This window comes from Paenibacillus sp. 01T431, assembly GCF_056398625.1.
The window spans coordinates 172,544-230,214 of sequence record NZ_JBFTPT010000009.1; the positions used below are offsets into that span (position 1 = coordinate 172,544).

Annotated in this window: 44 protein-coding genes, 1 tRNA gene and 1 pseudogene (1 of these 46 cut by a window edge); 31 read left to right on the forward strand and 15 right to left on the reverse strand. The window is 45.2% G+C overall.

Translation table 11 applies throughout. The features are described from left to right. Positions 1–737, reverse strand: the 5' portion of a protein-coding gene (locus AC1DM9_RS18120; RefSeq protein WP_076270201.1) for a YfbR-like 5'-deoxynucleotidase. It extends 406 nt beyond the left edge of the window; the window shows 737 of its 1,143 coding nt (coding positions 1–737); the start codon lies at positions 735–737; the stop codon falls past the left edge of the window. A 115-nt stretch (positions 738–852) separates the two neighbouring features. Here AC1DM9_RS18120 and AC1DM9_RS18125 point away from each other — a divergent pair, with 115 nt between their 5' ends. From AC1DM9_RS18125 to AC1DM9_RS18135, 3 genes are all read left to right on the forward strand, one after another. Beyond that, positions 853–1,830: a bile acid:sodium symporter family protein gene (locus tag AC1DM9_RS18125; protein WP_477581446.1), complete on the forward strand. Its 978-nt coding sequence runs from the start codon at positions 853–855 to the stop codon at positions 1,828–1,830. A 38-nt stretch (positions 1,831–1,868) separates the two neighbouring features. Beyond that, a complete protein-coding gene (gene pnpS, locus AC1DM9_RS18130; protein ID WP_477581448.1) occupies positions 1,869–3,644 on the forward strand; it encodes a two-component system histidine kinase PnpS in 1,776 nt (591 codons plus the stop codon). Positions 3,645–3,753: 109 nt separating this feature from the next. Further along, positions 3,754–4,476: a response regulator transcription factor gene (locus tag AC1DM9_RS18135; protein WP_076270199.1), complete on the forward strand. Its 723-nt coding sequence runs from the start codon at positions 3,754–3,756 to the stop codon at positions 4,474–4,476. 116 nt (positions 4,477–4,592) lie between these two features. Here the strand turns inward: AC1DM9_RS18135 and AC1DM9_RS18140 are convergent, their stop codons facing one another. Further along, a complete protein-coding gene (locus AC1DM9_RS18140; protein ID WP_339204013.1) occupies positions 4,593–5,459 on the reverse strand; it encodes an AraC family transcriptional regulator in 867 nt (288 codons plus the stop codon). Positions 5,460–5,633: 174 nt separating this feature from the next. Here AC1DM9_RS18140 and AC1DM9_RS18145 point away from each other — a divergent pair, with 174 nt between their 5' ends. Continuing rightward, a complete protein-coding gene (locus AC1DM9_RS18145) occupies positions 5,634–6,485 on the forward strand; it encodes a lipoate--protein ligase family protein (RefSeq protein WP_477581450.1) in 852 nt (283 codons plus the stop codon). Positions 6,486–6,491: 6 nt separating this feature from the next. Here AC1DM9_RS18145 and AC1DM9_RS18150 read toward each other — a convergent pair whose 3' ends face one another. The 4 genes from AC1DM9_RS18150 to AC1DM9_RS18165 all read right to left on the reverse strand — a co-directional run bounded on the left by AC1DM9_RS18150 (position 6,492) and on the right by AC1DM9_RS18165 (position 11,048). Next, positions 6,492–6,968: a threonine/serine exporter family protein gene (locus tag AC1DM9_RS18150; RefSeq protein ID WP_339204011.1), complete on the reverse strand. Its 477-nt coding sequence runs from the start codon at positions 6,966–6,968 to the stop codon at positions 6,492–6,494. A gap of 76 nt (positions 6,969–7,044) precedes the next feature. After that, a complete protein-coding gene (locus AC1DM9_RS18155) occupies positions 7,045–7,803 on the reverse strand; it encodes a threonine/serine exporter family protein (RefSeq protein ID WP_339204010.1) in 759 nt (252 codons plus the stop codon). 47 nt (positions 7,804–7,850) lie between these two features. Further along, complete coding sequence (locus tag AC1DM9_RS18160) at positions 7,851–9,038, reverse strand: M20 family metallopeptidase (RefSeq protein ID WP_477581453.1); 1,188 nt, start codon at positions 9,036–9,038, stop codon at positions 7,851–7,853. 1,161 nt (positions 9,039–10,199) lie between these two features. Beyond that, positions 10,200–11,048, reverse strand: coding sequence for a helix-turn-helix transcriptional regulator (locus tag AC1DM9_RS18165; protein ID WP_083682407.1), 849 nt, complete (start codon positions 11,046–11,048; stop codon positions 10,200–10,202). Between the two features lie 121 nt (positions 11,049–11,169). On the opposite strand from AC1DM9_RS18165, the gene AC1DM9_RS18170 reads away from it, so the two are divergent. The 14 genes from AC1DM9_RS18170 to AC1DM9_RS18235 all read left to right on the forward strand — a co-directional run bounded on the left by AC1DM9_RS18170 (position 11,170) and on the right by AC1DM9_RS18235 (position 27,948). Next, positions 11,170–13,239, forward strand: a complete 2,070-nt coding sequence (locus AC1DM9_RS18170) for a beta-galactosidase (protein WP_477581455.1) — start codon at positions 11,170–11,172, stop codon at positions 13,237–13,239. A 235-nt stretch (positions 13,240–13,474) separates the two neighbouring features. After that, positions 13,475–14,728 (forward strand): methyl-accepting chemotaxis protein, encoded by a 1,254-nt coding sequence (locus AC1DM9_RS18175; protein ID WP_477581457.1) that lies wholly within the window; start codon positions 13,475–13,477, stop codon positions 14,726–14,728. Between the two features lie 100 nt (positions 14,729–14,828). Then, positions 14,829–15,824, forward strand: coding sequence for a PstS family phosphate ABC transporter substrate-binding protein (locus AC1DM9_RS18180; RefSeq protein WP_441885896.1), 996 nt, complete (start codon positions 14,829–14,831; stop codon positions 15,822–15,824). Between the two features lie 189 nt (positions 15,825–16,013). After that, positions 16,014–16,877 (forward strand): phosphate ABC transporter permease subunit PstC, encoded by an 864-nt coding sequence (gene pstC / locus AC1DM9_RS18185; protein WP_256711019.1) that lies wholly within the window; start codon positions 16,014–16,016, stop codon positions 16,875–16,877. 1 nt (position 16,878) lies between these two features. After that, positions 16,879–17,754 carry a phosphate ABC transporter permease PstA gene (pstA, locus tag AC1DM9_RS18190; RefSeq protein ID WP_076270190.1) on the forward strand — a complete coding sequence of 292 codons (876 nt, stop codon included), beginning with the start codon at positions 16,879–16,881 and terminating at the stop codon, positions 17,752–17,754. 12 nt (positions 17,755–17,766) lie between these two features. After that, a complete protein-coding gene (pstB, locus tag AC1DM9_RS18195; protein WP_308999341.1) occupies positions 17,767–18,522 on the forward strand; it encodes a phosphate ABC transporter ATP-binding protein PstB in 756 nt (251 codons plus the stop codon). A gap of 108 nt (positions 18,523–18,630) precedes the next feature. Further along, positions 18,631–19,290 (forward strand): phosphate signaling complex protein PhoU, encoded by a 660-nt coding sequence (gene phoU, locus AC1DM9_RS18200; protein ID WP_076270305.1) that lies wholly within the window; start codon positions 18,631–18,633, stop codon positions 19,288–19,290. A gap of 190 nt (positions 19,291–19,480) precedes the next feature. Next, complete coding sequence (locus AC1DM9_RS18205) at positions 19,481–21,019, forward strand: GGDEF domain-containing protein (protein ID WP_477581459.1); 1,539 nt, start codon at positions 19,481–19,483, stop codon at positions 21,017–21,019. After that, complete coding sequence (locus AC1DM9_RS18210; protein WP_477581461.1) at positions 21,016–22,236, forward strand: EAL domain-containing protein; 1,221 nt, start codon at positions 21,016–21,018, stop codon at positions 22,234–22,236. Before AC1DM9_RS18205 ends, AC1DM9_RS18210 begins: the two co-directional genes overlap by 4 nt. Positions 22,237–22,340: 104 nt before the next feature. Continuing rightward, positions 22,341–25,019 (forward strand): DNA polymerase I, encoded by a 2,679-nt coding sequence (gene polA, locus AC1DM9_RS18215; RefSeq protein ID WP_441885888.1) that lies wholly within the window; start codon positions 22,341–22,343, stop codon positions 25,017–25,019. 48 nt (positions 25,020–25,067) lie between these two features. Continuing rightward, the gene (mutM, locus tag AC1DM9_RS18220; protein WP_441885885.1) at positions 25,068–25,910 is read left to right on the forward strand and encodes a DNA-formamidopyrimidine glycosylase; all 843 of its coding nucleotides are present in this window, start codon (positions 25,068–25,070) and stop codon (positions 25,908–25,910) included. A gap of 140 nt (positions 25,911–26,050) precedes the next feature. Then, on the forward strand, positions 26,051–26,773 hold the full coding sequence (locus AC1DM9_RS18225; protein ID WP_477581464.1) for an MntP/YtaF family protein: 723 nt from the start codon (positions 26,051–26,053) through the stop codon (positions 26,771–26,773). A gap of 15 nt (positions 26,774–26,788) precedes the next feature. Further along, positions 26,789–27,385: a dephospho-CoA kinase gene (coaE, locus tag AC1DM9_RS18230; RefSeq protein ID WP_477512578.1), complete on the forward strand. Its 597-nt coding sequence runs from the start codon at positions 26,789–26,791 to the stop codon at positions 27,383–27,385. Then, complete coding sequence (locus AC1DM9_RS18235; RefSeq protein ID WP_477512579.1) at positions 27,382–27,948, forward strand: lytic transglycosylase domain-containing protein; 567 nt, start codon at positions 27,382–27,384, stop codon at positions 27,946–27,948. Before coaE ends, AC1DM9_RS18235 begins: the two co-directional genes overlap by 4 nt. 107 nt (positions 27,949–28,055) lie before the next feature. On the opposite strand, the gene AC1DM9_RS18240 is transcribed toward AC1DM9_RS18235, so the two are convergent. Further along, positions 28,056–28,274: an alpha/beta-type small acid-soluble spore protein gene (locus tag AC1DM9_RS18240; RefSeq protein WP_053377233.1), complete on the reverse strand. Its 219-nt coding sequence runs from the start codon at positions 28,272–28,274 to the stop codon at positions 28,056–28,058. A 143-nt stretch (positions 28,275–28,417) separates the two neighbouring features. Here AC1DM9_RS18240 and nrdR point away from each other — a divergent pair, with 143 nt between their 5' ends. Both nrdR and AC1DM9_RS18250 read left to right on the forward strand, forming a co-directional pair. Beyond that, the gene (gene nrdR, locus AC1DM9_RS18245; protein ID WP_053377232.1) at positions 28,418–28,900 is read left to right on the forward strand and encodes a transcriptional regulator NrdR; all 483 of its coding nucleotides are present in this window, start codon (positions 28,418–28,420) and stop codon (positions 28,898–28,900) included. Positions 28,901–28,943: 43 nt separating this feature from the next. Beyond that, positions 28,944–29,019 (forward strand) — tRNA-Ala (locus AC1DM9_RS18250). Positions 29,020–29,329: 310 nt separating this feature from the next. Here AC1DM9_RS18250 and AC1DM9_RS18255 read toward each other — a convergent pair. The 3 genes from AC1DM9_RS18255 to AC1DM9_RS18265 all read right to left on the reverse strand — a co-directional run bounded on the left by AC1DM9_RS18255 (position 29,330) and on the right by AC1DM9_RS18265 (position 31,298). Next, complete coding sequence (locus AC1DM9_RS18255) at positions 29,330–29,956, reverse strand: FMN-dependent NADH-azoreductase (RefSeq protein ID WP_477581466.1); 627 nt, start codon at positions 29,954–29,956, stop codon at positions 29,330–29,332. A gap of 70 nt (positions 29,957–30,026) precedes the next feature. Continuing rightward, positions 30,027–30,611 (reverse strand): DUF3238 domain-containing protein, encoded by a 585-nt coding sequence (locus tag AC1DM9_RS18260; RefSeq protein WP_477581468.1) that lies wholly within the window; start codon positions 30,609–30,611, stop codon positions 30,027–30,029. 102 nt (positions 30,612–30,713) lie between these two features. Further along, a complete protein-coding gene (locus AC1DM9_RS18265; protein ID WP_477581470.1) occupies positions 30,714–31,298 on the reverse strand; it encodes a DUF3238 domain-containing protein in 585 nt (194 codons plus the stop codon). 151 nt (positions 31,299–31,449) lie between these two features. Here AC1DM9_RS18265 and AC1DM9_RS18270 point away from each other — a divergent pair, with 151 nt between their 5' ends. Both AC1DM9_RS18270 and AC1DM9_RS18275 read left to right on the forward strand, forming a co-directional pair. Continuing rightward, on the forward strand, positions 31,450–31,923 hold the full coding sequence (locus tag AC1DM9_RS18270) for a MarR family winged helix-turn-helix transcriptional regulator (protein ID WP_477512583.1): 474 nt from the start codon (positions 31,450–31,452) through the stop codon (positions 31,921–31,923). 306 nt (positions 31,924–32,229) lie between these two features. Beyond that, positions 32,230–32,445: pseudogene (locus tag AC1DM9_RS18275) on the forward strand (DDE-type integrase/transposase/recombinase); the annotation flags it as partial. Positions 32,446–32,667: 222 nt separating this feature from the next. Here AC1DM9_RS18275 and AC1DM9_RS18280 read toward each other — a convergent pair. Together AC1DM9_RS18280 and AC1DM9_RS18285 are read right to left on the reverse strand one after the other, a co-directional pair. After that, entirely contained in the window at positions 32,668–34,311 is a 1,644-nt protein-coding gene (locus AC1DM9_RS18280) for a M56 family metallopeptidase (RefSeq protein WP_477581473.1), read from the reverse strand. Positions 34,312–34,313: 2 nt separating this feature from the next. Then, positions 34,314–34,706 (reverse strand): BlaI/MecI/CopY family transcriptional regulator, encoded by a 393-nt coding sequence (locus AC1DM9_RS18285; protein ID WP_477581475.1) that lies wholly within the window; start codon positions 34,704–34,706, stop codon positions 34,314–34,316. 430 nt (positions 34,707–35,136) lie between these two features. Between AC1DM9_RS18285 and AC1DM9_RS18290 the strand changes: the two genes are divergently transcribed. The 9 genes from AC1DM9_RS18290 (at position 35,137) to AC1DM9_RS18330 (ending at position 54,346) form a co-directional block, all read left to right on the forward strand. After that, positions 35,137–35,697 (forward strand): RNA polymerase sigma factor, encoded by a 561-nt coding sequence (locus AC1DM9_RS18290; RefSeq protein WP_477581571.1) that lies wholly within the window; start codon positions 35,137–35,139, stop codon positions 35,695–35,697. Continuing rightward, a complete protein-coding gene (locus tag AC1DM9_RS18295) occupies positions 35,687–36,370 on the forward strand; it encodes a DUF4367 domain-containing protein (protein ID WP_441880832.1) in 684 nt (227 codons plus the stop codon). The genes AC1DM9_RS18290 and AC1DM9_RS18295 overlap by 11 nt, the downstream gene beginning before the upstream one ends. A gap of 730 nt (positions 36,371–37,100) precedes the next feature. Beyond that, entirely contained in the window at positions 37,101–45,311 is an 8,211-nt protein-coding gene (locus tag AC1DM9_RS18300; RefSeq protein ID WP_477581477.1) for an immunoglobulin-like domain-containing protein, read from the forward strand. A 658-nt stretch (positions 45,312–45,969) separates the two neighbouring features. Further along, complete coding sequence (locus tag AC1DM9_RS18305) at positions 45,970–47,589, forward strand: response regulator transcription factor (RefSeq protein ID WP_477581479.1); 1,620 nt, start codon at positions 45,970–45,972, stop codon at positions 47,587–47,589. 74 nt (positions 47,590–47,663) lie between these two features. Then, positions 47,664–49,391: a sensor histidine kinase gene (locus AC1DM9_RS18310; RefSeq protein ID WP_477581481.1), complete on the forward strand. Its 1,728-nt coding sequence runs from the start codon at positions 47,664–47,666 to the stop codon at positions 49,389–49,391. Further along, entirely contained in the window at positions 49,375–50,361 is a 987-nt protein-coding gene (locus AC1DM9_RS18315; RefSeq protein ID WP_477551114.1) for a substrate-binding domain-containing protein, read from the forward strand. The genes AC1DM9_RS18310 and AC1DM9_RS18315 overlap by 17 nt, the downstream gene beginning before the upstream one ends. A 375-nt stretch (positions 50,362–50,736) precedes the next feature. Continuing rightward, positions 50,737–52,245: a sugar ABC transporter ATP-binding protein gene (locus AC1DM9_RS18320; protein WP_477551115.1), complete on the forward strand. Its 1,509-nt coding sequence runs from the start codon at positions 50,737–50,739 to the stop codon at positions 52,243–52,245. 25 nt (positions 52,246–52,270) lie between these two features. Continuing rightward, positions 52,271–53,266 (forward strand): ABC transporter permease, encoded by a 996-nt coding sequence (locus tag AC1DM9_RS18325; protein WP_477512820.1) that lies wholly within the window; start codon positions 52,271–52,273, stop codon positions 53,264–53,266. Positions 53,267–53,329: 63 nt separating this feature from the next. Then, on the forward strand, positions 53,330–54,346 hold the full coding sequence (locus AC1DM9_RS18330) for a substrate-binding domain-containing protein (RefSeq protein WP_477581483.1): 1,017 nt from the start codon (positions 53,330–53,332) through the stop codon (positions 54,344–54,346). 370 nt (positions 54,347–54,716) lie between these two features. Here AC1DM9_RS18330 and AC1DM9_RS18335 read toward each other — a convergent pair whose 3' ends face one another. The 3 genes from AC1DM9_RS18335 to AC1DM9_RS18345 all read right to left on the reverse strand — a co-directional run bounded on the left by AC1DM9_RS18335 (position 54,717) and on the right by AC1DM9_RS18345 (position 57,561). Beyond that, positions 54,717–55,217 (reverse strand): SMI1/KNR4 family protein, encoded by a 501-nt coding sequence (locus AC1DM9_RS18335; RefSeq protein WP_477581485.1) that lies wholly within the window; start codon positions 55,215–55,217, stop codon positions 54,717–54,719. A 13-nt stretch (positions 55,218–55,230) separates the two neighbouring features. Beyond that, complete coding sequence (locus tag AC1DM9_RS18340; protein WP_477581487.1) at positions 55,231–56,187, reverse strand: HNH endonuclease signature motif containing protein; 957 nt, start codon at positions 56,185–56,187, stop codon at positions 55,231–55,233. 483 nt (positions 56,188–56,670) lie between these two features. Next, positions 56,671–57,561 (reverse strand): AraC family transcriptional regulator, encoded by an 891-nt coding sequence (locus AC1DM9_RS18345; protein ID WP_477512824.1) that lies wholly within the window; start codon positions 57,559–57,561, stop codon positions 56,671–56,673. Positions 57,562–57,671: the final 110 nt, after the last annotated feature.

The following is a 57,671-nucleotide window of genomic DNA, read 5'->3' on the forward strand; positions in this document are numbered from 1 at the left end:
TTATAGAGATCGATATTTTTATTGCCGAAGCGCTCGATTTCAAGCAGCCCATTAAACAAAGCAAGTGAAGCGACTCGGAAGGAATGTGTCGCATCATTGTCTGGAACGAGATTATAGCTGCCGTTCCATCTTTTTACGGTATCGAGATTCATAATGTATTGGATAAATTCATAAAAGCCATCATGTTTATCGTATTCATCGAGCAGCCAGTGTATGGATGGAAGCTCTGTGCTTCGCAGCACTTGTTCGAGCTCCTTATATTTGGCATGAAAAAAAGGATTCGTGTCATAACGGGATTCTCTGTGGCAATACAAATAGGCATCCAGCGTATCGATGGCATCAACTAATCGTCCAATAGGTGAATCATCTTGCGCATGGACGATAAAATCGAATGCTTGAGCCTGTAGAGACTTGGATAGGTACGAGACAATCTCCTTGCTAAGTTCCATTTCGAAGTCTCGGATATGATTCATAACGAGCGATTCTTTTTTGGTGACATGCTTAATGGAGCCGGTGCCCGTGTTTTTGAGATCACCCCATAAGCATCTTCCTACAAGCTTCAGCTTATCTAACGGCTGCTTGAATATTTTTTCTTCAATAATACCAATCAAAATAGACAATGCAGCGCATCTAAAGCTATGAGCGGAGGCGTTATCCTCAAATCGTGGAGCATATTCGCTCCATCTAGGTACATATTGCATCCGAATGATCGTATTGGTGAATTTACCGTTTTTCATAAATCGGGCTCCTTTTTAGTCGAAGTTCAAGAGTTTCCGTTCATGTGCGGAGTGTCTATGTTATTATATAGCTTATGTACAAAATCGACTAGAAGAGGTAAATGAGGGAAAGATCATGCGTGAATGGGGTTTAGCTTTTAACCAGCAATTTGAGAGATGGATGTTCATCATTATTCCAGGATCGTTGATACTTGGCTTTCTATTTGCAACACAGCTTCAGCCTTTTATTGAAATGGTTCCTTACTTATTTGCCTATGTCACGCTAACGATGGCCATTGGCTGCGGATTAGGACAATTGCGAGAGGTACTGAAGCGGCCGGGCATTATCGGGCTTACCTTTTTGATTGCTCATGTCGTATCTCCGCTGGTAGCCTATGGACTTGGGGCACTCGCATTTGGTGCAGATTCGCCCTATGTGGTGGGCCTCGTTTTGTTTACGCTTATACCAATCGGAGTGTCTACCGTGCTATGGGTTGGCATGTCAGGAGGCAGTGTTCCGCTTATGCTAGCCATGGTTGTGCTCGATTCAGCGCTTAGTCCACTGGTAGTGCCGGCGGGTATCCATCTGTTTTTTGACTCCGCTGTTGAAGTGAAGGCAGGACCCATTATTGTTGATTTACTCGTTATTATTGTACTTCCTACGATCATTGGCGTCGCCCTTAATCAAATGAGCCGAGGACGTATTCAAAGTATCGTGCAGCCATTTACAGCACCGCTTTCCAAGCTTTGTTTCGTCGGTGTTGTCGCGTTAAATGCATCGGCTATTGCGCCTCATTTAGGAGAGCTGAAGCAGGATATGCTGCTGCTCGTTCCGATTGTTGTGCTGCTGGTTAGTGCTTGTTACGCCTTCGGCTACATTGGAACGGCGCCGCTTCGCAAACACGAGCAGCAGGTGACCGTTTCCTATGCAACAGGAATGCGCAACATTTCTCTTGGCATTGTGCTGGCGCTCGGTTATTTCAGTCCAATAGCTGCTGTGCCTGTTGTGTTGTCGATTCTTATTCAGCAGCCTTTAGCAACTGTGTACCATTATGTTTTACAAAAACTTAATAATCACAAGGGTAGCGAAAGTACTGCGACGCATGTACCATAAACGATGTGTGCATGATTAAACATAAGGAGTGAATGTTAATGAACAGCTTCCGCACTAGGCTGACGCTCATCATGATTGCGATGATCGCATTATCGGTCAGTGCAGCAGGATTATTTATGGTCAAAACGTTCAAAGAAAACCATATCAAAGCGCTTGAAGACAATATGGTTCGTGAGATGCAGATCATCTCGGCAAAAATGAATTGGAAATCAGGTGAAATTTCCTCCTTATATGACTATTATACAAATGAGGCAAAGGAGCTCCAGCGTTATGCGGGTGCTCGAGTAACCTTTATTCGCAATGACGGTGTCGTGTTAGGTGATTCAAATGGAGATCCTCGGGATATGGACAATCATCTAAACCGTACCGAAGTTAAGGAAGCATTGGCTACAGGAACAGGAAGATCGATTCGGGCTAGTGAAACGGTTAGACAAAATATGATGTATGTCGCTATTCCTGTAACGGTGGTGCCGGGTCAAGCGCCTGATGTGATTCGCCTGGCGATGAGTTTGAAGGAAGTTGATGAAAGCATACGTCAATTGACGATGATGCTGTTCTTAGGATTGCTTGTACTTTTCCTTATTGCAGCTTTTATTAGCTACCGCCTGGCACTTGGTCTGACAAAACCGCTGGAGCAAATTACGAAGGTTGCTAAACGCATCAAAAATATGGATTATTTGGCAAGAGTAAAAGTGATGAAGCAAGATGAAATTGGTGAGCTTGGAAATGCTATTAATGCGATGGCAGACAGCTTGCAAGTTCAAATGACGCGTATACAGCAAAATGAGAATCAGCTTGAGAGTGTTCTTGATAATATGATTAATGGAATCGTCATGATCGACCTGAATGGAAAAATCGTATTGATGAACAGACGTGCAGAGGAAGTGCTCGGCTTCTCCGCTCGTGATCTCGTTGGCCGTCATTATGCAGAAGCGAAGCAGCAATACGAGCTGTCGCAAATGATTCAAGAGGGTCTTAAAAGCAAACAGCATCTGCGTGAGGAAATTACGTTTTATTTTCCAGAGGAGAGGCTGCTGGAGCTTAATCTCGTGCCGATTCATCCGGAGGGGAATGATTTCTCTGGTGTACTGCTCGTATTGCAGGACGTTTCCGCTATTCGCAGACTGGAGAGGATGCGCAGTGAATTTGTCGCAAACGTCTCCCATGAGCTGAAAACGCCGATTACCGCAGTAAAAGGTTTTGCTGAGACGCTGCTTGGCGGCGCGGTTAACGATGAGGAAACAGCACGTTCTTTCTTGCAAATTATATTTGATGAGTCAGATCGGCTTAACCGATTGATCGGAGATATATTGGAGCTGTCCAAAATCGAGTCACGGCGAGTGCCGCTTGTGTTCTCGCCTGTAGAAGTGGATACGTTCGTTCACAAATCGATTAAGCTGATGGAATCAGAAGCGGTACGCAAAAGAATTGAGCTCAGCATGAACATCGAGCCGGGTCTTTATGTTGAAGCCGATGAGGATCGTTTGCGTCAAATCATTATGAATTTGTTATCGAACGGGATTAACTATACGCCTGAAGGGGGCAGAGTATCCTTAAAGGTTGAAGGTTTGGGCGATGATCATATTCGCATCCAAATTAGCGATTCCGGCATCGGTATTCCGAAAAAGGATTTGCCGCGTATATTTGAACGGTTTTATCGCGTAGACAAAGCACGTTCGCGCAGCTCAGGCGGTACGGGACTTGGATTATCGATCGTTAAGCATCTCGTTGAGCTTCATAAAGGTACCATTACGGTAACAAGTGATGTTGGTGTAGGATCTACATTCACGATCGAGCTGCCTGTACTGCAATAGAAAAAAAGATTTACCTATTCTTCATGAATCCGTGATAAACTAAAGCTAAACGTTCTAAATATGCGGATGCGGCGTCTTTGGCGCCGCCATTCGCCAGGTTGGAGGTAACATGTCGCATAAAGTGCTCGTCATTGAAGATGAACCGACATTAGCAAGGCTTCTGTCGTACAATTTGACCCAAGAGGGCTATGAAACGACCGTTATCGATCATGGCGGGGAAGGCTTGCAGACGGCTTTGCAGCGTAATTTCGATTTGGTCATCTTAGATATCATGCTTCCTGGCATGAACGGCTTTGAAATATTAAACCGTCTTCGCCAAAATGGCGTAAGAACACCGGTCATTATTTTAACAGCTCGCAATGCGGAAGAAGAGGTTGTGCAAGGACTGAAGCATGGTGCTGATGATTATATTACGAAGCCGTTTGGCGTGGCTGAACTTCTAGCACGCGTATCCGCGGTGCTTCGTCGGACACAGCTTGATGATAGCAAGCCGATCGAGTCTTCAGAGAAAGTCATCACAGCTGGTGATTTGTCCATCTATCCCGAGAAGTATGAGGTCATCTTAAACGGCGATACGATTCCGCTTAGACCGAAGGAGTTCGAGGTTCTGCTTTATTTAGTACAGCGTCCAGGCATGGTAATTACGAGGGATGATCTTATGAATGTCGTGTGGGGCTTCGATTATATCGGCGGCCAACGTACGGTTGATGTTCATGTGAGCTCATTGCGGAAGAAGCTGGAGCTTGGTCAGCAATCTGTACAAATCGAATCGATCCGTGGTGTAGGTTATAAACTCGTTATGCCAAAAAAGCTCGTTACCCCGAAATTATAGGGTGGACGAGCTTTTTCTAATGAAAGTATATCATTTGCTCCTACTTATCTTATATTTCTCCCTCAAAGCTGCTTTCATCCAAAGGACGCTGAAGGTATTTTTGGTTGATAAGCAGATTATTGCCGGTTAAGCACAAGCATCTTACGCTGGAATTGCTTAGGCGAGCAGTCGTTGTATTTTTTAAACATTTTATAAAAATGTGCCATATTCGGCATCCCGATTCGCTCGCCAACCTCCGAAATGCTCAAATCCTTCGTCAGCAATATTCGTTCTGCCCACTTCACCTTGCGATAATTCACATATTCCGTAAAGGAAAGCCCGATCGTTTTTTTGAAATATTTTACGAAGTAATAATAGCTCATATTGGCGATCTTGCAAACCTCTTCAACTTGGATACGATCCGTCAGATGATTTTCGATATAATCGAGCACTGGTTTCAGGCGAATGCGCTCAAAATTATCTTGCTCAATCAACACTTTGCGGCTGTCGTTGCGGAGCAAAAGCAGCAATATTTGCTTGACTAAAACGCTGACTGCCAGCTCATAGCCTGTTTCTTTATGTGTCGTCTCGTGCAATAGCTGATGAATGTAAGAGACAGCTTGCTGCTTTGCCGTGTTGTTTTCTTGGAAAATATAATTCGCTTTACTGAGCGGTGTTTGGGTTTCTGAGAAGTACCGCATATAGGGAATCGTGCTTTGATCAAAAAACGGTTCCAGATCGAATTGAAGCACAATATAATCGAGCAAGTTATGGCTGCGATCGGAGTGCAGCTCCGAAGCTCCGATAAGCACGATGTCGCCAGAAGTCAGGTGAAAGCTTTCTTCATCGACGTAAACGTCCAGCTCACCCTCGAGAATGAGCAGCAGCTCAACCTGTTTATGATAATGCCAGTTTGTATAACCGTCCAGACTGCGAATGGGGCGAAAAACGCGCAGCGACAGCAATGGGTTTTCGTATGCGACTTTTTCATTTATTGCTTCCAAATCTAATGTTACCCCCTTGGCGCTGCATGACAATATCCTTATTGTAGTGAATGCTTTCACCATTAGCAATAAGGGAGCGGTATAAATGATGCGCGATTGCTCATTTATCGTTAAAATAGATATAACTTAGCAAGTATACGGAGTAAGGGATTAGCAGAGAGGGTTGGACGACATATGGAACGGGATTCAATAAGGGATTATGGTTTGGAAAATGTGCTGCTGCTCGACCGCATGAATGAGCTGGATGAATTAGATGTGTTATATCCATTTGCGCTGGATGAGCTGCTTTGCAGAAAAACAGGGCAGGGAGGTCCAGCCATTTGCCATATTTGGCGACACCCAAGAGCATTTGTTATGGGACTGCGCGACAGCCGATTGCCAGGCGCTGCCAACGCTGAAATGGCTCTTCAATCGGAAGGCTGGTCTACTGCTGTGCGCAATTCGGGAGGAGCTGCGGTACCGCTTGATTTGGGGGTCATTAATATATCGCTGATCATGCCGAAAAAAGCGTTGGACTCCTTTCATTTTCATGATGATTTTGAAAAAATGTATGGGCTGATTCGTCATGCATTACAGGAGACGGGCTGCAAGGTAGATAAAGGGGAAATCAAAGGCGCTTATTGTCCTGGCGAATTTGATTTGAGCATTGGCGGGTATAAGTTTTGCGGAATCGCACAGCGTCGGCAGACGCATGCCTTTATTGTACAAGCTTTTATTGTAGCGGATGGATCTGGCCAGGAGCGGGCCAGCTTCGTTCGATCCTTCTATGATAAAGCTGCGCAGGGGGAAAACGAAAACGATTATCCGCTTGTGGCTGCTGAAAGCACGGCTAGTTTGGAGCAATTGACACCGCTTGGCGCAGGAGCCGGAGATGCTTTTGTCAAAGCGGTCAAACGAGTCATAGCTTCGCAGCAGACGGAAGCGGGTATGAGAGAAGCAGAGTCGAAGCTTGTAATGCCGACAAAAGAACAAATCATAGAAATGGCTAATATATTGCGTTCCAGGTATTCGATTCCATCTCAATAAATTATGCTAACGTTCCGTTTTACGGATGAGCTGATTGACGACCTCTGAGAAAATAAGACCAATTGCAATGGCTCCTGAGAGCATGAATGCTTTTACGGCTAGCTGCACGGCAATGTCATAATTGTCTTCCACGACGTTTCTCATAGCATCGTAGGCGAGTCCGCCGGGAACTAATGGAATAATGCCGGATACGCTGAAGACGATGATGGGCGTTTTGTATAGCTTTGAGAATAGCTGGCTCACTACGGTTACGATAAAAGCAGCAATTAACGTCGCAGGAATGGTATCCAGCGACAGCTCTGTGCAGGAAATATAAATGAACCAGCCTATCATGCCAACAACGCCGCAGTGCACAAGCGTTCGCTTCGGTACGTTGAAGATGAGGCCGAAGGCTGCTGAAGCTATAAAGCTAGTGACTAGCTGTTCTAATATCGACAACGTAATACACCTCCGAATTTTGCGAAATATAAGAAAGTATATCATTTTCTATTACTTATCTTATATTTCACCGTCAAAGCTACTTCAGCGTCTAAAGTACGCCGAAGGCGTGTTTGCTTGATTAATAAAACGAGAGCACCGCGGCGATTCCTGCACCCACAGCGAATGCTGTGAGAAAAGCTTCTGCTCCCTTCGAAAGCCCTGATACAAGGTGGCCAGCCATCAGGTCTCTGACTGCTGCTGTAATATGCAAGCCGGGCACAAGAGGCATAACTGAGCCAATAATAATTTTATCGAGGTCAAATCCATATCCTTTATGTACAAACAGCACGGACAAGGTGCCGATCAGCAAAGCCGTAATGAACTCGGAGAAAAACTTGATCGGCACGATTCGATGTAGCTTAACTGAAAAAGCGAAACTAATGCCGCTGATGAGCACAACAGGGATGAAGTCGCGCCAGCTGCCTTGGAACATGATAAGAAAACAGCCGCTCGCTATCGCAGCAGCAATGATTTTCATCCAAACCGGATAAACGAAGGCGTTAGAGTCTATTTCCTGTAAAAGTCGGTGTGCATCGCCAGCAGCCAGCGTACCGGTGCTAATTTTTCTGGAAATATCGTTGACTAAGGATACCTTAAGCAAATTCGTCGAACGCTCGGAAATACGAATGAGCTTCGTCATTTGGGATGAACCGTCAATGGCAAATATAATACCGGTCGGCGTGACGAAGCTATGGGAGTTCTCTATGCCGTAAGCAGCTGCAATTCGGGACATCGTATCTTCGACACGATAGGTTTCGCCGCCGTTTTGCAAAATGATTTTGCCGGCCAATAAACAAATTTGTGTAATCTCGTGGCTATTGATGATGCTTTTATCCATTGCGGCCTGCCTCCCCATTCCGAGCGAAGTTGTTCTTTATCCTGTTCTTACTTGCTGCTTTTGGTTTGATGCTCGAATTCRGCGCGAATTCGTGCGAGCAGCGCAGGATAGGCAAATACGTCGTATGCGGTTGCAGCTAGCATTTTGGCACCAAATAACATGCCGTCCAGCGCATATTCGGTCATTGCCGCATCACGAAACGCCTCCGTATGAAGCAGCAAACGATCTTGTACCACCTTGACGTAAGGATGAATAGCTGGACAGCGAACGGAGACGTTGCCTAAATCAAGCGAGCCATGATCCTTGCCGATTTCCATATCCTCAGGGCGAATGCCTGCCTCGATCAGATTCGTATTGAACTGCTCGGACAATGCTTCATTAGTAAGCAGCTCATCATAAGAGTATTCGAAATGATTTGTTGTAACGGTGCAGCCCGTCTGCAATGCGGCCCCTTCTGCACAGCGCAGCACTTTCGCAGTGAGCTCGTTTGTATAAGTACGTGAAGCCGAGCGGACATAAAATTTGGCCGATGCATAATCAGGAATGATGTTCGGCGCCTTGCCGCCGTTGTCAATAATACCATGAATGCGCGCATCGCTGCGTGTTTGTTGGCGCAGCGCATTAACGCTATTGAACAGCTGAAGCACAGCATCCAGCGCATTAATTCCTTCATATGGACTTGCAGCTGCATGCGCGGCTAGACCATGAAATTCAAACTGCACAGCATCCAGCGCTAGTGATTCGCCTGAACGTTCAAACGTATAGTATGGATGCGCCATTAAAGCGAAGTCGCAGTCATCGAATAAACCTGCCTCTGCCATTGGTACTTTCGCTCCGCGTGTTTCCTCAGCTGGCGTACCATAGATGCGAATTTTTCCGCCAATGCCGCTGTTTATCAAAGCCGCTTTAAGTCCGACAGCTGCTGCCATGCTCATAGAGCAGATGAGATGATGTCCACAAGCATGTCCGATTTCTGGCAAAGCATCATACTCGCATAAGAAGCCAACTGTCGGGCCAGGGCTTCCTGTATCATAAACACCGATAAAAGATGTCTCAATGCCTAAAATACCACGTTCAACCACAAACCCGTATTTTGCAAGCTCCGTACAAAGCAGCTCCGAAGCAAAAAACTCCTCATGTCCAAGCTCTGGCCGACTGCCCACCGATCGTGATATCGTGCGAAAAGCGTCCGCATATAGATCAATTTCATTAAATATAAGTTTTTTATTAGTCATGATGATATGAACCTCCTGAATTGAAGTGAAACCTATGAACTCGGCTGTATGTTAAGAATAGGTCGGCTGCCAACAGAGGGAAGTCTGCTGTTAGCACGTATGTGTTCTTACAGCCTCCGAAGTAACCTAGCTATGTGCCTGTAAGAACCTATAGGTTCTTATGGAGCCCGTCAGGCGTGCTGCCAACAGCGGAAAGTCTGCTGTTAGCACGTATGTGTTCTTACAGCCTCCGAAGTAACCTAAATATGTGCCTGTAAGAACCTATAGGTTCTTACAGAGCCTGTTAGGCGTGCTGCCAACAGCGGAAAGTCTGCTGTTAGCACGTATGTGTTCTTACAGCCTCCAAAGTAACCTAGCTGTGTGCCTGTAAGAACCTATAGGTTCTTACGGAGCCCGTCAGGCGTGCTGCCAACTGCGGAAAGTCTGCTGTTAGCACGTATGTGTTCTTACAGCCTCCRAAGTAACYTAGCYGAGCGTCTGTAAGAACCTATWGGTTCTTATGGAGCCCGTCAGGCGTGCTGCCAACAGCGGAAAGTCTGCTGTTTCACGTATGTGTTCTTACAGCCTCCGAAGTAACCTAGCTGAGCGTCTGTAAGAACCTATAGGTTCTTATGGAGCCCGTCAGGCGTGYTGCCAAYAKCGGAAAGTGTGCTGTTAGTACGTATGTGTTCTTACAGCCTCCGAAGTAACCTAGCTGAGCGTCTGTAAGAACCTATAGGTTCTTATGGAGCCCGTCAGGCGTGCTGCCAACAGCGGAAAGTCTGCTGTTAGCCCGTATGTGTTCTTACAGCCTCCGAAGTAACCTAGCCGAGCGTCTGTAAGAACCTATTGGTTCTTATGGAGCCYGTCAGGCGTGCTGCCAACAGCGGAAGGTSTGCTGTTAGTACGTATGTGTTCTTACAGCCTCCAAAGTAACCTAGCTACGTGCCTGTAAGAACCTATAGGTTCTTACGGAGCCTGTCAGGCGTGCTGCCAATAGCGGATAGTCTGATGTTAGCACGTATGTGTTCTTACAGCCTCCAAAGTAACTTAGCTGAGCGTCTGTAAGAACCTATAGGTTCTTATGGAGCCCGTCAGGCGTGCTGCCAGCAGCGGAAAGTCTGCTGTTAGAACGTATGTTTTCTTACGGAGCCAACTCCGAACCACACAACTGCCCTCACATCAACGCATGCCGTGAATTTTTTTAAACTGCTCCGGGCTTAACCCTTCAAGCCGCCTAAAGACGGAGCTGAAGTAGCTGGGGGAGTCGAAGCCGACGCGCTGGGAGATTTCGTGCATCTTGATCTCGCTTTCGCGGAACATAAGCTCCTTGCTCCGATTGACGCGCTCCCGGTTTACGTATGCCATTGGTCGCATTTTCAAAGCTTTCTTAAAAAGCAAGCATAGGTACTGCGGCGTTACATCGATACAGCCTGCTAAATCCTTTATCGTAATAAGCTTGCTGTAATTAGCTTCAATATAATGAAGAACAGGCTGCAGCTTTAAGTAGTTTTGTTCTACCGAGTGTGAGCTTACAAGAATAACCTTCATTAAATCAAGTAAAAACATGTAAACCAGCTTAGAGCATTCGAGACCGAGAAAGGATCGGCCGGATTGCGTCATTGCGTAAATGTTTTTCATGTGGGTAACAATCATATCATGATCAGCAGTCGAATAGACACCGGATTGTGTAATTCCAGCCTGCCTGAACAGCTTGTCCGACAAATCGCCTCTAAAGCTCATCCAAATGATTTCCCAAGGCGCTTGTATTGAAAAATATTGATGCTGCTCGTTCGGAAACAGGCAGAACCCTTGCCCAGCTCGAACGGTCATTTGTTGATCGCCAACATGGAGCTCGCCCGAGCCGCTAATGACTTGCAGCCATTGAAAATGAGGATAGCCGTTTGGACGGTCAATCGGCTCTTGATCGCTCCAATGCCCGATACTCGTGAGATAAACCGGGAGTGTCTTGTCTGTCTCTGTCAAAATCGGAAAAACCATCGTGTCGATAGCGGTGGCCTCCTGTTTCATATTTTTATAATGATGCGAAAATACTGTTATATAGTTGGTTCAATGAACAAGCTATAATATGAATATCATTATAGTATAACCAATAATAGCTGCAAGCAAGACGAAAATGGAGGCAGATCAGATGAGTATGAAATTTCCCCCGATAAGCGCAAAAATTCCGCAAATGCTGCATGGTGCAGATTATAATCCAGATCAATGGCAGAAGTATCCTGAGGTGCTGGAGGAAGACATCCGCCTCATGAAGCTTGCACATTGCAACGTGATGTCTGTAGGCATTTTTGCATGGATGGCGATCGAGCCTGAGGAAGGCGTATTTACATTTGAATGGCTGGACACGCTGCTTGATAAATTTGCTGCTAACGGCATCTATGCCTTGCTTGCTACACCAAGCGGTGCGCGCCCGGTATGGATGTCTCAAAAATATCCGGAAGTGCTGCGCGTTGCACCTAACGGAATTCGTAATTTGCATGGTGCGCGTCACAACCACTGCTTCAGCTCACCTGTATATCGCGAGAAGGTAACGATCATGAACTCGAAGTTGGCTGAACGTTATTCGGATCATCCTGCGGTTATCGGCTGGCATATATCAAATGAATATGGCGGCGAATGTCACTGCTCGTATTGTGAAGACGCTTTCCGCGACTGGCTGAAAAATAAATACGGTACACTAGAAGCGCTTAACGATGCTTGGTGGACGACGTTCTGGAGCCACACGTATACCGATTGGAGCCAAGTCGAGTCGCCAACCGAGCGTGGCGAGAAAGCAGTTCACGGCCAGAATGTTGACTGGAGAAGATTCGTTACGGATCAAACGGTTGATTTCTGCCGCAACGAAATTGCTCCGCTGCGAGCTGCTAACAGTGAGCTTCCAATTACGACGAACTTTATGCTTGATTTTGAGCCGCTTAACTATTGGAAGTTTACAGAGCTGCTCGATATGATTTCGTGGGATGCTTATCCAACTTGGCACGACAATGGCGGAGACGACAGCGAGCAAGCGGCGTGGATTGGCTTCAACCATGATGTGTTTCGTTCGCTTGGCGGCGGAAAGCCGTTCATGCTGATGGAAAGCACGCCGAGCATGACGAACTGGCAGCCAATTAGTAAAGTGAAGCGTCCAGGCATGCATATGCTGTCATCGCTTCAAGCGGTTGCACATGGCTCAGATACTGTTCAGTATTTCCAGTGGCGCAAGAGCAGAGGCTCGAGCGAGAAGCTGCATGGTGCAGTAGTGGACCATGTCGGCCATGAGCATACTCGCGTTTTCCGTGATGTGGCTGAGCTTGGCGAAGCTTTGGAGAAACTAACTGAAGTAGTAGGTACAACTGTGAAGCCAGAGGTAGCGCTTATCTATGATTGGGAAAACCGCTGGGCAGTAAAGGATTCGCAAGGCCCGCGCAATAGCGGTCTTCATTATGAGGAAACGGCTAAACGCCATTATCGTCCGTTCTGGGATCTGGGTGTGCCAGTGGATATTATTGATTCGGAATGCAGCTTTGATTCGTACAAGCTTCTTATTGCTCCTATGTTATATATGGTGCGTCCGGGTGTAGGCGAGCGCATTGAACGTTTTGTTGAAAATGGCGGTACTTTCATCGCTACTTATTGGACAGGTATCGTTGATGAGAATGACCTATGCTTCCTAACAGGCTTCCCAGGACCACTGCGCAAGACGCTTGGGATCTGGTCCGAGGAGATCGATTCGCTGCATGATCATGATTCCAATCAGGTCGTGCTGAAGGACGGAAATAAGCTTGGACTGAGCGGCCAATATACAGCACGCGAGCTGTGTGATCTTATCCATCTTGAAGGGGCGGAGGCACTTGCTGTATATGGAGAGGATTTCTATGCGGGTCGCCCTGCCTTAACGGTAAATCATTTGGGTGCAGGCAAAGCCTATTATGTTGCATCGCGCAACGAAGCAGCTTTTACAAACGATTTTCTGACTCGAATTATAGAGCAAGAGGGGATCAAGCGAGTTCTTGATTCCGAGCTGCCTCATGGCGTAACTGCACAATTAAGAACAGATGGCGTGAACGACTACGTCTTTGTATCCAATTTCAGTGCAAATGAGGATTCGGTTGCTTTAGATGCTCAGCAGTATACAGATTTGTTGACGGGTGCGGCTCTAAACAACAGTGTTGAATTGAAGCCTTACGGCTGCCGGATCTTGAAACGAGCTTCGAAATAATACTAGTCTTATAGAAAAGCTGTGTGAAGCGTACAGGAAACTGTACGTGGATCACAGCTTTTTTGTTGTTTAGTCATAAAGACTCTCTTATTGGAAAATTCAATAGGTATGTTTTTACGGAAATTAAAAAATATATTGTCGAATTTAACATTCCGATAACATTTCTACCTAATTCAATTGATGCTTACGACCTATAGTGAGTGCATAAGGAAAAAGAAGGAAGGGTGAGGGTGAAGTGACAGCGACTGTTCTAGATAAAGAAAAACAATCAGCTATCGAGAAAAATGAGCGTACTGCTCCAAACACACCACTTAACGGAAACGTACAACAACCGATTGAGGTAAAAGGAACCGATGAAAGGACTGTTAAGCAAGCGGAGCAGCGTGCCGATGAAATAACAATTCATCCGGTAAAAGCAGAAGCAACGCGCCTGCATCATTTTTTGCGTCAGGCTCCAACAATAGACGCAGAGCATACATGCCGGCAGACGATCGCTGTGTTTAAGAAGCATCCGGAAAGTGAGTGCATTATCGTAACTGGGGAGCAAGGGGCTCCTATCGGTCTGATGATGCGCAATCGGTTCTTCCTGAAGCTGGGCCATCGCTTTAGCGCAGATTTGTATGATGACAAACCAATTACAAAGCTTATGGATGCGAGTCCGCTCGTAGTCGATTATGATTATGCACCGCAGCAGCTCATTGACAGCGCATTAAGCCGCCACGAGAGTGTGCTTTACGATTGTGTCATCGTTACGTTAAAAAATAAGCTTGCAGGTATATTGACTGTGTCGGACATGCTCAAGATTTCCCGGCTGCTGCAGCAGGAAGCCGTTGATGCGCAAATGAGTACGATTCGCTCAGCAGAGCAGCGGGTGAGAGAGATCGAACAAGCCGTCAGCAGCGTTCGCAAGTCAACTGAACAAGGCGAGTCAATGTCTGTAGATATGGTCGATTTGACCCTAACCGGCAAAAACGAGCTGGATAAAGTAACAAAAGCTTTTAACGCCATGACGCTGAGTTCTGAGCTTCAGGAGAAACGGATGAATGAGCTTCAATCTGAGGCGGGGTCTATCAGCAAAGTTTCTTTATTAATAAAAGAACTGGCAGAGATGAGTAATCTACTCGCGCTGAATGCTTCTATAGAAGCAGCCCGTGCAGGGGAGCATGGGCGCGGGTTTGCGGTAGTAGCTGGTGAAGTGATGAAGCTGGCAGGCCAAACGAAGCAATTTGCGAACGAAATTACGACGTTAACAAAAACGATAGTTGATGCCATTACGCAAACGACAAGTCTTGCTCATTCGGGACGAATGGAGACGATCGCAAGCGAAGCGAATATCAATCAAGCCGTGGAGGTGTTTAATCATCTTTTCCGAGCGGCAGCTGATAATCGCAATAGCGCGAAGCAAATTGGCGTTTTATCGGAGCAGGCACATCAGCAAGCCGTTCATATCGCAGTCGAAATGAAAAAATTACAGCAATCTTATTTTTAACATGGAGTTTACAAAAACAGAATACGAGGTTTACAAACGGCTAGTAGTATAAGAGGCACGGGGATGAACCCTTACAGACATAATAAGAGGAGTGGTAGAGTTGTTAAAGAAAAAAGGGTTTAAAGGAATTCTAATGTTGTCGATGGTGACGCTGCTCGTATTCGCAGCTGCATGTGGTAATAATAGCGGAAATAAAGGTTCTGAAAATACAGGATCTAAGAATAACACTGCAACTAACGCACCAGCTGGTGAAGATGTGAAATTGTCAGGCGAGATTAAAATTGATGGTTCAAGCACAGTGTTCCCACTTACAGAAGCAGCAGCTGAAGAATTCAACAAAGAGCACAAAGATGTACGAGTACCGGTTGGCGTATCTGGCACAGGCGGCGGCTTTAAACAATTTTGCGCAGGCGAAATTGCCATTGCAGATGCTTCCCGTCACATCAAGGATGAAGAAGCAGCAGCTTGTAAAGCAGCTGGCATCGAATATACAGAGCTTTCTGTAGCATTTGACGGTTTGTCTGTTGTTGTAAGCAAAGACAATGACTTCATCGACCACTTGACAGTTGAAGAGCTGAACAAAATCTTTACAACTGGCAGCACAGTAACAACTTGGAAAGACGTTCGCGACACTTTCCCTGCTGAGCCGATCGTAATGTTCTCACCAGGCGCTGATTCCGGAACTTATGACTACTTTAATGAAGCTATTCTTGAAAAAGCAGGCATTCGCAATGATAAAGCAATCAGCTTCTCTGAAGATGACAACGCACTTGTTCAAGGCGTAGCAGGCAGCAAATACGGCATTGGCTACTTCGGTTTTGCTTACTTTGAAGAAAACCAAGATAAATTGAAAGTTGTTCCTGTAGACGGCGGCAAAGGCGCTATTGCACCAACTTATGACACAATTAAAGACGGCACTTATGCTCCATTGTCCCGTCCGCTCTTCATCTATGCAAACAATAAAGAGCTTGAGCGTCCAGAAGTGAACGCATTCGTTAAATACTATATCAACAACATCGGTACTTTTGCTGGCGAAGTTGGTTATGTATCCCTTCCAGATGAGCAATACGCAACTGAAGCAGCAAAAATTAAATAAGTAACAAACGACCTGATGAAAATGTGTGGTGTCTCGAGGGACATCACCTTTTTATCGGCACAAATGTAAACGAATTGTAAAGGCAAGAAGGAGGACGCTGCAATGCCAAGCCAAGGGCTGCAAACGGTCAGTAAGGCTCAAACAAACAGCAAGGAAGTCTATGATTTCAAAAATAAACGCGTAAGCATCATGAACAAATTGATGCCAATCCTATTGTTCCTGTGTGCATCCGTATCTGTTCTAACTACAATAGGTATTGTCGTCACACTCATCTCAGAGACCTATCAGTTTTTTCAAAAAATACCGATTTTTGATTTCTTGTTTGGGACCAAATGGTCACCGTTAATTCCGCCCAAAAGCTTCGGCGTTTTGCCGCTCCTGTCAGGCACGCTCATGATTACGTTTATCGCTTGTTTAGTCGCTATCCCTCTAGGGCTTGCAAGTGCCATTTACTTATCAGAATATGCACCGAAGCGGGTTCGTAAAGTAATTAAACCGATATTGGAGGTACTCGCAGGAGTTCCAACCATCGTATATGGTTACTTTGCTCTTAGCTTGGTTACACCTCTTATTCAAAGTATTTTTCATAGCGCCGGCGTGTTCAACGCATTAAGTGCCGGTATTGTTGTCGGTATTATGATTATTCCTATGGTTTGCTCGCTAAGTGAGGATGCGATGTCCTCTGTACCGCGCAGCTTGCGTGACGGCGCTTATGCGCTTGGCGCAACACGGTTCGAGGTTGCTTTGAAAATCGTTGTGCCAGCAGCCTTTTCGGGTATCGTGGCTTCTGCCGTACTTGCTTTCTCAAGGGCGATCGGCGAGACGATGATCGTTACGGTAGCGGCAGGCTCTACACCTAATATGACGGCTAATCCGCTCGAGAGCATCCAGACGATGACCGCTTATATCGTTCAGGTCAGCCTTGGGGATACGCCGCATGGAACGGTTGAGTATGGATCGATCTTCGCGGTCGGCATGACGTTGTTCGTCATTACATTCCTACTCAATATTCTTGCCCAGTACATTGCAAGAAGATTCAGAGAGGAGTACTAAGATGAACATATTTCTAGATGCTAACCGCAAGCAAATTGCTAATCGGCGGAAAAAGGATTGGATGCTTCATATCCTGTTCGTCGCCGCCACTTCCATCGGCGTTCTCGCGCTTTGCGCGTTAATCGTAGATATTTTGATCGACGGTATTGCAAGGCTCCAGCCTGATCTATTCACGAACTTCCCGTCTCGCAAAGCGGACGGTTCCGGAATGAAGTCGGCGCTGGTTGGTACGATTTACATGCTGCTTATTATGGCGCCTATTTCCTTTATTTTTGGAGTAGGAGCTGCGATTTTCTTGGAGGAATATGCGAAAAAGGGCCGGATTACCCGGATGATTCAGCTTAATATCAGTACACTAGCGGGCGTTCCGTCCATCGTATACGGTATTTTGGGCTTAACCTTGTTCGTACGACTGCTCGCTCTTGATCGCAGTCTCATTGCAGGGGCGCTCACGATGACGCTGCTTGTGCTTCCTATTATTATCGTATCTGCACAAGAAGCGATTCGTGCCGTTCCGAAATCACGCCGTGATGCTTCGTTCGCTCTAGGCGCGACCAAGTGGCAGACCGTTTCTCGCTCTGTTATGCCCTCAGCTCTTCCGGGCGTACTAACTGGCGTCATTCTTGCTATGTCTCGTGCAATTGGAGAAACGGCACCGCTAGTTATGATCGGAGCATTAACGTATGTTGCCTTTTTGCCAGAAGGTCTTAAGGATTCGTTTACGGTTATTCCTATTCAGGTGTACAACTGGTTGTCCAAGCCACAGCTTGAATTTAAGGAGCTTGCGGCCAGCGGTATTATCGTTTTACTAGCGCTGCTGTTGCTAATGAACTTTTCGGCTATTTTGCTTCGCAACAAGTATCAGAAGAATATTTAGGAGGAAAACGATATGGAAGCACTTATTAATATTAACAAGCTGAATTTGTTTTACGGCGCTTTTCACGCTTTGAAGGATGTAACACTAACGATACCTGAGAAAGCAATCACTGCATTCATCGGTCCATCCGGCTGCGGAAAGTCAACTTTGCTTCGTACACTAAACCGTATGAACGATATGATTCCGGGCACTCGGATCGAGGGTGGTATCGCCATTGGCGGTACTGAAATTTACTCGAATGAAGTGGATGTTGAAACACTGCGCAAAAAGGTCGGCATGGTATTCCAACAGCCGAACCCATTCCCGAAATCAATCTATGATAACGTGGCATACGGTCCTCGCCTGCATGGTATTACTAGCAAGCGCGAGCTCGATGAAATTGTAGAAACAAGCTTGAAATCCGCGGTATTGTGGGATGAAGTAAAGGATCACTTGAAACGTTCCGCTTTCGGTTTATCTGGTGGACAGCAGCAGCGCCTTTGTATTGCCCGCGCACTTGCAGTAAACCCAAATATTTTGCTTATGGATGAGGCGACATCAGCGCTTGACCCGATTTCCACGCTGAAAATTGAAGAGCTTGCTCAAGAATTGAAAGATAAATACACAATCGTGATGGTTACTCACAACATGCATCAGGCAGCCCGCGTATCCAATCAAACGGTGTTTTTCTTGAATGGCGAGGTCGTTGAATACTCGGATACGGAGAAGCTGTTCTCCAATCCAACCGATCAGCGCACAGAAGATTATATAAGCGGACGTTTCGGCTAAGCCAAACGGATCGTGGGAGAAAACTTTTATTCAAGAGGCTTAATCATATCATTTTGTCCTTGCGAATGATGTTGTTTTACAAACCTTGTAGGGGGAATGCCGTTCATGATGACCACGCGTAAAGAGTTTGACCAAGGACTAGAGCATCTTCATAATTTGCTGATTGATATGGGTACTTTTGTTGAAAAAGCGCTCGTAGAATCGATGGAAGCATTAAAAACCGTTGATGTTGACCGTGCGAAGCAGGTCATAAAGCTGGACCCGTCGCTAAACCAAATGGAAGAAAAGATTACGGAAATCGGCTCGAAGCTGATCGCTACGCAGCAGCCTGTTGCCAAGGATTTGAGAAGAATTCTGTCCTCGTTTAAAATCGCAAGCGATTTGGAGCGTATGGGCGATCTCTCCGTTGATATTGCTAAGGTTGTATTGCGTTTAGAGGGTCAGGAGCTAATAAAACCGTTAATCGATTTGCCGCGTATGGCAGAAATTGTTCAGCTTATGACATACGAGTCCATTCAATCGTTTATTCAAGAAAACGTAGACCTGGCTTACAAAATGGCGAAGGACGACGATCAGGTTGATGCCCTATATGGACAAATTACGCGCGAGCTTTATTCCCTTATGATGGAAAATCCTCGCAACATTACACAGTCATCGCTTCTCACTCTCGTCGGACGTTACCTCGAAAGATTCGGTGATCACGCAACGAACATCGGTGAGAGCGTCGTTTATCTCGTAACGGGCAATCGTCCGGATTTGAACGTATAACCTACTTAAAACATACTTAAGACCGCCCACGCTTAGCTGCTGGACGGTTTTTTTGTTTAGGAGAAAAGCACTAAGAAAAATGTCGAATTTTACCGCAAGTTAATCCTTTTATGCATCTCTATTCACAATTGGCTGGTAAAGTAATACATAAAGGAACTGAAATAGACGATAGTCGATTGAGGGGATTGGCATGAATGGAGTCGGGGTTGGTTTATTCAATCGAGATATGCTCCGCAGCATAAAAGAGCGCTGGCATGAAGGCGGAATTGGTGTCATCTACGTCCGTTTTCGCATTGGGAACACAGCAGCAGAATCAGCATTGCAGCTATGGGAGGGCACGGAGGCAAGGCTTTTCTGGCGTCAGCGCCTTGAATGGGATTACTTTTATTTATTTGATCGGCAGCAGAAGGATGAACCGATCATTCGAGTGGTCGAGAAAGCGATGGAGCGGCTTATTGATAGGCTAAGGAAGTCTGATGCAAAAAAAGAAGACGGGGCTTTCTCAGACACCGTTCTGGAGGTAAGCATAGGTCTTTCAACTGCATACCCTCCAGCAACCGGCCGTTCCTCGGAGTCGGTTGTTTATCGGATGATTCTTGATGCGATGGAGCAAAGCGCATATAACGTTACTCTCGGAAGGAACCGCCAAGAATCTCTATCCGAAGGCAAACCGAAAATAGAAAACTACGGTCAGATCATCGGAGCAGGCGAGCCAGTGCAGCAGCTGCATTTGCCGGGGAACCATAGCCGAACCGTTCGAATTGGCGGGCTTGCTGCACCTTTTCCGATATTTCCTGCCCGGGCCAGGGTGTCCGAGGTTGCTTATTTTTTCGATACGAATGCGAAGGCGCAAGGCGCGGTCATTGTCGATAAAGGCAGACCAATTGGCATCTTAATGAAAGAGAAGCTGCATCAAATGTTAGCCGGCCAATTCGGGCTGCCTCTTTATTGGAACAGACCGATTGAGCGGATTATGAACAATCAACCGCTTATTGTGGATGAGCAGCTTACTGTCGAGCATGTATCTCAGCTGGCAATGGCAAGGGATTTCTCACAGCTATACGATGTCGTTCTTATTACGAAGGATGGACAGATGGCAGGAGCAGCTACGATCAGGTCTATTTTGGAATGCATGACGGCGCTTCGCACGGAGGCAGCACGAACAGCTAATCCGCTTACGGGGCTGCCGGGGAACGAGGAAATTCAGCTGGAACTGAGCCAGCGGATCGGACAAAGTGAGCCGTTTGCTGTTGTCTATGCGGACTTGGACTATTTTAAATGGTATAACGATTCCTTTGGTTTTGGGCTCGGTGATAATTTGATTCGCTATTTGGGAGATATTCTGCGTATGGAGCTTGATCAGCTCGGAGCAGTCGACGACTTTGTCGGACATATAGGCGGAGATGATTTCATCGTGGTAATGAGAGCAGATTCGGCGGAGCAACTATGTCAGGCTATGATTAAGCGTTTCGATAGCGGGATTAAAGCATTTTACGGCGGCGTTGAAGTAACGACAGTTGAGGATCGAGAGGGCAATCTCATTGATCAGGAGGGTGTAACGCTTTCTTTGTCACTCATGTTATGGGATGGCAGAGTAGCGCTTGCGGCAGATGATATTCCGAGGATTGCGGCAAAGCTGAAGAAACAAGCGAAAGCTCTTAAAGGCAGCGTCTATGTCATGGATCAAATTATAGGAATGCATCATGGAGAGGAACGGAACGGAAATTGAGACAACTACGGGACATATGGCGGCTAAACGATACGGAAAACGTGAGCTCGGGTCATCTTGGTATTATTTATTTATCATGGCAGTTTCCTACGGATGTTCGGAAAAATCATTTATCCGCGCAGCATGAGAAATGGCGTGTTTTTGCAGAGAATGAGGTGAAGGCTGCATTTGGAAGCTCTTTACTATATAAAGGGCTGCAATGGATGAAGGAGGATTTATTTATCCATATGCGTTTGCCGGCCGGACATCAAATGCTGCAGGAGGACTGGCTTCTTGAGCTGGCCTATAAGCATACCGCTGATTGGGAGAAACAATTTGCAGAGGAGATCTGCTATGAGGGGCTAGCTGATGTGCTTGGGAAGCTCCATATTGGTGTATCTGTCGTACCCAATGACAATGACCCTGTGGATGGCCTCGTCTGGTATGATGCGATGAAAAAAGCAATTTTGCACGGGCAATCCGCCGGATCGATGGAACGAAGCTTAAAGCGCCGAGCTCTGGAACGAGTCATTAGCGAGCGGCTTATTCAGCCAGTATATCAGCCTATCGTATCGCTGCTGCGCGAAGGAGAGGTATTTGGCTTCGAAGCGCTATCGCGCACGCAGGATCAAACTTGGTTTAATGGACCAATGGAACTCTTTCAGTGTGCTGAGCAGGAAGGTTTGACTTATAGCTTGGATAGACTGGCTAGAGAAAAGGCGATAGACGGCTGTCTGCGGCTCATGCCAGGGCAAAAGCTATTCATCAATGTGATGGCGCAAATTATGGAGGATCCAAGCTTCTCGCCGGGTCAAACGCTCAGTCTGCTGGAGCAGCATAAGCTATCGCCCCATCATGTCGTATTTGAAATTACAGAACGAAGCTCAATCGCGGATTTTGGCTCTGTGAAGAAGGCGCTGGAGCATTACCGTAGTCAAGGTTATCAAATTGCAATTGATGATGTTGGAGCGGGTTATTCGTCATTGCAATCAATCGCTGAGCTGCGTCCTGATTATTTGAAGGTGGATCGGTCGATTATTCAGAATATCCACTTGGATGAGATGAAAGAGCATATTTTGTACACACTGGTTCAGATTGCAGCAAAAATGGATATTTCCATAATTGCCGAAGGCATAGAACTTGAAGCGGAGCTTGCGAAGGTGCGTGAGATGGGGATTGAATATGCTCAAGGTTATTTATTAGGCAGGCCTGCTCCATTTCATTCCATGATGATGTGACCGATACAAAAAAGGGCTATCCCATCGCAGCAATGCTTGGGAATAGCCCTTTTTGTGGTATACTTAAAGGTATGAATGTTACATAAAGAAGGTGTTGATTCCTTATGGAAAAATGGATGCTAATTGACGGAAACAGTATAATCTACCGTGCGTTTTTTGCTTTGCCGCCGCTTACAAATTCGGCGGGCAATCACACGAATGCGATTTTTGGGTTTACAACGATGCTGCTTAAGCTGCTTGAACAAGAAAAGCCGACTCATGTGCTGGTTGCATTTGATGCCGGCAAGGTCACTTTTCGCCATGAAGGTTATGCGGAATATAAAGGCGGAAGACAAAAGACACCGCCAGAGCTGTCAGAACAATTTCCAGTGCTTAAGGAGCTGCTTCAAGCCTTTAGCATTTCGCAGTTTGAGCTGTCCGGTTATGAGGCCGATGATATTATCGGTACGCTAACGAAGGCAGCTGACGAGAAAGGTGTAGAAACTTTTGTCGTTACTGGAGATAAAGATATGCTGCAGCTTGCTTCAGACAAAGTAACCATTGCGGTAACACGCAAAGGCGTTAGTGATGTTGAACTTTACACACCAGAGACGATCCAAGAGAAATACGGCCTTGTGCCGATGCAAATTATCGATCTTAAGGGGCTCATGGGGGATACCTCTGACAACATACCTGGTGTTCCGGGCGTAGGCGAGAAAACGGCGCTTAAGCTGCTTCATGAGCATGGATCCGTTGAAAGCGTGCTTGATAACTTGGACAAGCTGAAGGGCAAGCTGAAGGAAAACATTGAGAGCCATAAAGATGATGCTACGATGAGCAAGCGCTTGGCGACGATCTTCCGTGAAGTGCCTATAGAAAAGTCTATCGATGACATTCGTTATGCCGGGTATGATGGTTCGAAGCTGGCTGAGGCGTTCCGCAAGCTGGAATTTAAATCATTAATTGATCGCCTGGAGCTAGGTGCTGAAGCGGGTGATATGGATAAGGAAGCCGAAGCTGCTGCAGCTGATTTGAATATTAATGTGATCGAATCAGAAAAAGACGCAGAGATGCTGGAGAAGCTTATTCAACTGCTCCAGAAGTCGGACAAAAATGGCTTGTATATCGAAGCCATTGGGGAGAATCCGCATCATGCCGAGCTGATTGGCCTTGCTATCGCTACTGATGAAGCTGTGTTTGTAATGCCATATTCAGTGCTTAAGCAGCCTTTCGCAGCGAAGCTTCGCGACTGGCTCGAACAAGCGGACAAGCCGAAATACGGCTTTGATCTCCATAAGGTGGAGCTGGCACTCAAATGGAGCGGAATCAGCTTCGAGGGTTCTGCTTTTGATGTGCAGCTGGCAGCATATTTGCTCGATCCTACAGAAGCAAGCCAGACATTAAGCGGCATTAATGAGAAGCAAGGCTTGTCGACACTGCCGCCGGATGAAGCTGTTTATGGCAAAGGCGCGAAATTCAGAGTGCCTGATGCCGATACGCTTTATCGCCATTTATCGCTGAAAGCGGAAGCGGTTCGGAAGCTCGTGCCTCTGTTAACCGAAGAGCTAAGCAATACGGGCATGAGCAAGCTTTATTTTGACATGGAGCATCCATTGTCCCGCATTCTTGCAGGGATGGAGTTTCAGGGCATTAAAGTAAAGTCGGAGGAGCTGGAGGCGCTTGGCCGTAATTTGGAGAGTAAGCTGACAACAATCATTAGCAGCGTGTACAAGCTTGCTGGTACGGAATTTAATATCGGATCGCCAAAGCAGCTGGGTGAGATTTTATTCGAGAAGCTTGGCCTGCCTGCTAAGAAAAAGACGAAAACAGGTTATTCGACGGATGCTGAGGTACTGGAGGAGCTTGCTCCTTATCACGAGATTATTCCGCTTATCCTGCATTATCGTCAGCTCTCGAAGCTGCAATCTACTTATGTAGAGGGCTTGCTTAAAGAGGTGCGCAAGGAAACAGGCAAAATACACACGTATTATCGCCAGACCATTGCAGCTACCGGTCGTCTAAGCAGTCAGTTCCCTAACCTGCAGAACATTCCGATTCGTCTTGAGGAAGGACGCCAAATTAGGAAAGCCTTTGTACCGTCCGAGCCGGGCTGGTCCATCGTAGCAGCTGACTATTCACAAATTGAGCTTCGTGTGCTCGCACATATTGCTGATGATGAGAATATGAAGGAAGCGTTCATTAAGGACATGGATATTCACACCAAAACAGCGATGGATGTATTCGGCGTAACTGCCGAGGAGGTTGATTCCAACATGCGTCGTTCGGCAAAAGCGGTCAACTTCGGCATCGTGTATGGCATCAGCGATTTTGGCTTATCGCAAAACCTTGGCATTTCCCGTAATGAAGCTGGAAAGTTTATTGCGGATTACAAGGAGGTTTTCAAAGGCGTTCGCCAATATATGCACGATATCGTTCAGCAAGCGAAGCGCGACGGGTATGTGGCCACACTGCTTGAGCGCAGGCGTTATCTGAATGACATCAATGCTTCTAATTTCAACTTGCGATCCTTTGCTGAACGTACAGCGATGAATACACCGATTCAAGGTACTGCGGCAGATATTATTAAGCTGGCCATGGTCCATATGGACGCTGCGCTGCGCGAACGCAAGCTGAAGAGCCGCATGCTGCTGCAGGTGCACGATGAGCTCGTGTTCGAAGTGCCGCAAGAGGAGCTGGAGCTGATGAAGACGCTTGTGCCTGAAGTGATGGCTGGAGCGCTCAAACTTGATGTTCCTTTGAAGGCCGATATGAGTTTCGGTGACAATTGGTATGAAGCAAAGTAACCCACTGGCGGGCAGTTTCGGGTATAATGGTTGTTGAGGTGAGGAGAAATGCCTGAATTGCCAGAGGTAGAAACAGTTAGAAGAACATTAATTGAACTTGTAGCGGGAAAACGTATCCAATCAGTAACCGTTAGACTCCCGCGTATTATACAGCGTCCAGCAGAACCTGAACAGTTCGCGGATGCGCTTGTCGGACATACGATCCAGACGGTTGAGCGACGCGGCAAGTTTTTGCGGATTATCTTGGACGGGCTCGTACTTGTATCGCATTTGCGAATGGAAGGCCGATATGGGGTTTTCCCATCGGAAGAGCCGATTGAGCTGCATACTCATGTTATCTTTCATTTCGAAGATGGCACGGATTTGCGTTATAAGGACGTTCGCCAGTTCGGTACGATGCATTTATTCCAAGAAGGGCAGGAGCTTGAGCTTCCGCCGCTTAACAAGCTTGGTATAGAGCCGCTTGAGCCAGCCTTTACGCTAGAAGCGCTTCGCGGGAAACTCGAGAAACGCGCGACTAAGATTAAGCCGCTATTGCTTAATCAAGAGCATATTGTCGGTTTGGGCAACATCTATGTAGACGAAGCTTTATTTCAAGCACGCATACATCCGGAGCGAACACCTAGCACATTGAAGCCGGCCGAATGGAAGCGACTTTATGAAGCGATACGTTCGACACTGGGAAATGCGGTTGAAGCAGGCGGTTCGTCTATTAAATCGTACGTTAATGGACAAGGCGAGATGGGAATGTTTCAGCATCAGCTGCTTGTATACGGCAAGAAGGATGAGCCTTGTCCAACCTGTTCAAGACCGATTCATAAATTTGTTGTTGGCGGCCGAGGTACCCATATTTGCAATAAATGCCAGACACTGCACGCATCAGGAAAATAATACGAACTGCAGCAAATGTTAACCAGCATGCACAGTCAAATACTCCCCGCATATGATAAGTGTGTTACGAACAATAGGCGGATGTCTACTTACAGCTTCTTGTAAGCCGGATCGCCGCTGTGCGGGGAGGGACTAAAACATTGTTCGCGCATGTAGTTTCACTATTAGTTCTTGCTGTTGCTGTTAGCGTAGACGGTTTTGGTGTTGGCGTTACTTACGGTTTGCGGAGGATCCGCATACCGATCGTGTCAATACTGATTATTGCTTGCTGCTCTGGTATTATTATTTATTTGTCCATGCAGGTTGGCGGATTGATAACCACGTTCCTGTCTGAATTCGTTGCGCGTCTCATTGGCGCATGTGTCCTCATGCTGATTGGTGTCTGGGCGCTATTGCAGCTTAGACGAAACAAACAGCAGCAGGATGATGTGAGGCATGAGCACGTAGAAACCGCAGTACAAGAAAGTGCTGCTTCGGCAGAAGCTGGCGCAAAAACACATGCCGGAGAGATCGCGAGTGCTGCGCTTGTCGTTATGGTAGAGCTGAAGCGTCTAGGGCTCGTTATTCAGATTTTGCGCACGCCACAGTCGGCTGACGTCGATAAATCAGGCACCATCTCTGCATCGGAGGCCGTCATGCTTGGCTTTGCATTATCACTTGATGCATTTGGAGCTGGACTTGGGGCTGCGTTGATCGGATTGCCTTCCTTACTTACGGCTTTAACGATAGCGGCGGCAAGTGCTATTTTTCTTGTTGGCGGTATCCGTTTTGGCTTTCGTTTCTCCGCTTGGAAAGGCATGCAGACATTAGCTATGCTGCCAGGCATATTATTAATCATAATCGGAATCATGAAGCTGTTATAATTTGAGGTGAAAAGGATGATAATCGGATTAACCGGCGGTATTGCCAGCGGCAAAAGCACAATCGCAAACATGCTCGTCGAACGCGGTGCGCTGCTGGTCGATGCCGATCAAGTCGCAAGGGAGGTTGTACTTCCCGGGGAACCAGCATTAGAGGCAATCGCCTCTACGTTTGGACAAGCTGTCCTTGAAACGGACGGTTCTCTTAACCGCAAAGCTCTCGGCGAAATTGTGTTTCGCGATAAACAATCACTAGCAAAGCTTGAATCCATAACCCATCCAGCTATACGGGCGCGGATGCAGCAAACCATACATACTTACGCAGAGCAGTATCCAGAACGATTAGTAGTAGCTGACGTGCCGCTGCTATACGAGACGAAGCAGGAGCATCTGTACGAAGGCATATTGGTCGTATATGTACCCGCTGAGCTTCAGAAAAAGCGCTTAATGGAACGAAACCATTTGCCTGAAGAAGAAGCAAGCCGGCGCATCGCACTGCAAATGGATATTGAGCAAAAGAGACTGAAAGCGGATTGGGTCATCGATAACAGCGGATCGCTGGAGGAGACGAAGCGTCAGCTGGATGAATTTTGGAAAAGTAAGTGTATGCCATGAGGGTATTCCAAAAGAAAAGGGTGCTGCTCGTCCTGCTGCTTGGTTTATTGACGATTTTATTTCTCAAATCAGATTGGCTTGCGGAGTGGATGTATCCGGTTCATTACAAAGAAGACATTCGTGCAAGTGCTTCTAACTATGGCATTGAGTCGCATTTAGTGGCCGCGATTATTCGCAGTGAAAGCAATTTTCAGACAGGCAAGGAATCGAAGAAGGGTGCACTGGGCTTAATGCAAATTATGCCTGATACGGCTGCATGGGTCGTTCAAAAAGCAGGATTTCAAGCCGTAACGGATGATATGCTTATGAATCGTGCAGACGTTAGCATTGAGGTTGGCGCGTGGTATTTAAGATCTCTTAATCAACAATTTGATCAAAATAAGATAGCTGCAATTGCTGCATACAACGCGGGTCCAGGAAATGTTCGCAAGTGGCTTGACTCGGGGACTTGGGATGGAACGATCGAATCGGTTAAAGAAATTCCGTTTGGAGAAACTAGACACTATGTGCAGCGAGTCATTTACTATTATAATAAGTATAAGGACTTATATCCGAGTCTTTAATGGATGATCCTTAACGATAACGAAAATAAATGAAGCCTTGGAGGCTCGTCTCTTCATGGACGAGCCCTGCCAAAGCTTCGGTTATTCATACAACTTTTAATGAATCATTATTTGTATTGACCAGCAAGGGATTGCTCGGCAATTTGCACTAGGCGACGGGTAATGTATCCCCCGATGGAGCCTGCGTCTTTTGTAGCCATGTTGCCGTAGTATCCGTCTTGCGGAATTGCGATGCCTAGCTCTTGAGCAACTTCATATTTCATTTGGTCAAGGGCAGCTGTCGCTTGTGGCACTACCAATTGGTTACTGCTGCGGGATGCGCTCATGTATGTTCACCTCCTTGCGGTTGGTAAAAGTATTATGTGCAAAAATCTGAACTTCATTACAGGAATTACATGGAAATTAAATTTTTTTTTCGAAGAGTCCATTTTTGAGGCTMAAGCGACTAAGAAAGGAGGCAATACGCATCATGAAATGCCCATACTGCGACTATGCCGGAACGAAAGTATTAGATTCCAGACCGGCCAACGAAAACAAATCCATTCGTCGCCGCCGTGAATGCGAAAAGTGCAGCCGCCGCTTCACGACATTCGAAATGATTGAAGAGACGCCTCTGATCGTCATCAAAAAAGATGGCAGCCGTGAAGAGTTCAGCCGTGACAAAATATTGCGGGGTCTTATCCGCGCCTGCGAGAAGCGTCCGGTACCAGTGGAGCGTCTAGAGGTAATCGTATCCGAGGTTGAGAAGGAGCTGCGCACAACGGCACATGCCGAGGTTGATAGCAGCGATATTGGTGGAATCGTTATGAACGAGCTTTATCCTGTAGATGAGGTAGCTTATGTCAGGTTCGCATCTGTTTATCGCCAATTCAAGGACATCGATATGTTCATGAAGGAGCTCAATAATTTGCTGTCCAAACACCCGCTCAATGGTATGATAGATAAAGATTGACAGTTTTGACGACCCTGTGCTAAGATCAATCTTGTCGTCATTTGGGGCCTTAGCTCAGCTGGGAGAGCGCATCGCTGGCAGCGATGAGGTCAGGGGTTCGATCCCCCTAGGCTCCACCATAATAAACCATTCAAACCACTTCTGTTGAAGTGGTTTTTTTATTATTTGGTGGAGCCTAGCAAGGGGCAGATCGCGCGCACGAAGCGTCAGTGTAGGAGCACGGCATCGAAATTACCGCTATGCTTTGCTTCATACGGATAATATCTGTGAAAATATAATCAGAATTTCGATCCCCCAGGGTTCAGTCCGTGCGGACGTAATGAAATGAGTGGGCATCGAAGGAAAGTAGTAAGAAAAGCCAATAAAAAAGCAGTACCACCACTATAAAAGTGTTGATACTGCCATATTCAGTGATAATTGTTTTACTAGTTAGAATTTACTTGCTACTTTAAGAGCTTTTTCAAGACCATTCGCAATGATCTCTTCTGCTTTTTCTGGGAATTGATTGTGGCCTTCTATCACAATTGTCTCTATATCATTTACTCCGAAGAAGCTCATCATACTTGCTACATATTTAACAGCCATTTCAACGTCAGCTTTTGGTCCTTCAGAATATACACCGCCACTAGCGTTTAATAATGCAATTTTCTTATTCCCCATAAGTCCTACTGGACCGTCTGGTGTATATTTAAATGTTTTACCTGCTCGGTTTAAATAATCAATATATGTGTGTAGCACAGCTGGGATTGTTAGGTTCCATAATGGGAAACCAAACACAACTTTATCAACAGCAAGGAATTGATCTAAATATTTATCAGCAACAGCTACTGCTTTTGCTTCTTCTGCTGTTAACGCAAGTCCTTTACTTGTTTTAAAAGTGCCATTAATCATATCTACGCCTACATATGGCAATTCATCCTTGTATAAATCAAGCTCTATTATTTTATTATTTGGATGCGATTCTTTGTAACTCGCAAAAAATGCATCATATAATTTTACACTGACCGATTGATTTGCTGGGCGATTGTTTGCTTTTACGAATAAAACTGTTGTCATTTGTTCCTCCTGATGTTCACTACTCTAAGGTGTTTTATTTTTAATTACTAAAAAGTTCATCATATTGGGTTCACAATATCTTTTTGAATCTATACTCCATATCCCCACCCATAGCTGCAGGTGTATCACCAGTTTCTCTGAAATCATGAGTATAAATTTGTTCAAACGGACCCCAATTTACTTGCTTATAAAATTCATAACAAGGGAATCCATCGTGTTCCCCTTGAATGTCGACAATACCATCTTTTTTGACAAGTACAGTTAATAGATAGTCAACAGGAGGTGCTAATACATTTAATGGGTTGCTAGCACTTGCACTCATTTGAAATTTGACCTTGTCTGACTCCCATATAATATCCGAGCACAAAATGCCTTCCGTACTAGCTTTTCCTGATCTTTTATTAATGGAACCATCAGGAGTTGTGATTTTTTCTGTTGTTATGCCAGTATTCACATATGTGAAAATTTCTTTTTTGTAGAAATCTACAATTACTTCTTGTTCAATTCTTGAACGCAAAGTGTTTACTGCATAAGGTGTAAACTCACGTGAGTCACCTTCGAATTCGATTGTGTTACCCGTTTGAATATCTTTCCTAGGTTCAGTCCAAGATGTTGGAATAAATACACTTGCTCTAACTTTAACGATAGTAGTCATGAGAATACACCTCTGTAATGTTTAATATTATTTTTCGTATGGTTAAATGCTTGCTTTTCCTTTAATATTTGCTGTTTGCAATCTTCTACTTAATATTTATATCTAGAGTGTCGCTTTGAAATTGTATTCCATTTCCCCAGCTAGCGCTGCTGGAGTGTCACCAGTTTTTCTGAAATCATGTGTATATATGAATTCAAATGGACCGAAATCTGTTTGTTTATAAAATTCATAGCAAGGGAACCCATCATGGAAACCTTCGATATGTGCATCCCCACTTTTGTTAACGTTTATAGTTAATACATAGTCAGCTGCAGGTGCTGCTGTATTCAAAGGATTGCTGGCACTTGCCCTCATTTCAAAAGAAACATCATCAGTTCCCCACATAACATTCGTACATACAATGTTTTGTGTATTTGTTTTTCCTTTTTTATGTTCGATAGAACCGTCTGGATTTGTAATTTTCACAGTCGTAATACAAGCATCTGCAAATGTGAAAATTTCTTTTTTATAAAAATCAATAATCACCTCTTGCTCTATTCTTGATCTCATTGTATTTACAGCGTAAGGTGTAAATTCGCGTGCATCACCCGTATATTCGAAGATCCTTCCAGTTGAAGGATCTTTAATAGGTTCCAACCAAGCATACGGTGCAAATACACTTCCTCTAATTTTAACGATATTAGCCATGAGAACCCTCCATAATTTATTAATTTTGTCTCGGTGAATTCTATTTCTTTCACAATCGTAATATAGTCAACTTGATTGACTATATTACGCATAGTACAATGAACTCTGAACAAAGTCAACCTAGTTGACTTTATTTAAGGAGGTAATATGTATGAATAATCAATTTTTTAGTGAATTAGATCTTACATCCCTTTTGTCATTATCTTTTAGTGTATCGATTAATGAACTACATAACAGATTGAGTGAATTGGGATTTGATGATATTAGACCTGTACATGGTTTTATGTTTAAATGTATCAATCCTAATGGAGCAACAGGTATAGAACTAGCCGAATATTTAGGAGTTACAAAGCAAGCTGTGAGTAAAATGGTGGATTATCTCGAGCAATGTGGTTATGTAATACGCAAAGCTCATCCCACTGATAATAGAGGGAAAATTATTATTTTGACCGAACGAGGTTGGTTAGTAGTGAAAGCAAAAGAGAAGATTCTAACTGAGATTGAGCAACGTTGGATTGAAAACATTGGAGCAGAACGACTGCAAATGCTCAAAGAAGATTTATCAAAATTAATTTATGGAGCAAATGAAGGTAATTTACCAACAAGAGTAAGACCTGTCTGGTAATCATAGAAAATTAAAACCTCTCCTATGATGGAACTGCACCCCCAAAAATAGACATTAGAAAAAAACCTGGGTTAATCTAAACTATTTTAGGGGGCGTTTGGCATTGGCTACAAAAGGACAGAAGTTTAAACGTTACAGTTAGGAGACCAAGCTAAAAGCAATCGAGCTAAAGCTAGGTGGCAAAATAAAAAGGGAGATAATAAAGGTATTGGGGATTGAAGATGAAGGTCAGATTAAGATATGGATGCGTAAATACAAGCAACTCGGAGAGTTCAGGCTTATGGATAATAGAGGGCGCCGTATGCAGGACGTGTAGCGGAGAATAAACTTAATCGTGATTTTACAGCCGACAAACCCAATCAGAAATGGGTCACGGATATTACTCAGTACCGCGTGTTCGATCAGAAGATTTACCTGTCCGTAATTAAGGATTTGTTTAATACTGAAATTATTGCTTATCACATGAGTTTCAACAATGAAAATCCGTTGGTTTTAAAAACGTTTGAAAAGGTATTTAACAAGCTGACTCCGGTTGAGTACCGTCGCCAGCTTGTTTCCTAGGGCTTTTTTTCAATGTCTACAAAATCGGTGTTTGACCATGCAGCATAGGTTTTTTTTATTGTCTACAGAATGGGGTCTTGTTCAGACTGCTGCACTGGTTATTTAACTATCGTTCTCCGATTGCCCATTTGGTGCCCTAAGGCCCTGCGGTAGAAGTTGATAGCCTCTAATCGTTCAGCTCATTCACAGAAAAGGGTTAATATTTGTAATATCTCCAGTGGATCGGTCCACTGTTATAAGAAACCGGCCATCGCTAGTAAGATTGCCCTCGGAAGAAGGTCTAATTTCAAATAAAACAAGTGAGTCATTGGCGTAGCTATGTTCTGTTGTTGTAATTTGTACTTCTTGAACACTAACGTCCAAGAATTGTTGAGCCAATTGAGTCGCTTTCTCTTTACTTTGGTCTATTGAAATCCATTGTTCTTTTTGTATTTCATTGCTTTTGTTTGATTCTTTAGCTGCCTTCATATCATTAATACCAATTATTTTATTATTTTGACCAACCCATACACGCATACTGTCGTCTGCGGTTACATAAGTGGCAGTTTCTCTCTCATCTTTTATAAGTGAAAATCCAGTCAGGTTAAAATACTTCTGCAATACGAGAGTAGCTTCTTCTGCAGAATTGACTGTCAGGCTTTGGATTTGGCCGGCTCCAGGCTTCGATAGCTTTACCACTTCCACTGTTTCATTTGATTGGGTATTCCCTTGAGCATTTACTAATGAGAATGAGCAGACAGTTAATAGCGTTGCTAATCCTAATACAGATAAGCGCATAGAATTTTTCTTAAAATGTTTAATCATGAGTATTCTCCTCTTGAGATGCTTGTAATTACCCGATAATCCGACCAAACCTGGATATCTCCGGGCTCCTGCATAATGCTCCAATAAATTAATGATCGTCTGGCCGTAAGCTGCTTTGTGTTCAGCATGGATGTAGGACAAGGCTAATGCATCACAGGCTACCTCTTGATCTGCTCGCATTCGTGCGTAGACAACCCACATTATCGGATTAAACCAATGTAAAATAACCAGAACATGCATGAGCCAATTCATCGCAACGTCCCTGCGCTTGATATGTGCCAGTTCATGATTGAAAATATAACGGAATTGATCGGCATCCATCGAACGAATCAACGAACTGGATAATAAAATCCTTGGTTTCATAAACCCATAAACCGCAGGACTCGGCACTGCATCTGTTACGGTCAGAAGAATCGGTTGTTTGACCGACATTTGGCGCTTGCATTGCTCGAATACTTGTAATACCGCCGGATGGGTTACATTGGGCTGTTTTTTAATTCGACTATACACGTTGATATTGGCTATAAGGGTTACAAGGCTCAAGATTATGACCCCTAGCAACCAACCAAACAACAGGATGTCTCGCAGCGTTATTTTGGATAATAGATCCACAAACGATTGCTTTGCAAGGACTTGTTTTTCAGGAACATTCGCAGAGGAATGAACTATGACATCGGATGGATCTTTGAGTGTCCATTCGCTCGGTGAATCCACGTTGTCCTTCAACTGATTCTTTCGTTCATAAAGATTGGAAATATCATCGAGCGATCCTAAAAGGGATTCATTAGACAACTGCTGCTTCATTGGCAATAGATTGTATACGCTGTACGAGCTTTCTGGCGCCCAAGGCAATACGAGCCGAATGACAACAGGAAACCATAGGAGATAATGCCACTTCGGCTGCAACTTGTTTCTGAGCATCCATTTGATCATGACAATGAGAGCAACCAGCACACTTGCCATCAACGAAGCGCGAATCACCCAGTCGAAAAAAAACTGCATATACATCTGCACATATGTCATGGCTATTTGCCTGTCTTCGATTTGTTATCATCGAATAATTGTTTCAGCTCATTGATTTCCTGTTCCGTCAGTTTTTTCTCCTGAAGGAAGTTCGCAAGCATCGGTTTAATGGCTCCACCGTACAATTTTTGCAAAAAACTTTTGGTTTCATTTTGCAAATACTCATTTTCTGAAACCAATGGATAAAACATTTGGGCTCGTCGAGATTCGTCTTTGTTGATTCCAACCGCTTCTTTCTGCACCAGACGGTTAAGCAGCGTACGAATCGTCTTCGGACTCCAGTCCATTGTTTCCGTTAGTTGTTTAACAATTTCGCTGGATGGACATTCCTTCCTCGCCCAGAGGATTTTCATAACTTCCCATTCTGCATCTGTGATTTGTGGTAATTTTGTCATACTCGAAACCTCCCGTTACATGTAAAAGGATCACAATTATAGGCCTACAACTCATATACTACACGTGTAGTCCTATTGTGTCAACGAACATCTCGTACCATTCACTTCCTATAACTAAGAAAATAATAATAATTATGATGTGTAATACCTCTAGGTGGGAGATCGCATCGTTGGCAGCGAAGAGGTCATCTAGAGAAAATAGTGTTAGTATAAACGGATATTGGGGATCTTTTAAACCAAAGATGAAGTCGAAAATCCGCATCATCAGGCATGCTGTACATGTGGCTTTTATCGTTTTAAATTCAAGCAAGAAGGAGTATGGGGAATTAAGCTCAAATTGGCGAAATTCTTATTGGACTGTCAGATTTAAAGCGAAGTGCAGCGAAAAATGCGCTCAGGCCGTCTAATAGGTGGAGGTGATGATTCAGTGATGCCGGCCGGCTCGAATAACAAGGAAAATTTCCCGAAAGATCCCACGCAAGCTCTAGAGCAGCTGATGGAAAGCTTTAGCTCGACGATCATGCGCACCGCTTATTTTTATACCGGGGATCGGCATTTTGCCGAGGATATCAGTCAGGAGGTATTTCTTCGCGCTTATCGCAACTGGAACTCGTTTCGTGGAGATAGCGCGGTTAAAACCTGGTTGACGACGATCGCTATCAACGTTTGCCGGGACAAGATGGGCGTGCGGATGTTTACGGAACAGCCGACCGATCCCAGCCTGATGGAGCGGGGACGGATATTCAACGTAGAAGAAGAAGCGCTTAAAAGATTGCAGAAAAGCGAGATTTTGCGGCATATGCTGCGTCTGCCTCTGCCGTATCAGGAGGCTTTGTATTTATATTATTATCTGGACTTGGACACACGGGAAATTGCGAAAGCGACGTCGTCGCCCGAGGGTACCGTGAGAAACAGACTGCACCGGGCGCGCGAGGCGTTGGCTCGGGAAATGCGCAAGGAGGAGACAACCGATGACGGACATGGAGCGTAATTTACGTCAACATTTGCAAAAGGAGTCGGATGATATGTTGTTTTCTAAAATGGAATTGAGCGATAGCGTTAAACAGAAGATCAGGAAACAAGCCGCCGCGGAAGCGAGAGGCCGCCGCCGATTCGTTCTTCCGAAAGCCTGGCTTGCAGGAGCGGCAGCGCTGGTCGCGGCAGTCGTCATAGTGGCGGGATTGCCGATGCTGCAAGAGCCCGCCGCAGTCCCGACGCCAACGGATAATTCGTCGGAAATCGTGCTGCCCGGAAACGGAGGAGCCACAGGTTCGGAGTTGTCCCAATTGATTACAACTCCGTTAGGAACGGCGGAGGCAGCGAAAGCAGCTTTCGGTTCCGGTGTGCTTGTTCCTCAAGTCGCCCCGGAAGGCTTCAAGCTGGCTGAGATCGTCGGCGTGGGAATGAAGGACCAACCGCTCAGAGATTTAAACTTCACATACGGTTCGGGTGATAAGACGGTGACGTTCAGCGCGAGCCGCATGCCGGCAGCGTTCCCGACAGACCTGTTCACACAGACCAAAGTGGGTGGAGCGGACGGCTTAATTTTCGAGCAAGCCGAGTTCACAGAGCTGTTCTGGGTGGTTGACGGCATTCAGTATGGCGTGTCCGGTCCGATTTCGGGCGACGAGGCTATGAAGGTAGCCGAATCGGTGGAGCCTTAATGAGTTGATGCGTGTATATCGTGAATGAATGGAACGCCCCACCCGTCGAATGCTAGATAAATTGGGGTAGTGTAATAGCCCCACACGAGAGAGCATATCACTGGCAGATATGAGGTCAGGGGTGAGGGTCGCCCTAGGCACCTCCAAACAATTAATTCAAACCACTTCATCTGAAGTGGTTTTTTTGGTGAAGCCTATTTGCTTCATAAGATTACAGGAGGAAATGAAATTTAGGATTGGAATCAAGATTGAATGCAATCTACTTAAATTAATATTGCCCCTGTAAAGGATAAGACTACCTCATTGGAACTTTATTGCAACACTCGTATGATAAGATAAGTCCCCAATATACAAATCGTGTTCCGGGAACTTATTACAGGGTTAAAAGAAGTAGTGAGATTACGTTATTTGCACGTACGCTTATCGCTCTTTGAATCTTGTTATTTTTTTGAGCTCGTGAAAACGCTAACATCGGGTCAATTGTGGACGGGATCGCATTTACAAGACTAGACATATGGAATAGTAGAGGTGATGCGGCAGCCAGCATAAAAGCGGGAAAGTGTTGTCAGGCCACACATKAGGGGTTCATATTGGGTGTAAAGGATCACTTTTTTTGTGCACTACATAAAATCATAGAAAGTTTTGAATTTAGTATTTAAGTGAAGAAGTTTGAAAGAGTTATGGGAACTCTTCAAAACCTAAAAATAGGATATATGGAGGAAATTTGAGAATGAAAAAAAGACGATTATTAGCATCTTTACTTGTGACAGCGATGCTATTTACTTTGTTTTCTCCGCTTATGGCAGTCAGCGCGGCATGGGGAGATGATGTATCTCTTTTGACCGTAAATGCAGGCGCAGATGGTAATACGGCGACAAACGCCGATGCGCCAGACGGACAGAAAGCGTGGAGTTTAAACACCGGAACCTCAAAGGGCGGGGGGCCTTGGGATAACCTCTTCACGCCAAGCGTAGCGCCTCTAAAAGATGTATCCGCTTACAAGGACGGATACTTCGTTTTCGAGATGTATATTCCAAATGCGAGCTTTAAAAATATGCTAGGCAATAACTGGCTCGTCATCGTAAGCGACAGTAATCCCGCTGCGGATAAGTTCAACGCCGATTCTCGTCTCCAGCTTGATTTGAGCGGAGTCACAAATGCTGCAGTGGGCACATGGGCGACGGTCTATACGAAGTTATCTACGTCAAGTGCCGTAGCCGGGAATTTCAATGACGCCTGGTTAGACAAGGTGACCAGACTAGCCATGCATCTGCAATGGGATACTAGTGTCCCTAGCACTGACGTTTTCATAAAAAACCCGCGTTTCCAGAAAAGTACGCTAGGCGTACCGGTTTCACCGTCAACGGCTCCCGCACTTGATGTAGCAACAAAAACAGTAACTGCGAACGCACCGGCTAGCGGGCAAGCTGTTGAGTTTGCAATAAGCGAAGATGGGATCGCTCCCGCATCCGGGTGGGTGGATGGAAGTAAAAACGATAATGTTTATTCTCATCAATTTGCCACATTGCCTTCAGCGCAGACTTATTATGTATTCGCGCGGGCGAAAGCAGACAACAGTTACAACTTCATCGGCGCATCTTCAAGAATTACGGTAACGTCTATTGATGAACAAACATTGGTTAATGAGGCGGCGGCGTCTCTGACATGGGATGCGATTAAAGGCAGTAATACTTCGAATAACGATGTAAAATCACAACTTAGCCTTCCGACAGCAATAGGAACAACTAACGTAGCCTGGTCTTCGGACAATGCGGCAATAAGCAGCACCGGAGGCGTAAATCGTTTATTGAATAGAGAAGTAGACAAAACCGTCGTACTCACGGCGACAATTACCAAGGGCAATGCAAGTGCTACACAAACTTTTACCTTGACGGTGAGAGCCGTGCCGGCGGAGGTCAACGCCCGGGCTGCGACGTATTTTCCTAATATAGAAGAGGGAACAAGCAGCGCTATTGCGCCGGACGGAAATAACGCGGTTAAGTTGGGCGCTGGAAAAATAGGCGCCGGCGTTGAACGGCTTTGGGATGCCCGCTTTGTTAGCAGCAGCGGCAATCAGGATTTATCAGCTTATGCGAATCAATATTTTGTCTTTGATATGTATGTTACACATACGGACCTTTTAAAGCTCARTGGAAATAACTGGATCGCGATGGCAAGTGGCGGTAACAATCTTGACACCAATTCGCGTCTTAACCTTAATGTTAACGAAATCAAAAATGGAAAGGTTAATGAATGGATTACGGTTTATGCGCAATTATCAGCGGCCAATTCTCCGAATGGTTTCAATCCCATTAATTTGGACACGGTACAGGCAGGGAGATTGCAAATGCAATGGTCATCCGTGCCCCAAGGCGACATCTATATCAAGAACCCGCGTTTTCAGAATACCGTGGATTCTCCGAAACCTATTCCCACGGCTGTTGAGACAACGGGCAACGTTACGTTATCCTCAGCAGCGCCTGCAAACGGCCAGGCTGTGCAGTTCGCGATCAACACTACCGGTGACGCTCCGGCAACCGGCGATTGGACGACGGGTACTCTTATTGCAGGCACGTATACTTCGGCATTTGCAAAACCAACAGGCAGCACCTATTATACATTCGCACGTACGGCTCAAAATACGCAATATCCTTTTGCAGGAACGCATACAAGAGTTAAAGTGGTGCATCTTGATGACAATCAAGCCGTATCGGACGCAGCAAATAAGCTGACATGGGATACGATCAGGAATTCGAATGCTATTCAATCCGAAGTAAGAACAGGGTTGACACTTCATGCAACCGGTGCGAACTATACGGCTATTGCATGGACTGCTGAACCGGCAGGTATTATAGATCCCGCAACTGGCAGTGTAACTCGCGACCCTGACGTAGGAAAAGCCGTAACCCTTACGGCGAAAATAACCAAAGGTAATGCAGCACCTGTTCATAAAATTTTCAATTTGACAGTAGCCAGTACGACTAACGAACTTGCTGAAGTGTTCATTGACTTCAACGATTCTGAATTATTTGATGCTGTCGATACCATTGGAAGCGGTTTCGGCGACGGTGGAGATCCAGCTGGACCGTACAAAGGACTACAAGGCAACGGCATAGGCGTCAGTCTTATCGGAGACGGCGGTACCGCGGTGGATGTAGTCGCTCAAAGCGGCGTAAACGCTGTGAAGATCGGCAACTTTATGTACGTCATTGTAGACGATCTTAAGCTTAAGCAAGCAAACAAGGTTGAATTAGCGGTCACATACTGGAGACCGAGCGCAGCGGGCGGTATTTCGTTACAGTATAACACCATATATCCTGGCAGTTTCTCTGGATTTGAAGCGTATAGATCAGCGAGCCTTCCGGCCACAGGAAGCGGAAACGCTTGGGTGACTTCAAAGGGTGTGCTTAACGGAGCTAATTTTGCGATAGGAGCACAAAATCAAGGAGCGCACTTCCGGATCGGTGCAGCCGGAGCAATCATACAGAGCATACGAATAACCGAAATTCCTCCAACGGATGAAGAAGCGGTAAAACTTGTTTCGGACGCGCTGACTTGGGACGCAATCAAGGGTACGAATACCAGACAGGATCTGGTAGAAACCAATTTGAATCTTGCTAAGGTGGGTTCAGCGAGTACGAGCATTGTGTGGGCATCTACCAATAACACGGTGATCAACAGCAACACCGGCGCAGTAGTTCGTCAAGGAGTGAACACATCCGTAACACTCACGGCGACAGTAAGCAAAGGAACGGCAACACCCGTTGTTAAAACATTTAATATCGTCGTTCGCGGAACAGGGACCGGAACCGACGAGGAAGCGGTAAACGATATGTTGAATAAACTGACATGGAATTTAATCAAAGGCGTGAATGCTTCTGAGACAAATGTGACGACGAACTTAGTTCTCCCGTCCATGGGTGAAAATATGACGGATATTACATGGACGACATCCGCTGCTACCCTTATAACCACTGCAGGCGTGATACCGACAAACCGTCCGGACGGCGGAGGCGAGGTAACGCTCACGGCGACGGTAAAAAGAGGTCCGGTAGCCGCTCCTGTAACCCAGACTAAAACATTTGTGCTTACAGTTCCGGATCGATATGATTACGCAAAACACATGAGAGCGGCAATCGTTCAGGAACACGACGCGAAAGATTGGGCGATATCGGACTTTAACGTACTCGCTTTCGGTGCGAAAACAGCAGAGATGGCAGAAGCAGAAGGCTTAGTTGATTTCGATAACAGAGAGGCTTTCCAGGCGGCGATTGATGCGGCTTATAATGACGGCGGCGGCGTTGTCTATATTCCGGCGGGAACCTTTGCGTTCTACACGGAAACTACCGGCACAATAAGCGTTCAAAGCACAACAGGCAGTACAACCTACGAATATAAACAGGTTTTAAATTTGCGGGCAGGCGTACAGCTCCGTGGCGAATGGGATAATCCGGATGCGGACGATTACGATGGTAAAATTGACGGAACCATTCTCGCGGTCTATGCCGGACATAACTCCGCCAATTATGACACGTATGTTGACTCTGACGAGAGAGAAAATCAGACAGGCGGCAAAAAAGTAGCTAACGTGTCCGATAGATTCATAGACATGGAACAAGGCACAGGCGTAACAAACCTTTCAGTATGGTATCCGAATCAAGATATTAATGCTACAACCACTGTTGAAAAGAGGAACGCAGATGGTCAGAAGACAGGGGAATTTGAGGACATAAAAGGAATTCCGTATCCGTGGACGTTCTATCAGAGAACCGGAAACAGCGTGACGCTTGATAACGTTACTCTTGTAAACGCTTGGGGAGGATTCATTTCCCTGCCGAGCGAAATGCATTATGTTGTGAACAGCAATATGACGGCTCTCTACAAGGGCATCGTGGTTCACACCTGTACAGACATCGGACGTATCGAGAACGTTGACATTGACCCGAAATACTGGGCGAATTCAGGTCTTGACGGCGCACCGTCTCTATCGGACGTGAGAGCGTACACAAGAGCGAATGCTACTGGATTCATGATGCACCGATCAGATTGGGAATATGTCTCGGGATTAAATATTTCCGGGTATAAGACGGGGATGTGGATCGGAAGAGAACCTGGCGGCGACGAAGCACCGAACGCGCAGTTCTACGGATTGAAAATCGAAGACAGTCAAACGGGTATATACATTGACAACGTTAACGGTTTCGGTCTGCTGCTCTCGAACTCGGAATTCGGAGGCGACACAGCAGTATATTTCAACGAACGTTTCGACACTTCTGTTCAATTCAACGGAGTTGCATTTAAAGGTCCGATTGTAAGCAACGCCAGAGGAGGAGTGATATCCTTTGAGGATAGTACGTTCGATGAATATGACAATTACGCGCTGAACTTCCTGGGCCGAGGAAGTGCATTAGTTAGTCAGAGCAATTTCAAACAGGCAGACAAACATGCACAGCTCGGAGCAAACTTCGGAACATTCAAATCGGTAAATTCCGGTTATAACCTTAACATCGAGAGCGCTGACCTTGCCGCTCACATCGATAACCTTGAACTTGACGTTAAGGCTGACGGTAATAACACCGCGGTACAAATCGTTAATGATGTTGATTATCTATTTGAACCTATTCCGAAGGACGTAAAAACAGATATTGGCGTACACCCGAGACCGACATCAAGCGCAGTACTTAGACTTGACTTCCCGCGCTCGTTAACAGGCAACGCACCGACCGTAGATATATCTGCAAAGCTGCAGGAAGCTCTTGACTATATTAAAGCTAATCACGGCGGCGGCACGATCTATTTACCTGGTGGAAGATATAGACTGAATAATCCCGTCATCGTTCCCGAGGGTGTTGAACTCAGAGGAACATGGGACGTACAGCACCATACACAAGGCGGCGGCACGGCGATATTTACCGCTTACACTGGTGGCGATCTAGGAGAAAACGGAAATTCTCTTATTCAGCTTAAGGCAAACGCAGGGCTCAGAGGACTTAACATTACGCAAACGAATATAACCAGCGTCAATCTCGACAACCCTATCCTAACGCTAAAAACTCCGTTTTTAGTACAGGGGCAAGGCGCAGGCGTATATGCAATCAATTTAACGATCCCAATTGGGGATAAAGGAATAGATCTGGCTTCCTATAAAACAGATGGTCACTATGTTGATTATTTAGGAGGCACGCTCCTCAGAGCAGGCATTTGGGTCGGAGGAGGCGCGGAAGGCGGATTTATTAGAAATATGCAATTCAATCCACATTACGCTTTGAGACTTCCGGGAGGCCAAGGATATTCGGCACCTACCGGCGATTTGTACGGATTCGTACAAAGATACATGAGTGCGCTCAAATTCGCCGATGTGGAAGACCAGACGATTTTCAACAATTTCGTTTTCGGTTCGGTATACGGCATACACTTCCTGAAAAGAGACCTGGGGAACGGTGAATTCGCATACCCAGGAAAAATGACAATGATTGGTCACGGTTCGGATGGAACCACGTACGCACTCTATGTGGAAGACGCTGACGAACACACCAAAATAATCGCGATCAACTCGGAATTGGTTAATACGAACATCACGACGGAGCCGAATAGAGCGTATGTCAGAATGGGAGATGCAGCTAATACGGCGAAAATCCACCAAGACGCTGAACTTGTTCTGTACAACAGCGCGTTCTGGGGAAGCCCGACCGTAGCGGGAGCAATCGTAAATAACGGTGTCGTTCGCTTACAGCAAGCAAACTTTACTCAGCTGCCTGGCAACAATCCGGGTATTGATGTCCACGGCGGTAAGGCGCATGTATACACTTCTTACTTCCAGCCGTCCAAGAACGGCCAGAATAATAATGTGTATGCCATGCTGCGCGAGAGCGGCACATCGATAGAACTTAGTAACAATTATTACGCATCCGGCTTGAGAAATAGCACCCCCGCGGACAATCCGTACGGCATATATGGCTCGGATTTATTGGCGGAACCGTTTGTATTCAACCTAACCAAAAACGGAGATAAACAACAATTCATCGTTAAGTATAATGTCGGAGGAAGAGCCTCTGCACCCGGAACATTAACAATTGTTTCCCCGGCTGCTTATGCTAAAGATTTCACTCCCATTACATTTAACGCGCTTGCGGCAGGCGAATCCGTAACTGTAGATTTACCGTATTATGCTGCAGGTCTGATCACATTCAAGCTTCAACTCGATGACGGAAAAGCATACACTTATACGGCAAAATTTGACGCAGCATACGCTGAAAAGGTAAGTTCTGCAGGTGCAGAAAATCCGGCAAAGAGTGCTGCAACGCCGGCATTTGTAATGGACACCAAAGATTATGTCACTTCAGGGACGTGGGATGGTCCGCAAGACCTCAGCGTTGGATCGCATTTCGCATGGGACGACAGCAATTTATACGCATACATTGTCGTTACAGACGACGTGCACTTCAATAGCCAAACTGGAGGGAATATATGGAGAGAGGATAATTTGCAGTTAGGCATTGATTTACGCAATCCCGCAACCAACAGTACTACGCGGAATGAATTGGGGTTCGCGCTCACCAATGACAATAAAGATGTAATATGGGCTTGGACTCGTCCCACAGGCGCCAATGCACCGACTGCTCCGATTACTGATATCGCAGCAAATATTACGAGAGATGAAGATACGAAAACGACGATTTACGATTTAAAGATTCCGTTTAATACCGTTCATAATAATCCTGCATCGGAGCTCACGAACGGAAGAATCGGAATATCAATCATGCTCAATGAATCTGACAGCTCGCGTGAGTCAGACAGCACCAGATCCACCTTTGAAGTTGAAAGTGGACAATTAAAAAATTCAAGTTCATTTACAGACGTATATCTTTTAGGCGCAGGCAAATACAATGAAATGCTTGAAGCATCGGCAAGCGCTGCCGTTTCAAAGGCTCTCGCGTCTGGATCAGCTGCCGATAACGCTATAGCTCGCAACTTTGTTACGATTATGGCAGACGGCGAAGTTAAGACGGATCTTCTTAACAAAATCAAACCTATCGTTCAGGATAGCGAAATCAGCAAAGCTGCTGCTGAATTTGATCTGAACACTAGCAAGCAGCAAGCAATTGCAATAAAGCTCGAGCTTAAAGGAAATACACTGACAGCCATTAAGAACGGCAGTACACAGCTGCAGGCTGGAACTGATTATGTTGTGAATAGTGATCAGATCACGTTTACGACGGCTTACTTGGCGAAATTACAAAAAGGTACTGCGAAGCTAACGTTTGAGTTTAGCGCAGGACAGCCGCAGGTGTTGACGATTACAGTAGTTGATACCACGCCTGACAACAACAACGGCGGTAACAATGGAGGTAACAACGGCGGCAACAACGGTGGCAACACCGGCGAAAATCAAGAGAACCAGGTTGAATTGAAGGATATTGCCGGACACTGGGCAGAAGCTGCGATTCGCAAGGCAGTGACTAAAGGTTTTGTGGTTGGCTACAAGGATCAAACCTTCAAGCCAAATGCGGCGGTAACCCGTGCGGAATTTGCAGTGATGTTATCCCGTGCATTGACTGTACAAAGTGATGGAAAGCAGCATGCCTTTAATGATGAAGCTGACATTGCTCCATGGGCAAAAGAAGCGCTTGAGCAGGCTGTATCAGCGGGGATTTTAAGCGGCTATGCGGATGGAACGCTGCGTCCAAATAGCGGTTTGACGCGCGCTGAGCTCGCGGTTATGATTGCTCGTTCGTTGAAGCTGGGAGACCAAAAGGACAAAGCAGCAAACTTTACTGACCAAGCTAAACTGCCAGAGTGGGCAAAAGGCGCGATTGGCGCAGTAGCTGCAAAAGGGATTATGCAGGGCAAGGAAGGCGGCAAGTTTGACTTCAATGCCGTGGCTACCAGAGCGGAAGTAATTACAATTCTGCTCCGTATTTTGGAGCTGGATGAGAATTAAGAAGACCAGTCAGCAGAATTGTTGACAGCGGATCGTAGAGTCTTGACCAGTGAGGATGTCAGCGGCGATTAGCCAAGGCTGGCATCCTTTTTATTTGCCTTTGTATGGTTAGGCATTGAAGCGCTATTGTAATGGCTGCGCGTACTTGTCCTGAACACTAATCATCAAGTAACACGGCATCAAAATTTACCGCTCAGCACTCCATCATTGAATGGACTTCTAACAATGTTAAATCAAAAAGAGGGTTTGGTCTGCAGTTGCTGAAGTTATAAATCGGAGATTAGGATGAATGAAGAAACAATTTAAAAATTGTTAAATGGAACAAAAGAAATGAAGTTTAAGCGCAGCGACCAAAATATATGAATGGCGTGTAACCTTGGATTTGTCATACGTTTATAAGAAGAGAAAATTCGACTAACTCCGTATATATTTACATTTACATAGCCAAATTCCTCTTATACGATTAAAGGAATTCGTATAAAGTCAATTCCTCTATTTTAAATTCAATCTACAGCTAAGAGAATACTTCATAGACCACATGCCCTGCTTCAACAATTTCCACCCAAGCAATATGATTGCGCTTTCAAATATTCCTGTTAATATCTTGGATCGTTGTTGTAAACATGCAAAGTACCTTAGATAACAAGGCGGAGATCTTATGTACAAGTTGTTAATTGTCGACGATGAGGCGCTGGTTCGAGAAGCGATAGAAGATCAAATGGATTGGGAAAGACTAGGTTTTGAATGCATAGGCAGCTGCGAGGACGGCAAGGAAGCGCTTGATTTCATTAACCGTCAAACGCCGGATGTCGTGTTGACCGATATTGGAATGCCGTTCATGAACGGCATTGAGCTGACGCGCGAGCTTGCTGCCAATTTCCCGAAAGTGAAGGTCATTATTTTTACAGGCTACGATGATTTCGATTTTGCCCAGCAGGCTTTGAAATTGCAAGCTGTCGACTATATTTTAAAACCGGTTACGGCAGCGGAACTTGAGCAGGTCATTTGTAAGCTTCGTTCTGAGCTTGACAGCGAAAGAAATCAAATGCAAGATTTCGAGCAGCTGAAGCGTCAATTGAGGGAGAGCCAGCCTTTGTTGAAAGAGCGTTTTTTGGAACGATTTGCGACTTCGCCGATGACAGAAAAACAAAAGAATGAGAACTTCAGTTATTTTGATATAGAGTGGGACGGCTCCTTCGTGATCGAGCTTGCCATAGAAGTAGACGAGTTCGTATGGAGCCAGCCTGAGACGTTGTCCGACGAGGAACTTATTCGTTTTGCTGTTTATAACATTGCCCAGGAAATTATAGCTGACCGTTCCGGGACACTTATTTTTAGAGATCGGGAAAACCGTGTGCATGTCATTATTTCTAGTCATCAGAGGGATGAACTGCATGATCTATCGACGCAGGTGGCTGAAGAAATTCACAGTACGATAACCGATTATTTGCCTGTTAAGCTTTCTATAGGCATCGGACATGTATGCAGCTTAACGGACAAAGTGCAGCGTTTAAATCAATCTGCTTTGTCAGCGCTTGATTATCGTTTTGTCATTGGTACCAATCAAATTATATGCATATGGGATATGGAGCAGCGTAAGCGTCCGGAGTTGTTGTCGCTCATTGATTGGGAAAGTGAACTGGTCACGAAACTGAAAACCGGATCACCGGAAGAGATGGATGAATGGATTGGGCAAATCTTCATCATGTTCCGCGAACATGCTTTTCCATTCGATATTTGCCACATGTATCTGCAACGGATTGTATTGACGATTATGCACACGCTCTATGCCATGGGCATTGACAGTGCACAAGTGTTCGGAGCAAACCAAGCACCAATGAATGAAATGACGAAGTTTGCGTCGATGGGTGAAGTTGAAGTGTGGCTGAAGGAGCAATGCGCGAAAGTAGTCGGATCAATCAAAAGCATGCGGGAGCATCAATGCGTGTTCCAAGTCGCGAAGGCGATAGAGTACATCAAGCTGCATTATATGGACCCGAAGCTATCATTAAAGTCGGTGTGTTATCACGTATCGATGAGCTCAAGTTACTTCAGCACCATATTCAAGCAAACCAACGGTAAAACGTTCGTGGAATTCGTAACCTATCTGCGTATGGAGAAAGCGAAGGAGTTATTAATCGTGTCAGCTTTAAAGAGCTATGAGATCGCATATGCAGTTGGATACAGCGATCCTCATTATTTTAGCGGCGCATTTAAGAAGCATACGGGAGAAACCCCAACGGATTATCGCCATAAAAAAATAAAAGGGTTAGTGTGATACGAGTGAGAATGTTTTCGCGATTGCCTAGTATTCAGACAAATATGGTGCTTGCCTCGGTCGCGCTCATCATTATGACGAGCATTATGATGAGCGTTACTTCCTTTTACTTAACTAAGGATTCCGTCAATTCCACAGCGCAGACGTACACTACTGAGCTGGTGAAACAGGTAAACAACAATATTAAATCCTACATTAACGGCATGAAGTATATGTCTGATCTTGTGGCTGGCAATTATGCGGTTCAAGCTTATTTATCCTCAGCTTCTTTTAATAGCTTAAAGGAAGAGAAGGATTATAAGGAAGCGATCTCCGAAATGCTAGGTGCGATGCTGGTATCCCGAACGGATATTAGCTCAGCAAATATTTTCGGTTATGGCGGACAGTTCGTGTCCGGCCGCAAAGAGCTCGAGCTAAATCCAAACGTCGATATTACAAGTATGAACTGGTATAGGAACGCTAAAAGCATGGGCGGGCAAAGCGTTATTTCCTCTTCTCACGTGCAGCCTATTTTTAAAGACATGTATCCTTGGGTCGTATCATTGAGCAGGGAACTGGTCAGCAAGAACGGGAACAAGAAGCTGGGCGTTTTTTTGGTCGATTTGAATTTCAGCGTTATGAATGACATGTTCAAGGATATTCGACTAGGCCAAAGAGGATATTTATTCATCATCGATTCAGATGGGAAAATCGTCTATCATCCCCAGCAGCAATTGATTTATAGTAATTTGAAAACAGAGATGATCGATAAAGTGCTGGAGGTCAGAAACGGAACGTTCATAAGCAACCAAGGCAGCGAAAGCCGAATGTATACGGTTCAGGATTCTGAGTTTGGCTGGAAAATTGTCGGTGTCTCCTATGTAAGCGAATTAGCTGAAAATCAAAATAATGTGCTGCTGTCTATTATTGTTTTGGGAATCATCTGTATTATTATCGGAATTATTATTTCATTATTCTTGTCTCATAGAGTCAGCCAACCAATCAAACGATTGCAGGGCTATATGAAGGAAGTGGAAAAGGGGAATTTCGATATCCATGTCCCCGGTCACAAAACGGTAGAAATCCAGAGGCTTGCAAGAGCTTTTAATATGATGGTCGGGAAAATTAAAGAGCTGATGCAGCAGACGGTACTCGATCAGGAACTAAAACGCAAGAGTGAGATCAGTGCCCTTCAAGCCCAAATCAATCCTCATTTCCTTTATAACACCCTTGATTCCATTGTATGGATGGCCGAGAGCAATAAGTCTAGGGAAGTTGTGTTGATGACTTCGGCGCTTGCCAAGCTTTTCCGCTCATCGATCAGCAAGGGCGAGGAGCTGGTTTCGATTAAAACTGAAATTGAGCATATTACGAATTATCTAATGATCCAGAAAATGCGGTATAAAAATAAGCTGGATTATCATATCGAAATATCCGAATCCATTCAGGAATATCGGGTCATCAAAATCATTATGCAGCCGCTTATTGAAAATGCGATCTATCATGGCATTAAGATGAAGCAGGGACCTGGTTTCATCCGGGTTGCTTGCGAAGAAACGGACACGGACATTATTCTGATTGTTGAAGATAACGGGAATGGGATGGATGAGGAGAAATTAAAGTCGCTTCATCTTCCAGCTTCCATTACGGAGGGCGAAAGAGGAGTCGGCGTGCAAAATGTTCAGGAACGGCTTAAGCTTTATTACGGGGCGCAATACGGATTAACCTACCAGAGCGTGCTAGGAGAGGGAACAACCGTATATATTCGTATTCCTAAATTACGCCAAGTTTTGGAGGACGAGAGACATGGCAGGAAGTCATAAGTGGGTAACAACCGCCGTTGCACTCCTTCTCATCGCAGTGGCTGTTTTTGTATATGGGCATAATGGATTATCTGCGAAAAAGAAGATAGAGGTTACGGTCATCCTGAAAACAATCGATACGTCGGTAGAATTCTGGCAGGTATTAATCGACGGCGTGCATGAAGCTGCCCAAGAGTTCAATGTAAACGTTCAGGTATGGGGGACAAAGTCGGAAACGGACGTTGATGAACAAATTGCCCTTGTGGAGAAGGCGATATTAAATAAGCCAGATGCAATCGTATTGGCGGCGACCGATTACGAGAGACTCGTACCCGTCGCAGAGAAAATAAAGAAAAGCGGAATTAAGCTTATTATCGTCGATTCGGGAATCAAGTCAGATGCAGCCGACAGCATCGTAACGACGGACAACGTCAGCGCTGGCAGAGAAGCGGGCGAAGCGATGAAAAGCTTGATCAAAGATAAGGCTAAAATAGCGATTATCAGCTATGTCAAAAGCGCTGCTTCTCATATCGACAGGGAAAAGGGCGTTCATGAAGTATTAGAGAATTATCCTGGAATCGAAATGCTAGGTACGTACAATGGCGAGGGTTCCGAGCAAAATTCCTATTTGCTGGCTATGGAAATGCTGCAGCAGCATAAGGATGTGTTCGGAATTATTGGTCTCAACGAGCCGACTACGGTTGGAGCGGGAAGAGCCATTCAGGAACTGGGATTAAAGGGGAAAGTGCAGCTGATTGGATTCGATAGTTCTTTCAACGAGATTAAGCTTTTGGATGAAGGCGTCATGAATGCTACGGTGCTACAAAGGCCTTTTCAAATGGGCTATCTCAGCATCAAAACAGCCATGGAGGTTGTTAAGGGCAAGAAGGCTGCGAAGCTTATCGATACGGGCTCACTGCTTATAACGAAACAAAATATGTATGAAGAGGAGAATCAGAAGCTGTTGTTTCCGTTTGTTGGAAATGAATAGATGAACGAGATTGAGAATAATGGGAGAGTGGCAGAGTAGGCGAAAGCCTGCTCTGTCTTTTTGTTGTTAACGACTAAATAGGTTGAACTAGTAGTTTAAGCGAAGCGAGAAGATCGTTCTGGAGAAACGAAGTGTTCGCCTTTGCGGCCGGATTCTAACCTTTAAATGTCTAATCAAATCCAAGAATCTGGCTGCAACCGCGATCGTAAGAATGATCTGCTCGCATAGCGTCCAAAACAAATTGTTTAGTTTCCTCTAATGAATTGAATCCCAAAAATTATTCGACTCTTACAAGAAGAAATCACATGTAAGTGACGGAATGAACCGTGTAAAGTTATCGGTAACAACATGAATATGGAGAGGGGAGATGAAGCGATGAGTGAAAGCCTTGTACAGATGGAAGGAATCGTGAAAAGCTTTGCCGGGGTTCATGCCTTAAAGGATTGTAAGTTCGACCTGCGGCCTGGCGAGGTACACGCACTTGTTGGGGAGAACGGCGCCGGGAAATCGACCATGATGAAGGTGTTGACAGGCGTGTATCAGATGGACGAGGGACGCATTCTCTATCAGGGCGAAGAAGTACGTATTCCGGATACAAGAGCCGCTCAAAAAAAGGGAATCAGCATGATTCATCAGGAGATGAATCTCGCAGCCGATCTAACCGTCGCGCAAAACATTTTTATCGGCAAAGAGCCGCGGAAAGCGATAAAACTGTTTCTGGACGAGAAAGAGATGAATCGACAAACCTCCATTTTGCTCAGACAAATGAATCTCGATATCGATCCTACCACGCTTGTATCGAAGCTGACGGTCGCCAAGCAGCAAATGGTTGAAATTATAAAAGCCATTTCCTACGACTCTCAAGTGCTAATCATGGACGAACCGACAGCGGCGCTTAGTGATGCGGAAATTGAGGAATTGTTTAAGATTATCGTCCAGCTGCGAGCTAAAGGGGTAGGCATTGTATACATCTCTCACCGTATGGCGGAGCTGAAACGAATTACCGATCGCATCACGGTTATGCGAGACGGAAGCTACATTGATACGGTTGCGACCGCTGATACAAGCATCGAAAAAATTATTTCGATGATGGTGGGCCGAGAGCTCTATCAATCGGATAAGACGAACCGGTTAAAGGACGAATCGAGCGAAAGCATGCTTGAGGTACGTAATCTAAACCGTAGAAATGTTCTTCATAACGTGAGCTTCACGCTGCGGAAGGGAGAAATACTTGGCGTAGCCGGATTAGTCGGCGCAGGAAGAACGGAGGTTGCTCGGGCAATCTTCGGTGCTGATCCCCTCGATTCCGGTGAGATCCACGTGCATGGCCGCAAGGTACGGATTAACGGACCCCATCAGGCCGTGAAGCATGGCATTGGGTATTTGAGCGAGGATAGAAAGCACTTTGGTTGCCTGCTGGAAATGGATGTTTCAACGAATGCCACTTTGGCAACGACAGGCCGTTTCACAAGCGCGGGTTTTTGGATGAACGAAAAACGCATGAACGAGGTTTCGACTCAAATTGTTGAGGAGCTTAAGGTAAAAACGCCAAGCATAAAACAGAAGCTGAAATTTCTATCCGGGGGGAACCAGCAGAAGGTCATTATTGGGAAGTGGTTAACGAGGGATTGCGACATCCTGATCTTCGATGAACCGACTCGGGGGATCGATATCGGAGCCAAAAGCGAGATTTATAAGCTTCTTGAGAACTTGGCGGCTGCAGGCAAATCGATCATTATGATCAGCTCGGAACTGCCGGAAATTTTAAGGCTTAGTCATCGTATCATCGTGATGTGCGAAGGAAGAATTACCGGGGAGCTTATGAATGATCATCTCGCGACCCAAGAGCAGATCATGACTTATGCAACAGATCGAATCGGATAAGGTCGGGAGGGAAAGGAAGAGAAGCATGAATAAAACAACAGTGGTTGAGCAGAAATCGCATTTTGCGATTAAGTCAGGGCTGCAGCAGCTCTTAGTATTTGGAAGTTTGATTTTGCTCGTCATCTTTTTTTCTATCGCATCGGATAATTTCTTTCATTTCTCCAATATCATTGGCATTTTGCTCTCCACCGCGGTTATCGGCGTACTGGCGTTAGGCTCGACGTTCGTCATTATTACGGGCGGCATTGATCTTTCGGTTGGCACAGTCATGACGCTGTCCGCAGTCATGACTGGCGTCTTCATTACGATCTGGGGGCTGCCCATTCCGATCGGTATTATCGGCGGTTTGCTAACCGGGGCGTTATGCGGATTTTTATCGGGCTTTACGATTGCTAGACTGGGAATTCCGCCATTTATCGCCACGCTCGCGATGATGATGATTGCCAAAGGGTTAGCATTGGTTATCTCTGGAGCCAAGCCGATCTATTTTACCGACAATGAAGTTTTTATGGAAATATCATTAGGATCGGTATTAGGTGACCTTATTCCAGGCTTTGATATTCCGAACGCTGTCCTTATTTTTTTCATCGTAGCCATCCTCGGGAGCATCTTATTGTCCCGAACGATTGTTGGCCGTTACAACTTCGCAATCGGCAGCAATGAAGAGGCGACGCGTCTATCCGGCATTAATGTGCGAAATTGGAAAATCGTGATTTATACGATAACAGGCGTGTTTACGGGAATTGCCGGCATTCTGATGGCATCAAGGTTGAACACGGCACATCCTTCACTCGGTGCGGGTTACGAGCTGGAAGCGATAGCAGCGGTAATTATCGGCGGCACCTCACTAAGCGGCGGCAAGGGAACGATCTTGGGAACCGTAATCGGTGCTCTTATTATGAGCGTGTTGACGAACGGTTTACGCATCATGTCGGTTCCTCAGGAGTGGCAGACGGTCGTGGTTGGTTTTGTTATATTACTCGCGGTATATGCGGATATTTTGCGTCGTCGCAAGGCTTAACAGCGATATAGTCTCCTTGTGAGATTATATGTAAATGCAAATATAATTCATGATGAAGGGGATATGAACATGAGAAAAGTATGGATGATGGCGGCTTTGGTACTTGTAGTATTCATTAGCGCTTGCAGCTCGAACGGAGGCAGCAATTCACCTACGAATGCACCAGAGTCAACTAAAAAACCGAGCTCTGAAGCGCCTGCTAACACGGAGAAAATGTATGTTCCGGTTATTTCCAAGGGATTCCAGCATCAATTCTGGCAAGCGGTTAAGATTGGCGCAGAGAAGGCAGCAGCCGAGCTGAATGTGGATATCACTTTCGAAGGCCCAGAGTCTGAATCCCAAGTCGACAAACAGCTTGAAATGCTGCAAGTGGCATTGGATAAAAAACCTAGCGCAATCGGTTTCGCCGCGCTGGACAGCCAAGCTTCAATCCCGCTGCTCAAGAAAGCTAAAGAAGCCGGCATTCCTGTTATCGCATTCGACTCCGGCGTGGACAGTGACATTCCGCTTAGTACAGTAGCAACGGATAATGCGGTTGCCGCTGGTGTTGCAGCAGATAAAATGGCGGAATTAATCGGTGGCGAGGGCGAGATTGCGATTATTGCCCATGACCAAACGAGCCGTACGGGGATCGATCGTCGTGATGGCTTCACGAAACGTATCGAGGAAAAATACCCAAATATTAAAATCGTAGATATTCAGTATGGCGGGGGAGATCATCTCAAATCGACCGATGCGGCAAAAGCGATTATGCAAGCGTACCCAAAACTCAAGGGTTTCTTCGGTACCAATGAAGGCTCCGCCATCGGTGTCATTAATGCAGTAATGGAAGCCAAAGCGGTCGGTAAAGTGACGGTTATCGGTTATGATTCCGGCAAAGCACAAATTGATGCGATCAAGAATGGCACGATGGCTGGCGCTATCTCCCAAAATCCGGTTGGCATCGGCTATGAAACGGTAAAAGCCGCAGTTGCGGCTGCCAAAGGCGAAACGGTTGAACCCGCTATCGACAGCGGTTTCGTATGGTACGACAAAACCAACATCGATAACGAAGAGGTTAAAGCCGTTCTTTACGAATAAATAGATAAGCCAATCATTTCAAAGCAATATTGGGGCTGTACGTAAAGGAGCTTTTCCTTCAGCGACAGTCCCGATCATTTTATTCTATTAAAATAACGGAAATTGAGGAGGAAGCTCTATGCGAAAAAGGCTTGTTAGTTCTACTCCCTTTTTATTCTTTCTAAGTTACCGTAGCCGCTCCTGATTTATGTAAAATGTAGCACTTCCTCTATCGTCATAGAAAATATGCGGCGAGAGAGTAGAAGAATTAAAATGAAGTCTATAAGAGATTGTATAAACATTTGTTAAATCAGTAAATACGGAAGACTCCTGCTTAAAAAGCAAGAGTCTTCTTAACGTTGAGTCCATTATAAATTTTTTATATACTCTACTAATTCTGCCACAACCAAAACCTTTCTCCCTGACAGAGTATAATCCTTTCAAACCACGTTCTAAAATTGATTTTAAAAGAAAAGGTTTGTTGGTCAATAAGCTCTCCGAAATCTCGCCAAAATAAATAATTATCACCATCAGTTCGTGAAGAATCGATTAATAAAAGATCACCTTGGTGACTTGCTATGGGTATCCAGTTGTCAAGCATGTAATCATAATGGTTCTGTAATATTTCATCAATACTGAATAATTCAAATCCACCATAGGTTCTTACAACATCGAACAATCGCGCACCATTTGTATATAATAAAAAATTTATATAATCTATCGGTAATGACCAATTTTTTAATTCACACATGCTTTCAATTTCATGCAACGAAGCTGGTGGATTAAAAGTACAAATTGTTTGATATGTTTCTCCACCCGAAGTTTGAATTGTTAATACATTATCATTAAATCTAGACATTAAAGCTTTGATTATAGTCTCATATTCACTCACAAATAACTCCTCCTTAATAGGCAGCAAACCACGGATTGACCGTTCCAGTATGAAAAGTTTTTACTAGTGGGATTAAATTCGAATATACATTAGTACCACCTAAATTTCTTGGTCTAATATGATGTATTTGATAATCATCCCAATTCCAATTTGGAACTCCATATTGTGTTTCATACCATTTGATATATGCATCCCTGCCACTCCAGGAAATTGAAGGAACTCTAGCCCAACTCGTTGTAGCTGGCTCTATCATCACTATACCAGAATGTTGATCAGTATATGGTGGATATACTACCCCATTTTTATTGTAAAGCTGAGCTACATCGGTACCACCATTATGAACACTTACTAAAACCGTTCCGGAATAGATTTGTGCTGTAAAATCGCCTTTCCAATATTTTGTACTAGCTACTGTAGTAGGTTCAGATGCGTCTAGTACTTTTTTCATAGTTTCGCTTGATGTCGCTTCGGTAGAGTATGTGCCATTTCTGGAGGTAGAAGATTTAAGACGATTAGATATTGAAATAGAAGTTGGGGCTTTACCAATATAACTTGAATATACTACTTTATGTGTGATTGTTTTATTTACCACACTAGAAGTGAGATATACATTAAATATTACTGCATTTGCCGGAGCTGCAGCAGCATTAAATGAATTTATGTTCCTATTTTTGTTTAAACTTTTCTCTTTTTCAATTAAATACTCTTCTAAAGTTAGAGATTTACCAGTCTTGTCATCATAAACAATAATATAAGTTTTATAAGAAGACGGTGATACACCAGCAGTAATTTCTTTTTTAGTTACTTCGTTTCTATATCCCGTCGTTAAATACTTCCTAACCTCTTTCAAAAATACATCATCTGGATTTTGCTCTATAGATTCAATAAGTTTTTTTTCTAGATTAAAATCCTCATATTTTATCTTCTCTGCTGATGATCTTTGATTAAAATCTATATGATGTAGCCACATACTCGGGTCTGATTGGCATGGAGATGCAAGGAGCTATGACTATATTCGCTGTAAATCTTAAGCGGATATTGAAATTAATTGATTTAAATACAGGATAAGTAACATTATTTAGTACACAAAAAAAACATCCTTCTCCCAAAATATGAGAATGGATGTCTTTTTTTATGTTCTGCTAGGGACTGCCGAAAAAATGTGTGGGTTGTTCAGTGGCCTCAATAGATAGCGTATTTTTTTTCGAAATCACAAGAGAACATATGATGAAAATGCCCACAGCAAAGCTGGCTTTACGTGGGCAGTGCATTAATAGGGCACATGCTTGCTTGGTTACCTTGAAGCCTTCGAGCTCCTTATGCCGACTCTTCATACGTGGCTTTAATACCTGAACATCAGCTTTATGTCGTGCAGAATGCCAGTAATCGGAGAGTGCAAGCTGAACGTTCTTCTCGTATTGCTGTCGTGGAACGTCCTCCGGATTCGCTGCATCTAGCGTTTCTTGGCGAATTTGCTGCGGAAGCCTGAGGGAGAGAGACCTTCTTTCTTGGAGAAACAGGTGGAATAATGCGAGATATGATGGAAGCCAACTTCATCTGCGATCTGGGCAATAGATTTGGAGGTTTGCAGCAGCAGCCGTTTGGATTGTTCAAGCCGGTAATATTGAAGATAGGTTATTGGGGTCATTCCGTACATTTTCAGCATCACTTTAGCCAGATAATTGGGGTGATAGTTCAACTTCTTTTGCAGCACCGAGTTTGTAATATCGCTGGCATAGTTCTGACGGATGAACAGTTCGATCCGCTCGGCGAGCTGAATCGCGGTGGCGTTCGCGGGGGAAGCGAGATCGCGATCCAAATGTTGCAAAAATAACTGGAAGGAAACTTGTCGCTTCCAGTTCCGAAGCGACTGCGGTTCATTCTCCTGCTGAAAGAAGGTGTCAAGCGCCTCCAACGCTTTCGTCGACAGCTTCATGTGCTTGGGAAGGAAGATGGAACAGACATCGGCGTGATTGACATACGCTAACTTTTTGTGTTCCTCGATCAATTCCAGCTGGTTGCTCTGGCATTCGTTCATGTCGCGGCACATCTGCCAGCTGCCGAAGGTTTGAAAGTGAATCCAGATGATTTCCGTATCGGCTTTGCAGGGCGCATTGCCGTAATGATGAGCATTCGGGAGAAGGATGAGTCCTTCTCCCTCATTGACTTCCCAGCTATGGTCATTCTCGGCAATGGGGAGAACCCCTTTGCGGACGACAATCAGATCGAATACATTGATACAATTTCGGTCGATATGGGTATCTCCTACCTCGTAATAGGCATAACCGCAATCCACGAAATAGGGAATCGGTGGTGAGATAAAATGAAGAATCGTAGAGTCCACACTGTTTCCTCCTAAGATTGGAATCGTGAATATCAAGGTAGAAAATATTGTTATTTTTATAATACTTCATAGTTGTCTTCTAAATAAAGCGTTTCCTGTTGATCGTCTGG

Excerpts from the sequence above, each read along its gene's own strand:
- AC1DM9_RS18125 (WP_477581446.1), top strand. The coding sequence starts at position 853 with ATGCGTGAATGGGGTTTAGCTTTTAACCAGCAATTTGAGAGATGGATG.
- pnpS (WP_477581448.1), top strand. The coding sequence starts at position 1,869 with ATGAACAGCTTCCGCACTAGGCTGACGCTCATCATGATTGCGATGATC.
- AC1DM9_RS18135 (WP_076270199.1), top strand. The coding sequence starts at position 3,754 with ATGTCGCATAAAGTGCTCGTCATTGAAGATGAACCGACATTAGCAAGG.
- AC1DM9_RS18145 (WP_477581450.1), top strand. The coding sequence starts at position 5,634 with ATGGAACGGGATTCAATAAGGGATTATGGTTTGGAAAATGTGCTGCTG.
- AC1DM9_RS18150 (WP_339204011.1), bottom strand. The coding sequence starts at position 6,968 with ATGATATACTTTCTTATATTTCGCAAAATTCGGAGGTGTATTACGTTG.
- AC1DM9_RS18155 (WP_339204010.1), bottom strand. The coding sequence starts at position 7,803 with ATGGATAAAAGCATCATCAATAGCCACGAGATTACACAAATTTGTTTA.
- AC1DM9_RS18165 (WP_083682407.1), bottom strand. The coding sequence starts at position 11,048 with ATGAAACAGGAGGCCACCGCTATCGACACGATGGTTTTTCCGATTTTG.
- AC1DM9_RS18170 (WP_477581455.1), top strand. The coding sequence starts at position 11,170 with ATGAGTATGAAATTTCCCCCGATAAGCGCAAAAATTCCGCAAATGCTG.
- pstC (WP_256711019.1), top strand. The coding sequence starts at position 16,014 with ATGAACAAATTGATGCCAATCCTATTGTTCCTGTGTGCATCCGTATCT.
- pstA (WP_076270190.1), top strand. The coding sequence starts at position 16,879 with ATGAACATATTTCTAGATGCTAACCGCAAGCAAATTGCTAATCGGCGG.
- pstB (WP_308999341.1), top strand. The coding sequence starts at position 17,767 with ATGGAAGCACTTATTAATATTAACAAGCTGAATTTGTTTTACGGCGCT.
- phoU (WP_076270305.1), top strand. The coding sequence starts at position 18,631 with ATGACCACGCGTAAAGAGTTTGACCAAGGACTAGAGCATCTTCATAAT.
- AC1DM9_RS18205 (WP_477581459.1), top strand. The coding sequence starts at position 19,481 with ATGAATGGAGTCGGGGTTGGTTTATTCAATCGAGATATGCTCCGCAGC.
- polA (WP_441885888.1), top strand. The coding sequence starts at position 22,341 with ATGGAAAAATGGATGCTAATTGACGGAAACAGTATAATCTACCGTGCG.
- mutM (WP_441885885.1), top strand. The coding sequence starts at position 25,068 with ATGCCTGAATTGCCAGAGGTAGAAACAGTTAGAAGAACATTAATTGAA.
- coaE (WP_477512578.1), top strand. The coding sequence starts at position 26,789 with ATGATAATCGGATTAACCGGCGGTATTGCCAGCGGCAAAAGCACAATC.
- AC1DM9_RS18235 (WP_477512579.1), top strand. The coding sequence starts at position 27,382 with ATGAGGGTATTCCAAAAGAAAAGGGTGCTGCTCGTCCTGCTGCTTGGT.
- AC1DM9_RS18240 (WP_053377233.1), bottom strand. The coding sequence starts at position 28,274 with ATGAGCGCATCCCGCAGCAGTAACCAATTGGTAGTGCCACAAGCGACA.
- nrdR (WP_053377232.1), top strand. The coding sequence starts at position 28,418 with ATGAAATGCCCATACTGCGACTATGCCGGAACGAAAGTATTAGATTCC.
- AC1DM9_RS18255 (WP_477581466.1), bottom strand. The coding sequence starts at position 29,956 with ATGACAACAGTTTTATTCGTAAAAGCAAACAATCGCCCAGCAAATCAA.
- AC1DM9_RS18260 (WP_477581468.1), bottom strand. The coding sequence starts at position 30,611 with ATGACTACTATCGTTAAAGTTAGAGCAAGTGTATTTATTCCAACATCT.
- AC1DM9_RS18265 (WP_477581470.1), bottom strand. The coding sequence starts at position 31,298 with ATGGCTAATATCGTTAAAATTAGAGGAAGTGTATTTGCACCGTATGCT.
- AC1DM9_RS18270 (WP_477512583.1), top strand. The coding sequence starts at position 31,450 with ATGAATAATCAATTTTTTAGTGAATTAGATCTTACATCCCTTTTGTCA.
- AC1DM9_RS18280 (WP_477581473.1), bottom strand. The coding sequence starts at position 34,311 with ATGACATATGTGCAGATGTATATGCAGTTTTTTTTCGACTGGGTGATT.
- AC1DM9_RS18285 (WP_477581475.1), bottom strand. The coding sequence starts at position 34,706 with ATGACAAAATTACCACAAATCACAGATGCAGAATGGGAAGTTATGAAA.
- AC1DM9_RS18290 (WP_477581571.1), top strand. The coding sequence starts at position 35,137 with ATGCCGGCCGGCTCGAATAACAAGGAAAATTTCCCGAAAGATCCCACG.
- AC1DM9_RS18295 (WP_441880832.1), top strand. The coding sequence starts at position 35,687 with ATGGAGCGTAATTTACGTCAACATTTGCAAAAGGAGTCGGATGATATG.
- AC1DM9_RS18305 (WP_477581479.1), top strand. The coding sequence starts at position 45,970 with ATGTACAAGTTGTTAATTGTCGACGATGAGGCGCTGGTTCGAGAAGCG.
- AC1DM9_RS18310 (WP_477581481.1), top strand. The coding sequence starts at position 47,664 with ATGACGAGCATTATGATGAGCGTTACTTCCTTTTACTTAACTAAGGAT.
- AC1DM9_RS18315 (WP_477551114.1), top strand. The coding sequence starts at position 49,375 with ATGGCAGGAAGTCATAAGTGGGTAACAACCGCCGTTGCACTCCTTCTC.
- AC1DM9_RS18320 (WP_477551115.1), top strand. The coding sequence starts at position 50,737 with ATGAGTGAAAGCCTTGTACAGATGGAAGGAATCGTGAAAAGCTTTGCC.
- AC1DM9_RS18325 (WP_477512820.1), top strand. The coding sequence starts at position 52,271 with ATGAATAAAACAACAGTGGTTGAGCAGAAATCGCATTTTGCGATTAAG.
- AC1DM9_RS18330 (WP_477581483.1), top strand. The coding sequence starts at position 53,330 with ATGAACATGAGAAAAGTATGGATGATGGCGGCTTTGGTACTTGTAGTA.
- AC1DM9_RS18340 (WP_477581487.1), bottom strand. The coding sequence starts at position 56,187 with ATGTGGCTACATCATATAGATTTTAATCAAAGATCATCAGCAGAGAAG.